The sequence below is a fragment of the Rhizobium sp. NZLR8 genome (assembly GCF_019685025.1).
Taxonomy (GTDB): Bacteria; Pseudomonadota; Alphaproteobacteria; order Rhizobiales; family Rhizobiaceae; genus Rhizobium.
The window spans coordinates 57,672-114,435 of the sequence record NZ_JABDVY010000001.1 but is presented as its reverse complement, the minus strand read 5'-3'; the positions used below and the strand labels follow the sequence as shown (position 1 = coordinate 114,435).

The 56,764-nt window shown below is 61.7% G+C and carries 53 protein-coding genes and 1 other RNA gene (2 of these 54 only partly in view); 38 read left to right on the top strand and 16 right to left on the bottom strand.

Translation table 11 applies throughout. From position 1 onward, the window contains the following. The 12 genes from HJB89_RS00525 to HJB89_RS00470 all read left to right on the top strand — a co-directional run. Positions 1-836, top strand: the 3' portion of a protein-coding gene (locus HJB89_RS00525) for an alpha-D-ribose 1-methylphosphonate 5-phosphate C-P-lyase PhnJ (protein WP_207582449.1). The gene continues 40 nt to the left of window position 1, outside the view; only the last 836 of its 876 coding nucleotides appear in the window; its start codon lies off the left edge, out of view; its stop codon occupies positions 834-836. Next, positions 833-1,609 (top strand): phosphonate C-P lyase system protein PhnK, encoded by a 777-nt coding sequence (phnK, locus tag HJB89_RS00520; protein WP_221148671.1) that lies wholly within the window; start codon positions 833-835, stop codon positions 1,607-1,609. Before HJB89_RS00525 ends, phnK begins: the two co-directional genes overlap by 4 nt. Before the next feature lie 80 nt (positions 1,610-1,689). Continuing rightward, positions 1,690-2,397, top strand: coding sequence for a phosphonate C-P lyase system protein PhnL (gene phnL / locus HJB89_RS00515; RefSeq protein ID WP_221148668.1), 708 nt, complete (start codon positions 1,690-1,692; stop codon positions 2,395-2,397). Then, a complete protein-coding gene (locus tag HJB89_RS00510; RefSeq protein WP_207582446.1) occupies positions 2,394-3,011 on the top strand; it encodes a DapH/DapD/GlmU-related protein in 618 nt (205 codons plus the stop codon). Before phnL ends, HJB89_RS00510 begins: the two co-directional genes overlap by 4 nt. A gap of 128 nt (positions 3,012-3,139) precedes the next feature. Then, positions 3,140-3,985: a phosphonate ABC transporter ATP-binding protein gene (phnC, locus tag HJB89_RS00505; RefSeq protein ID WP_221132964.1), complete on the top strand. Its 846-nt coding sequence runs from the start codon at positions 3,140-3,142 to the stop codon at positions 3,983-3,985. 86 nt (positions 3,986-4,071) lie between these two features. Next, positions 4,072-4,977, top strand: coding sequence for a phosphonate ABC transporter substrate-binding protein (gene phnD, locus HJB89_RS00500; RefSeq protein WP_221148662.1), 906 nt, complete (start codon positions 4,072-4,074; stop codon positions 4,975-4,977). Positions 4,978-5,042: 65 nt separating this feature from the next. Further along, on the top strand, positions 5,043-6,002 hold the full coding sequence (phnE, locus tag HJB89_RS00495) for a phosphonate ABC transporter, permease protein PhnE (protein WP_221132962.1): 960 nt from the start codon (positions 5,043-5,045) through the stop codon (positions 6,000-6,002). A 7-nt stretch (positions 6,003-6,009) separates the two neighbouring features. Continuing rightward, positions 6,010-7,353 (top strand): phosphonate ABC transporter, permease protein PhnE, encoded by a 1,344-nt coding sequence (gene phnE / locus HJB89_RS00490; protein ID WP_221132961.1) that lies wholly within the window; start codon positions 6,010-6,012, stop codon positions 7,351-7,353. 144 nt (positions 7,354-7,497) lie between these two features. Further along, positions 7,498-8,193 carry a DUF1045 domain-containing protein gene (locus HJB89_RS00485; protein ID WP_221148660.1) on the top strand — a complete coding sequence of 232 codons (696 nt, stop codon included), beginning with the start codon at positions 7,498-7,500 and terminating at the stop codon, positions 8,191-8,193. Between the two features lie 13 nt (positions 8,194-8,206). Then, positions 8,207-9,346 (top strand): alpha-D-ribose 1-methylphosphonate 5-triphosphate diphosphatase, encoded by a 1,140-nt coding sequence (locus tag HJB89_RS00480; protein WP_221116487.1) that lies wholly within the window; start codon positions 8,207-8,209, stop codon positions 9,344-9,346. After that, positions 9,343-9,939: a phosphonate metabolism protein/1,5-bisphosphokinase (PRPP-forming) PhnN gene (gene phnN / locus HJB89_RS00475; RefSeq protein WP_207582439.1), complete on the top strand. Its 597-nt coding sequence runs from the start codon at positions 9,343-9,345 to the stop codon at positions 9,937-9,939. The genes HJB89_RS00480 and phnN overlap by 4 nt, the downstream gene beginning before the upstream one ends. An 18-nt stretch (positions 9,940-9,957) precedes the next feature. Then, complete coding sequence (locus HJB89_RS00470) at positions 9,958-10,461, top strand: GrpB family protein (RefSeq protein ID WP_221116486.1); 504 nt, start codon at positions 9,958-9,960, stop codon at positions 10,459-10,461. 29 nt (positions 10,462-10,490) lie between these two features. On the opposite strand, the gene HJB89_RS00465 is transcribed toward HJB89_RS00470, so the two are convergent. Further along, positions 10,491-12,836, bottom strand: a complete 2,346-nt coding sequence (locus HJB89_RS00465) for a DNA translocase FtsK (protein ID WP_207582437.1) — start codon at positions 12,834-12,836, stop codon at positions 10,491-10,493. Between the two features lie 267 nt (positions 12,837-13,103). Further along, positions 13,104-16,103, bottom strand: coding sequence for a DNA polymerase I (gene polA / locus HJB89_RS00460; protein ID WP_221148655.1), 3,000 nt, complete (start codon positions 16,101-16,103; stop codon positions 13,104-13,106). A gap of 509 nt (positions 16,104-16,612) precedes the next feature. Here polA and HJB89_RS00455 point away from each other — a divergent pair. Beyond that, complete coding sequence (locus tag HJB89_RS00455; protein ID WP_164006058.1) at positions 16,613-17,029, top strand: MarR family winged helix-turn-helix transcriptional regulator; 417 nt, start codon at positions 16,613-16,615, stop codon at positions 17,027-17,029. Between the two features lie 19 nt (positions 17,030-17,048). Here the strand turns inward: HJB89_RS00455 and HJB89_RS00450 are convergent, their stop codons facing one another. Continuing rightward, positions 17,049-19,427, bottom strand: coding sequence for an EAL domain-containing protein (locus HJB89_RS00450; RefSeq protein ID WP_221148654.1), 2,379 nt, complete (start codon positions 19,425-19,427; stop codon positions 17,049-17,051). 222 nt (positions 19,428-19,649) lie between these two features. On the opposite strand from HJB89_RS00450, the gene HJB89_RS00445 reads away from it, so the two are divergent. Then, positions 19,650-21,038: a dipeptidase gene (locus HJB89_RS00445; RefSeq protein ID WP_221148653.1), complete on the top strand. Its 1,389-nt coding sequence runs from the start codon at positions 19,650-19,652 to the stop codon at positions 21,036-21,038. A gap of 360 nt (positions 21,039-21,398) precedes the next feature. Continuing rightward, positions 21,399-22,037, top strand: a complete 639-nt coding sequence (locus HJB89_RS00440) for an SH3 domain-containing protein (RefSeq protein ID WP_221148652.1) — start codon at positions 21,399-21,401, stop codon at positions 22,035-22,037. A gap of 176 nt (positions 22,038-22,213) precedes the next feature. Here HJB89_RS00440 and HJB89_RS00435 read toward each other — a convergent pair whose 3' ends face one another. After that, positions 22,214-22,504 (bottom strand): hypothetical protein, encoded by a 291-nt coding sequence (locus tag HJB89_RS00435; RefSeq protein WP_221148651.1) that lies wholly within the window; start codon positions 22,502-22,504, stop codon positions 22,214-22,216. On the opposite strand from HJB89_RS00435, the gene HJB89_RS00430 reads away from it, so the two are divergent. From HJB89_RS00430 to HJB89_RS00410, 5 genes are all read left to right on the top strand, one after another. Next, the gene (locus tag HJB89_RS00430; protein ID WP_164006054.1) at positions 22,496-22,717 is read left to right on the top strand and encodes a hypothetical protein; all 222 of its coding nucleotides are present in this window, start codon (positions 22,496-22,498) and stop codon (positions 22,715-22,717) included. The genes HJB89_RS00435 and HJB89_RS00430 overlap by 9 nt on opposite strands. 333 nt (positions 22,718-23,050) lie before the next feature. Continuing rightward, positions 23,051-25,390, top strand: coding sequence for a transglycosylase domain-containing protein (locus tag HJB89_RS00425; protein ID WP_221116482.1), 2,340 nt, complete (start codon positions 23,051-23,053; stop codon positions 25,388-25,390). A gap of 381 nt (positions 25,391-25,771) precedes the next feature. Continuing rightward, a complete protein-coding gene (dnaK, locus tag HJB89_RS00420; RefSeq protein ID WP_007634141.1) occupies positions 25,772-27,688 on the top strand; it encodes a molecular chaperone DnaK in 1,917 nt (638 codons plus the stop codon). An 86-nt stretch (positions 27,689-27,774) separates the two neighbouring features. Beyond that, positions 27,775-28,902 carry a molecular chaperone DnaJ gene (dnaJ, locus tag HJB89_RS00415; protein ID WP_207582431.1) on the top strand — a complete coding sequence of 376 codons (1,128 nt, stop codon included), beginning with the start codon at positions 27,775-27,777 and terminating at the stop codon, positions 28,900-28,902. 384 nt (positions 28,903-29,286) lie between these two features. Beyond that, positions 29,287-29,487, top strand: coding sequence for a hypothetical protein (locus HJB89_RS00410; protein ID WP_007634143.1), 201 nt, complete (start codon positions 29,287-29,289; stop codon positions 29,485-29,487). Positions 29,488-29,632: 145 nt separating this feature from the next. Here the strand turns inward: HJB89_RS00410 and HJB89_RS00405 are convergent, their stop codons facing one another. Continuing rightward, complete coding sequence (locus tag HJB89_RS00405) at positions 29,633-29,998, bottom strand: helix-turn-helix domain-containing protein (protein ID WP_207582430.1); 366 nt, start codon at positions 29,996-29,998, stop codon at positions 29,633-29,635. A 376-nt stretch (positions 29,999-30,374) separates the two neighbouring features. Here HJB89_RS00405 and recF point away from each other — a divergent pair, with 376 nt between their 5' ends. From recF to HJB89_RS00390, 3 genes are read left to right on the top strand one after another with little or no spacing between them, the layout of a single operon-like run. Next, on the top strand, positions 30,375-31,499 hold the full coding sequence (gene recF, locus HJB89_RS00400) for a DNA replication/repair protein RecF (protein WP_207582429.1): 1,125 nt from the start codon (positions 30,375-30,377) through the stop codon (positions 31,497-31,499). Then, positions 31,496-32,320, top strand: coding sequence for a molybdopterin-synthase adenylyltransferase MoeB (locus HJB89_RS00395; RefSeq protein WP_207582428.1), 825 nt, complete (start codon positions 31,496-31,498; stop codon positions 32,318-32,320). Before recF ends, HJB89_RS00395 begins: the two co-directional genes overlap by 4 nt. Continuing rightward, positions 32,317-32,805 (top strand): GNAT family N-acetyltransferase, encoded by a 489-nt coding sequence (locus tag HJB89_RS00390; protein WP_207582427.1) that lies wholly within the window; start codon positions 32,317-32,319, stop codon positions 32,803-32,805. Before HJB89_RS00395 ends, HJB89_RS00390 begins: the two co-directional genes overlap by 4 nt. Positions 32,806-32,827: 22 nt before the next feature. Here HJB89_RS00390 and HJB89_RS00385 read toward each other — a convergent pair whose 3' ends face one another. Further along, positions 32,828-33,829, bottom strand: a complete 1,002-nt coding sequence (locus HJB89_RS00385; protein WP_221116479.1) for a D-glycerate dehydrogenase — start codon at positions 33,827-33,829, stop codon at positions 32,828-32,830. Between the two features lie 184 nt (positions 33,830-34,013). Here HJB89_RS00385 and HJB89_RS00380 point away from each other — a divergent pair, with 184 nt between their 5' ends. Beyond that, positions 34,014-34,553, top strand: a complete 540-nt coding sequence (locus HJB89_RS00380) for an SH3 domain-containing protein (RefSeq protein ID WP_207582425.1) — start codon at positions 34,014-34,016, stop codon at positions 34,551-34,553. Here HJB89_RS00380 and HJB89_RS00375 read toward each other — a convergent pair. Next, positions 34,546-35,538 carry an adenosine kinase gene (locus tag HJB89_RS00375; RefSeq protein WP_221148650.1) on the bottom strand — a complete coding sequence of 331 codons (993 nt, stop codon included), beginning with the start codon at positions 35,536-35,538 and terminating at the stop codon, positions 34,546-34,548. The two genes, HJB89_RS00380 and HJB89_RS00375, sit on opposite strands and share 8 nt — an antisense overlap. Before the next feature lie 510 nt (positions 35,539-36,048). Between HJB89_RS00375 and HJB89_RS00370 the strand changes: the two genes are divergently transcribed. After that, positions 36,049-36,996, top strand: a complete 948-nt coding sequence (locus HJB89_RS00370) for an AEC family transporter (RefSeq protein WP_207582423.1) — start codon at positions 36,049-36,051, stop codon at positions 36,994-36,996. 72 nt (positions 36,997-37,068) lie between these two features. Here the strand turns inward: HJB89_RS00370 and HJB89_RS00365 are convergent, their stop codons facing one another. Further along, a complete protein-coding gene (locus HJB89_RS00365; RefSeq protein WP_221116478.1) occupies positions 37,069-37,626 on the bottom strand; it encodes a cytochrome c family protein in 558 nt (185 codons plus the stop codon). Positions 37,627-37,779: 153 nt separating this feature from the next. On the opposite strand from HJB89_RS00365, the gene HJB89_RS00360 reads away from it, so the two are divergent. After that, positions 37,780-38,535 (top strand): 3-deoxy-manno-octulosonate cytidylyltransferase, encoded by a 756-nt coding sequence (locus HJB89_RS00360; protein WP_207582421.1) that lies wholly within the window; start codon positions 37,780-37,782, stop codon positions 38,533-38,535. Between the two features lie 10 nt (positions 38,536-38,545). After that, entirely contained in the window at positions 38,546-39,400 is an 855-nt protein-coding gene (locus HJB89_RS00355; protein WP_207582420.1) for a prephenate dehydratase, read from the top strand. A 65-nt stretch (positions 39,401-39,465) separates the two neighbouring features. Here HJB89_RS00355 and HJB89_RS00350 read toward each other — a convergent pair whose 3' ends face one another. The 5 genes from HJB89_RS00350 to HJB89_RS00330 all read right to left on the bottom strand — a co-directional run bounded on the left by HJB89_RS00350 (position 39,466) and on the right by HJB89_RS00330 (position 42,362). Further along, positions 39,466-39,834, bottom strand: coding sequence for a VOC family protein (locus HJB89_RS00350; protein ID WP_221148649.1), 369 nt, complete (start codon positions 39,832-39,834; stop codon positions 39,466-39,468). A gap of 131 nt (positions 39,835-39,965) precedes the next feature. Further along, positions 39,966-40,226, bottom strand: coding sequence for a hypothetical protein (locus tag HJB89_RS00345; RefSeq protein ID WP_207582418.1), 261 nt, complete (start codon positions 40,224-40,226; stop codon positions 39,966-39,968). 72 nt (positions 40,227-40,298) lie between these two features. Then, complete coding sequence (locus tag HJB89_RS00340) at positions 40,299-40,991, bottom strand: YafY family protein (protein ID WP_049731259.1); 693 nt, start codon at positions 40,989-40,991, stop codon at positions 40,299-40,301. A 4-nt stretch (positions 40,992-40,995) separates the two neighbouring features. Further along, complete coding sequence (gene nudC / locus HJB89_RS00335; protein WP_207582417.1) at positions 40,996-41,955, bottom strand: NAD(+) diphosphatase; 960 nt, start codon at positions 41,953-41,955, stop codon at positions 40,996-40,998. Continuing rightward, positions 41,952-42,362 (bottom strand): HIT domain-containing protein, encoded by a 411-nt coding sequence (locus HJB89_RS00330; RefSeq protein WP_207582416.1) that lies wholly within the window; start codon positions 42,360-42,362, stop codon positions 41,952-41,954. The genes nudC and HJB89_RS00330 overlap by 4 nt, the downstream gene beginning before the upstream one ends. An 88-nt stretch (positions 42,363-42,450) precedes the next feature. Here HJB89_RS00330 and ffs point away from each other — a divergent pair. The 4 genes from ffs to HJB89_RS00310 all read left to right on the top strand — a co-directional run bounded on the left by ffs (position 42,451) and on the right by HJB89_RS00310 (position 45,642). Further along, positions 42,451-42,547, top strand: an RNA gene (ffs, locus tag HJB89_RS00325) — signal recognition particle sRNA small type. Positions 42,548-42,592: 45 nt separating this feature from the next. Next, positions 42,593-44,470, top strand: a complete 1,878-nt coding sequence (locus HJB89_RS00320; RefSeq protein ID WP_221148648.1) for a DNA polymerase III subunit gamma/tau — start codon at positions 42,593-42,595, stop codon at positions 44,468-44,470. 22 nt (positions 44,471-44,492) lie between these two features. Next, positions 44,493-44,816, top strand: a complete 324-nt coding sequence (locus tag HJB89_RS00315) for a YbaB/EbfC family nucleoid-associated protein (protein WP_003571208.1) — start codon at positions 44,493-44,495, stop codon at positions 44,814-44,816. Between the two features lie 265 nt (positions 44,817-45,081). Next, on the top strand, positions 45,082-45,642 hold the full coding sequence (locus tag HJB89_RS00310) for a hypothetical protein (protein WP_221116475.1): 561 nt from the start codon (positions 45,082-45,084) through the stop codon (positions 45,640-45,642). 55 nt (positions 45,643-45,697) lie between these two features. Here HJB89_RS00310 and HJB89_RS00305 read toward each other — a convergent pair whose 3' ends face one another. After that, positions 45,698-46,315, bottom strand: coding sequence for an MOSC domain-containing protein (locus HJB89_RS00305; protein WP_221148647.1), 618 nt, complete (start codon positions 46,313-46,315; stop codon positions 45,698-45,700). A gap of 57 nt (positions 46,316-46,372) precedes the next feature. Between HJB89_RS00305 and recR the strand changes: the two genes are divergently transcribed. Together recR and HJB89_RS00295 are read left to right on the top strand one after the other, a co-directional pair. Next, positions 46,373-46,978, top strand: a complete 606-nt coding sequence (gene recR, locus HJB89_RS00300) for a recombination mediator RecR (protein ID WP_003589338.1) — start codon at positions 46,373-46,375, stop codon at positions 46,976-46,978. Between the two features lie 11 nt (positions 46,979-46,989). Continuing rightward, positions 46,990-48,228: a lytic murein transglycosylase gene (locus HJB89_RS00295; protein ID WP_221132954.1), complete on the top strand. Its 1,239-nt coding sequence runs from the start codon at positions 46,990-46,992 to the stop codon at positions 48,226-48,228. Positions 48,229-48,234: 6 nt separating this feature from the next. Here HJB89_RS00295 and HJB89_RS00290 read toward each other — a convergent pair whose 3' ends face one another. Further along, the gene (locus HJB89_RS00290; protein ID WP_221132953.1) at positions 48,235-48,690 is read right to left on the bottom strand and encodes a GNAT family N-acetyltransferase; all 456 of its coding nucleotides are present in this window, start codon (positions 48,688-48,690) and stop codon (positions 48,235-48,237) included. An 8-nt stretch (positions 48,691-48,698) separates the two neighbouring features. Beyond that, positions 48,699-50,330, bottom strand: a complete 1,632-nt coding sequence (locus HJB89_RS00285) for an MFS transporter (RefSeq protein WP_221148646.1) — start codon at positions 50,328-50,330, stop codon at positions 48,699-48,701. A 244-nt stretch (positions 50,331-50,574) separates the two neighbouring features. Between HJB89_RS00285 and rimP the strand changes: the two genes are divergently transcribed. From rimP to rbfA, 5 genes are all read left to right on the top strand, one after another. Continuing rightward, a complete protein-coding gene (gene rimP / locus HJB89_RS00280) occupies positions 50,575-51,180 on the top strand; it encodes a ribosome maturation factor RimP (RefSeq protein WP_012559489.1) in 606 nt (201 codons plus the stop codon). Between the two features lie 59 nt (positions 51,181-51,239). Beyond that, on the top strand, positions 51,240-52,841 hold the full coding sequence (gene nusA / locus HJB89_RS00275; RefSeq protein WP_207582410.1) for a transcription termination factor NusA: 1,602 nt from the start codon (positions 51,240-51,242) through the stop codon (positions 52,839-52,841). Continuing rightward, positions 52,838-53,536, top strand: a complete 699-nt coding sequence (locus tag HJB89_RS00270; RefSeq protein ID WP_207582409.1) for an RNA-binding protein — start codon at positions 52,838-52,840, stop codon at positions 53,534-53,536. The genes nusA and HJB89_RS00270 overlap by 4 nt, the downstream gene beginning before the upstream one ends. A 101-nt stretch (positions 53,537-53,637) precedes the next feature. After that, positions 53,638-56,394, top strand: coding sequence for a translation initiation factor IF-2 (infB, locus tag HJB89_RS00265; protein WP_207582408.1), 2,757 nt, complete (start codon positions 53,638-53,640; stop codon positions 56,392-56,394). Positions 56,395-56,553: 159 nt separating this feature from the next. Beyond that, positions 56,554-56,764: the 5' portion of a 30S ribosome-binding factor RbfA gene (gene rbfA / locus HJB89_RS00260; RefSeq protein ID WP_164006026.1), read on the top strand. It continues 194 nt past the right edge of the window; 211 of the gene's 405 nt are visible here — the first part of the coding sequence; it begins with the start codon at positions 56,554-56,556; the stop codon falls past the right edge of the window.

The following is a 56,764-nucleotide window of genomic DNA, read 5'->3' as shown; positions in this document are numbered from 1 at the left end:
AACAGACCAAACGGATGATCCGCCGCGCCATCCTGAAAGCGATCGCCATTCCCGGCTATCAGGTGCCTTTCGCTTCGCGCGAAATGCCGATGCCTTACGGCTGGGGCACCGGTGGCGTGCAGGTGACGGCCTCGATCATCGGACCGGATGACGTGCTGAAGGTCATCGACCAGGGTGCCGACGACACGACCAACGCCGTTTCCATTCGCGCTTTTTTCCAGAAGGTCGCCAATGTCGCGGTGACGACGCGCACAGGCGAGGCGACGATCATCCAGACGCGCCACCGCATTCCGGAAGAGAAGCTCGGGCCCGGCCAGGTGCTCGTTTACCAGGTGCCTATCCCCGAGCCGCTGCGTTTCCTCGAACCGCGCGAGACCGAGACGCGCAAGATGCATGCTCTCGAGGAATACGGCCTGATGCATGTGAAGCTCTACGAGGATATCGCCCATAACGGCCGCATCTCCAAGACCTATGCCTATCCGGTGAAGGTACACGGCCGTTACGTCATGGACCCGTCGCCGACGCCGAAATTCGACAATCCGAAGATGCATATGTCGGACGCGCTGCAGCTTTTCGGCGCGGGACGCGAGAAGCGCATCTATGCGGTTCCGCCCTATACCGACGTCGTCAGCCTGGATTTCGATGACTATCCCTTCGACATCCAGCGCTTCGACAAGCCCTGCGCCCTTTGCGGTGCCGAGGATGTCTATCTGGACGAGGTGGTTCTCGACGACAAGGGCGGGCGCATGTTCGTCTGCTCCGACACCGATCACTGCGAAGACCGCCGCGCCCATGGGCATGCCGGCGAGATGTTGGCCCGGGAGGCTGCAGAATGAGCGATATCCCGCTTCTCAAAGTCCATGACGTTTCGAAATTTTACGGCAACCGGATCGGCTGCCGCGACGTCTCCTTCGATCTCTGGCCGGGCGAAGTGCTCGCCATCGTCGGCGAGTCCGGCTCCGGCAAGACGACACTGCTGAACTGCCTCTCCACCCGGCTGCTGCCGAGCACTGGCAGCGTCGAATACCACATGCGCGACGGCAGCTACCGCGACCTCTACCGCATGAACGAGGCCGAGCGGCGTTTCCTGATGCGCACCGACTGGGGCTTCGTGCACCAGAATCCGGCCGACGGCCTGCGCATGACCGTCTCCGCCGGCGCCAATGTCGGCGAACGGCTGATGGCGATCGGCGACCGGCACTATGGCACGATCCGCGCTTCGGCGATCGATTGGCTGGAGCGCGTCGAGATCGACGCCGACCGCATCGACGACCAGCCGCGCGCCTTTTCCGGCGGCATGCGCCAGCGCCTGCAGATCGCCCGCAACCTCGTCACCGGCCCGCGCCTCGTCTTCATGGACGAACCCACGGGCGGCCTCGACGTCTCGGTGCAGGCACGCCTGCTCGATCTGGTGCGCGGCCTCGTTAACGATCTCGGCCTGTCGGCGATCATCGTCACCCACGATCTCGCCGTCGCCCGCCTGCTCTCACACCGGATGATGGTGATGAAGGACGGCTACGTCATCGAACACGGGCTCACCGACCGGGTGCTCGACGACCCGCGCGAACTCTACACGCAACTGCTCGTCTCCTCGATCCTGCAGGTCTGAGCAATTCAAGACTTTACAGCGTCCTTGCGCGTCTTTTCAGGGCCCGGCGCTGTAAATCCGAAACCAGGAAAGAAGACATCATGCCAACGCCCCTCGTCGTTTCCGAAGTCTCGAAAAGCTTCACCATGCACCTGCGCGACGGCATCAGGCTGCCCGTCGTTTCCAATGTCGCCTTCTCGGTCGCCTCAGGCGAATGCGTCGTGCTCGGCGGCCCATCGGGCGTCGGCAAGAGCTCGCTGCTCAAGATGATCTACGGCAATTATGCCGTCGACACTGGCCAGATCCTCATACGCCACGACGGGCGCATCGTCGACCTCGCCGCCGCCGATCCGCGCACCGTGCTCAACGTGCGGCGCCACACGCTCGGCTATGTCAGCCAGTTCCTGCGCACAGTACCGCGCGTCGCGGCGGTCGATGTGGTTGCCGAACCGCTTGTGGCGCGCGGCGACGACGCCGCCACGGCACGGGAAAAGGCGGGCGCCCTGCTTGCCAGGCTCAACCTGCCGGAAGCGCTCTGGCAACTTCCACCCGCCACCTTCTCCGGCGGCGAGCAGCAGCGCGTCAACATCGCCCGCGGCTTCATCACCGAGCACACGATCCTGCTTCTCGACGAACCCACAGCCTCGCTCGATGCCAAAAACCGTGCCGTCGTCGTCGGCATGATCGAGGAGAAGAAGAAGGCGGGTGTCGCGCTTCTCGGCATTTTCCACGACGAGGAAGTGCGCGAGGCGGTCGCCGACCGCATCCTCGACGTCCAGCTGTTCTCGCCTGGAAAGATCGCCGCATGAGCCGCAAGCTTGGCATCGAGCCCTATGTGCATGAGACGGCATCCGTCAGCGATTCCACCTTCGGGCGCTATACGGAGGTCTCCGAGCGCTGCCGCATCAGCGAGGCCACGTTCGGCGACTATTCCTACATCATGCAGGATGGCTCAGTCTGGTGCGCAACGATCGGCAAGTTCGTCAATATTGCCGCCGCCGTGCGCATCAACGCCACCAATCATCCGACCTGGCGGGCGACGCTGCATCATTTCACCTATCGTGCCGCCGACTACTGGCCGGACGGCGACATGGAAACCGATTTCTTCGCCTGGCGGCGGGCAAACCGCGTGACGATCGGCAACGATGTCTGGATCGGCCATGGGGCGACCATCCTGCCCGGCGTCACCGTCGGCAACGGCGCGGTGATCGGCGCCGGTGCGGTGGTATCGAAGGATGTCGCTCCCTACGCGATCGTCGGCGGCGTACCGGCCAAACCAATCCGCGAACGCTTTCCAAGAGAGATCGGCGAACGGATGGACAGGCTTTCCTGGTGGGATTGGGAGCACGACCGGCTGCGCCAGGCGCTGCAGGATTTCCGCAACCTGAGCGCGGAAGATTTCCTGTTCCGCTACGGTGGTTAAACCGCCGATATAGATGCGCAACAAGCGCGGGGATATGTGACAGGACTTACACAAATATGACATGGGAGGTTCATCAAGCGGGACTAATGCGATGCTGACCAAGGCCTGGAGTGCAAAGGGAAAGCATGATGTTCGAGCTGAAGAATGTCACACGTCGTTTCGGAAAAAAGCTCGCCGTCGATTCCGTCACGCTCGACATTCCTCAGGGCCAGATGGTCGGCATCATCGGCCGATCCGGCGCCGGCAAGTCGACGCTCTTGCGCATGATCAACCGGCTGCAGGAACCGAGCTCCGGCTCCATTCATTTCGCCGGCGTCGAGGTCTCCGGGCTTCGCGGCCGGGCGTTGCGCAACTGGCAACGCGATTGCGCGATGATCTTCCAGCAGTTCAACCTGGTGCCGCGCCTCGACGTTCTGACCAATGTCATGCTCGGCCGCCTCAACCACCGCTCGACGCTTCTGAGCCTGCTCAACATCTTCACCCGCGAGGAACGTGTGCATGCCATCGCTGCGCTCGAACGCCTCGGTATCGAGCAGACGGCGTTGCAGGCATCCGGCACGCTTTCCGGCGGCCAGCAGCAGCGCGTGGCGATTGCGCGAGCGCTGATGCAAAACCCGAAGATGGTTCTTGCCGACGAGCCGATCGCCTCGCTCGATCCGCTGAATGCCAAGATCGTCATGGATGCGCTGCGCGATATCAACGAGCGCGAGGGCATCACCGTCATCACCAACCTTCACACGCTCGACACCGCCCGCAACTATTGTGAGCGCATCGTCGGCATGGCCGGCGGCCGCGTCGTCTTCGACGGCAAGGCTTCGGAACTGACCGCCGAGGCAGTGAAGGCAATCTACGGGACGGACAAGGATGGCGCCGGCATCGACGAAACGATGACCTCGACGTCCATCAATATCGCTCCCGAGCGGGCAGACAATCAATCCGCCGGCGCCCAACCGCTGGCGCTGGCCGGTCTCTGAGCGAGCCGGCCGCGATCGAGCGCCCGCGTCAAGGGCACACTTCTTCGTAACGGAAGACCGGGGGCACCGGTCAATAGGAGAGACACATGTTGAAGAAAACACTCTTTGCGGCAACGGCGCTCTTCGCGCTCGCCGGCGCCGCCAACGCGGCAGATCTCAAGGAATTCCGCATCGGCATTCTCGGCGGCGAAAACGAAACCGACCGCCTGCGCAACTATGCCTGCCTTGCCGACCACCTGAAGCAGGAATTCGGCTTCGAGAAGGTGTCGCTGTTCCCCGCCGCCGACTATGACGGCGTTATCCAGGGCCTGCTCGGCGGCACGCTCGACTTCGCCGAACTCGGCGCTTCCGGCTATGCAGCCATTTACATCAAGGACGAGAAAGCTGTTACGCCGATCCTGACGACGCAGCAGAAGGACGGCTCGACGGGTTACTACTCGGTCGGTCTCGCCCTGAAGTCCTCCGGCATTAAGAATATCAAGGACGCCAAGGGCAAGAAGCTCGGCTACGCCGATCCGGATTCCACCTCCGGCTATCTCGTGCCGCTGACGCAGATCCCCAAGGACACGGGCATGCCGAACGACAAGTTCTTCGCCTCGACGCAGTTCAACGGCGGCCACGAGAACAACCTGCTTGCCGCTTATGACGGCAAGGTCGACGTTGCCGTCGACGACTCGTCGGGCATCGGCGAATTCAAAGACGGCTACACCTCCGGCACCTTCCGCAAGGAAGTCGACAAGGGCGCCGTCGATCCGAACAAGCTGGTTGAAGTATGGCGTTCGCCGCTGATCCCGAACGGCCCCCTCGTCGTTCGCAACGCCCTCGGCCAGGACTGGCAGACGAAGCTTGCAGCCTTCTTCACGGCTCTGCCGGAGAAGGATCACAAGTGCTTCGCGGCTGTCGAAGGCGGCGACTACAAGGGTTACGCCCCGGTCAAGCACGACTTCTACAACGCCGTCGTCGAAGTTCGCAAAGCTGCCATCGGCGGCTGATCGGTTTCTGGAATGCGGGGCGGCCGGAAACGGCCGCCCTTTATCTTTGATCGGGCGAGGCGTCCATGACTATTGCCGATACACAGCCGCACATGCAGAGCACGCAGGAGATCGGCACCGCCTGGGAGCGGATGGTCGCCAAGCGCCGCTTCTACACTATCCTCGGCCTGGTTATCTTGATTGCTGCCTTCGTCAGTTCCGTCCGCTTCGCCGACGAGAGCAATGCCGGCCATTTCTTCGACCGCCTGCCGCATCTCTTCGACTTTTTGAGCTGGCTCATCCCCAGGGACTGGAACGATGTCTGGCGTGCGCTGTTCGACATTGCGAGCGTCAACGACAAGGGCGGCGAGGAATTCAATTTCGACAAGGGCCGCGTCTACATCTGGGGCGCTTTCTACATCCCCGAATACTTCGAGCTGATGATCGTCACCATCAACGTGGCGCTGATCTCGACAATCATCGCCTTCGTCTTTGCCGTTCCCTTGAGCTTCTTTGCCGCCCGCAACCTGACGAGTTCATGGCCGCTGCGCATCGTCGCCAAGCGCCTGATGGAATTTTTGCGCGCCTTCCCTGAGATCGTTATCGCCGGCCTGTTTTCCGCGATCCTGTCGATCGGGCCGGTGGCTGCCATCATCGCCATCACCCTGCACACGATCGGCGCGCTCGGTAAACTCTTCTACGAAGTGGCCGAGAATATCGACATGAAGCCCGATGAGGGCATGAAAGCCGTCGGCGCCAACTGGTGGGAGCGCGTCCGCTTCGCCGCTCTGCCGCAAGTGCTGCCGAATTTCACCTCCTATGCGCTCTTACGCCTAGAGATCAACGTGCGCGCCTCGACCATCATCGGCGCCGTCGGCGGCGGCGGCATCGGCGAGGAGTTGAAGCTTTCGATCTCGCGCGGCTTCGGCGCGAAGACGATGGCGCTCGTTCTGCTGCTGTTCGTGACGATCGTCGCCGTCGACCAATTCTCCGCATGGCTGCGCCGCCGCCTCGTCGGCGAGCACGCCTTCCTTCTGCAACATTGAGGCCGCCATGACGGTGATCGACGCAAACCGCATGCATGAGATAGAAACACGCTATCCGGAATATTTGCACCGGTCGTTCCGCCAGCGTTTCGGCGGGCTGATGATCCTGATCGCGACGCTGCTCTATAGCCTCTATGCCGTCTGGTTCTTCGACCTGCCCAAGCTTTTCGCCGAAGCCCATTGGGAGCGCGTCGGCATCTATCTCAGCCAATGGGTGAGCTACGACGTTCAGCCGGAATTCCGCATCGGGGATGACGGTTCGATCGACATCCACTATCCACGCTTCTCGCCGCTCGGCGACAATCCGCATGCGGACTGGCTGGTCAACAATCCCGATGGCAGCATCACGGTTTCGATCAGCGGCACCAGCCGCACCGTCACCGTCTCGAAGAGCGAGACGACCGTCACCGCGCATGGCATCAGCGTTCCCGTCGAGGTTTCGAGCGGTGCGCCGAAAGTTGTCGGGCCGGTGCCCGGCTGGATGACCGTCTATGACGACAATGTGCTCGCCGATCTCGGCTTTGCCGGCGACGTCAGCATTTCCGTCGACCGGGTGAAGATCCGCAAGCGTTTCATCGGCTGGGCGAATTTCATCTTCGACACGCAATCGTCCTTCTTCGACAAGCCGGTCGGCGAGGTCGTCAGTCTCATCGTTTCCGGCCCGCGCATCAAGCCCGACCAGTCCAACCTGGCGCTCGCCTTCGACGACATTTGGAACAACAGCGAATGGCAGCACGGCGATGTCTGGACCAAGCTTTTCCAGACGATCGTCATGGCATTCCTCGGAACGCTGCTCGGCTCGCTCACAGCCTTCCCGCTGGCCTTCCTGGCGGCGCGCAACATCACGCCGAACCGGCTGCTCAATCAGATCCTGAAGCGCTTTTTCGATTTCCTGCGCTCGGTCGACATGCTGATCTGGGCGCTGTTCCTGACGCGCGCCTTCGGGCCTGGCCCGCTTGCCGGCAGCGGCGCGATCTTCCTCACCGAGACCGGCACGCTCGGCAAGCTCTATTCCGAAGGGCTGGAGAATATCGACAACAAGCCACGGGAAGGCATCAAATCGACCGGCGCTCAGACCGTGCTCGTCCATCGTTACGGCATTATGCCGCAGATCGTTCCCGTCATCGTCAGCCAGACGCTCTACCAATGGGAATCGAACGTGCGCGGCGCGACCATCATCGGCGCCGTCGGCGCGGGCGGCATCGGCCTCAAATTGTGGGAGGCCATGCGCACCAACGCCAACTGGGAAAACGTCGCCTACATGGTCATCCTGATCCTGATCGTCGTGTTCATTTTCGACGCCGCCTCGAACGCGCTGCGCCACCGGCTGATGGGCACGAAAACCCACTGATATATCCGCTCCAAAGGCCGTGGCGGCGCTGCCGCCATCATCATTCTGTCACGGAAATCTTTTAGCCGGGAGCCTGCTTGCGGTTCGCCGCCAAATCACTGCACATTGCGCTCCCCCGTTTCGATGATCCTCAGGATAAAAGCCTTGCGCTATGCTCTCTATTTCTCGCCGCCGAAGGACGATCCCCTGACCGGCGAGGCGTCGCTCTGGCTCGGCCGCGATGCGTTCACCGGCGAGACCTATTCTGCGTCAGAACATGAGAGACTGGGTGCGGCGGAGCAGTTCGAGCTGACCGCGGATCCTCGCCGCTACGGCTTTCACGCGACGATCAAGGCACCGTTTTCGCTCGCCGCCTCGGTCACCGAGAAGGATCTCATGGCCGTTGCCGAGGATTTTGCCGCGCGCACTGAAGCTTTCGAGATTCCTGAACTCGTGCTGGGCCAGCTCGGTCGTTTTTTTGCCCTCGTTCCCGGTTCTCTTCATCAACCTCTTCAGGATTTCGCCGCGAAGGTGGTAAGGTCCTTCGAACCGTTCCGCGCAACGCTTTCCGAGGCCGATATGGAGCGGCGCAACCCGGAGAAGCTCAGCGACAGCCAGCGCACCCATCTGCAGCGCTGGGGTTATCCTTATGTGATGGAGGATTTCGGCTTCCACATGACACTCACCGGCCAGGTGCCCGAGACACGCGCCGCAGTGATGAAAGCGATCCTGACCGAGCGTTTTGCCGATTTCACCGGTCGGCCGCTTACGATTTCGGGCCTTGCCGTCTTCACCGAAGAAACGCGCGGCGCCCCGTTTAAAGTTCATTCCTGGCTGCCGCTTGCCGGCGCCAAAAGCTGAAAGACCAGACGAGATGAGCAAAGAGACCGTGTTTTCCAACGCCCGCATCGTTCTTGAGGATGACATCCTCTCCGGATCGATTCTCATTCGCGACGGCAAGATCGCCGACATTTCCGAAGGCAACTCGGTAGCCGGCGAAGATTTCGAGGGCGACTACGTCATTCCCGGCCTCGTCGAGCTGCATACCGATCATCTTGAAGGCCATTATCAGCCGCGTCCCGGCATTCGCTGGAACAAGACCGCCGCAATCCAGGCGCATGATGCCCAGATCGTCACTTCAGGCATCACCACGGTGTTCGACTGCCTGCGCATGGGCGCGGACGAGGACGGCGGCTTCGAACATGGCGAGATGCGCGAGATGGCCGACGCCATCCAGTCGGCGGAGAAGGAAGGCCGGCTGCGCGCCGAGCACCTGATCCACCTGCGCTGCGAGGTCTCGGCCGACAATGTGCTCGAACATTTCGCCGATTTCGAAAACGATCGGCATGTGCGGCTGGTCTCGCTGATGGATCATGCGCCCGGCCAGCGTCAATTCCAGACGATGGATCAATATATCTTCTACTATCAGAAGAAGCGCGGCCTGAGCGACGAGGTCTTCGCGCGTTTCGTCGCTAAGCGCCAGGCGGAATCGGCGCGCAACTCGACGCCGCATCGCAACGCCATCGCCAAGGTCTGCGCCGAACGCGGCATCACCGTGGCAAGCCACGACGACGCGACGCTCTCCCATGTCGGCGAGGCGATCGACAACGGCGTGCGGCTTGCCGAATTCCCGACCAGCTTCGACGCAGCCCGCGCCTCGCACGGTCACGGCATGAGCGTGCTGATGGGCGCGCCGAACATCGTGCGCGGCAAATCCCATTCCGGCAATATCGCTGCCCGCGACCTTGCCGAGATGGGCGTGCTCGACGTGCTTTCCTCCGATTACGTGCCGCTCAGCCTGCTGCATGCACCCTTCATCCTCGCCGATGAAGTCGAGAGCATTGCCCTGCCGAAGGCGATCGCCATGGTGACGTCGACGCCCGCCCGCACCGTCAGCCTCGACGATCGCGGCCGGATCGCCACCGGACTGCGCGCCGATCTCGTCCGCGTCCACCGTTCGCATGGCGTGCCGGTGACACGCTCCGTCTGGCGCCAGGGACGCCGTGTCGCATGAGCCCTTACGAACCCCATCCAGGAGCCGGAGCCGAGCGCGGCATCATGGTCGTCGTCGTCGGGCCGAGCGGCGCCGGCAAGGACACGCTGATGAACCTCGCCGCGCGGCATTTCGCCGGCCGCGCCGACGTACATTTCACCCGCCGCGTCATCACCCGCCACCGCGACGCCGGCGGCGAAGACCATCTTTCCGTCTCCCTCGAAGGGTTTGCCGCGATGGAGCAGTCGGGCTCCTTCGCCGTCTGGTGGGAGGCGCATGGCTTGAAATATGGTATTCCGGCCGAGGTCTCGGTGGCATTGTCGCGCGGGCATGTCGTTGTCGCCAACGGCTCGCGCTCGGCGCTTCACCGTTTCCAGGCGGCTTTCCCGCGGCTCAAGGTGATCAACGTCACCGCTCGCCCGGAAGTGCTCGCGAGCCGGCTGGAGGCGCGCGGGCGCGAGACGCATGAGGATATCATGGCGCGGCTTGCCCGCGGGCCGCTGACGGTGCGCGGCGACTACGACGTGGCGGAGCTCGACAATAGCGGCTCGCTCGAAGAGGCCAAGCAGAAGATGGTCACGATCCTCGACGGGCTGCTCGCCGAGATTCACTGACCGAGATCGGAAGGAAGCATGCGCGCCATCAAAGTGGTCGACTACGATCCCTCCTGGCCGCTGCTGTTTGCCCAAATCAGTAGTGAAGTCTCTATTTTGCTCAGTGATTCCGTGCTGTCCATCGATCATATCGGCAGTACGTCTGTGCCTGGTCTGGCGGCCAAGCCGAAGATCGACCTCGATATCGTCGTGATCTCAGACGCCGTTCTGCCGACGGCGATCGAAGCGGTGCGCTCTGCCGATTTCGTCTTCCACGGCGACGCTGGAGAGAACCGGTGGGCCTTCACCCGAGATCATGACGGCTACGGGTTCAGGCTATGTGTCTGCGGACCCGATCATCGCGGACACCAGGAGCGCATCCTGTTTCGCGACTATCTCGTGGATCACCCTGAGAGAGCTGCAGCCTATGCCGACCTGAAACGTCGGCTGGCTGCGGAGGCAGACGGAAATTGGGACTTTTATACCGGCGGAAAGACCGAGTTCGTCAGCGAGACGGTGCGGTTGGCAGTCTCAAGAATGTGAACGGAGTGCGTGGCGCACTCCGCGCCTGATTAGTCGCCGTCACCCCGCCCGGAAACGATCTCGCGCTTGCCGACATGGTTGGCCGGGCCGACCAGACCTTCCTTCTCCATGCGCTCCACCAATGAGGCGGCTCTGTTATAGCCGATGCCGAGGCGGCGCTGGATGTAGGAGGTCGAGCACTTCTTGTCGCGCAGGACGACCTTCACCGCCTGTTCGTATAGCTCGTTGCCATCCTCGGAGGCCATGGCGCTCTTGTCGAAGACGGCGCCGGCTTCTTCCTCTTCCGTTTCTTCCTCTTCGTCGGCGGTGACGGTGTCGAGATATTCGGGGCGGCCCTGGGTTTTCAGATGGGCAACGACCTTTTCAACCTCGACGTCAGAGACGAAGGGACCGTGGACGCGGGAAATCCGGCCGCCGCCCTGCATATGCAGCATGTCGCCCTGGCCGAGGAGCTGCTCGGCGCCCTGTTCACCGAGGATGGTGCGGCTGTCGATTTTCGAGGTCACCTGGAAGGAGATGCGGGTCGGGAAGTTCGCCTTGATCGTACCGGTGATGACGTCGACCGATGGGCGCTGCGTCGCCATGATCAGATGGATGCCGGCGGCGCGGGCCATCTGGGCGAGGCGCTGGATCGCACCTTCGATCTCCTTGCCGGCGACCATCATCAGGTCGGCCATTTCATCGACGATGACGACGATATAGGGCATCGGCGTCAGGTCGAGCGCCTGGCTTTCCTCGATCGGGACGCCGGTGCCCTTGTCGAAGCCGACCTGGACCATGACATGGATCGTCTCGCCCTTGTCGCGGGCCTGCGCCACGCGCTCGTTATATCCGTCGATATTGCGGACGCCGAGGCGCGACATCTTGCGATAACGCTCCTCCATTTCGCGCACGGCCCATTTCATCGCCATCACCGCCTTCTTCGGATCGGTGACGACAGGCGTCAGAAGATGCGGGATGCCGTCATAGACGGAAAGTTCGAGCATCTTCGGGTCGACCATGATCAGCCGGCACTGTTCCGGCGTCAGGCGGTAGAGCAGCGACAGGATCATCGTGTTGATGGCGACCGACTTGCCGGAGCCGGTAGTGCCGGCGACGAGCAAATGCGGCATCTTGGCGAGTTCGGCAATAACCGGCTCGCCGCCGATGGTCTTGCCGAGACCGAGCGCCAGCTTGTAGCCGCTCTTCTCGAAATCCTGGCTTTCGATCATCTCGCGGAAATAGACGGTTTCACGAGTGACGTTCGGCAATTCGATGCCGATGACGTTGCGGCCGGGGACGACGGCGACACGGGCCGAGAGCGCCGACATCGAGCGGGCGATATCGTCGGCAAGACCGATGACGCGCGACGATTTCACGCCCGGCGCCGGCTCGAATTCATAAAGCGTGACGACTGGGCCGGGGCGGACATGGATGATTTCACCCTTGATGCCGAAGTCCTCGAGTACACTTTCCAGAAGCCCGGCATTCTGCTCCAGCGTCTCCTGCGACATGATCTCGCCGAGGCGTTCCGGCGGTTCCTGCAGGAGGGCACGCGGCGGAAACTCATAGCCGGATGCGTCGATCTTTTCGGGTCTTGTCACACGACGCGGCGAGGGCAGGACCGCGGCGACGGGCGGCGTAGAACGGGGTGTCGGCGCAGCCTCAGGCGCCAACGCGACTTGAGGAGCTGGCGCAATCTGAGGGGCTGGCGCAGCCTGGGGGGAAGGTACGACCGGTGCCTCGACAGGAATGCGCCGGAGCCGTTCCAGGGATATTGCGGCCGGAGGGCGGACGGCGAGCTTTGCGGAGACCGCGGCGGGCGGCTGAACCGGGCGGGAGGCGACGGGCGCGGGGGCCGGCCGGCCGGGGCGCCATTCCATGATGCGGAACAGCGACGTGATCGATTCGGGCGCAGTCTCGACCTTCGGGAACGAGATCAAGGCAGGCGCGCGAACCGGCTCACCTTCTTCGAAGGCCATGACTTCCCAGAAGGCGAAATCCGAAATGGAAGAAAGCTCGGCACTGGCGCGGAAGGCAGGCGCGGCGGGCCCTTCGGGCAAGGGTGACGGTTGCAGTTCGATCACGTGCGGTGCTGCGGAAAGTTCGTAGGGCTCCGGCAGATAGGCATCGAACGGCACGTCGACGGCGACCGGCTCGATGCGTATCGCCTGCTGTCCAATCTGCGAATCATCCCGAACAAGCTCATTCGGCGCCCGCCGCTTGCTGATCAGCGTTTCCGGCGTGCGGGTGAAACGGACATTCGGCGCGAGAGAAAAATTGCTCTGCCAGATCGGTGCCGCCGGCTTTTCTCCGGGATTTATCTCCGGAAGCTCGGTTTCAATCTCGCTGGAAAAGTCCCCGGCGTCCGTCAAATTGGTTCTGGGAAAACGCATGCGTCCGCTACTCACTCATGCCTAACAAATTACGACCCTACCGGGATAGAAAAGGAAGGTTAATAAGTTCCTTCCCGCCGTATCGTTCTGATACGGCTCCCGTCGCTAAATCGCTGCGATTTCAGTGAGTTGAGTTAAGCGGAAAAATCTTTGCCAATTTTGTGAGGACCCGAAGTGCGGCGCATCGACTCTGATGATGCGGAGCCTATCAGGCCCTCGTTTTCTGCATGTCGTTTACCCAAGATGCACACATTTGGGCGACATGGATCAATGCGCCTCGTCCCAATTGCTGGCAGCGCGCGCATCGACCCTCAGCGGCACGCGCATTTCGAGCGCCGGCATGGTGGCGTTTTCCATGACCGAGACGATGATCGGCATCGCCTTTTCGACATCCTCGTCCTCGACTTCGAAGATGAGTTCGTCATGCACCTGCAGCAGCATGCGGACGCGATCGCCAAGGCCGACTTCAGCCAGCGCCGGCTCCATCTTGATCATCGCCCGGCGAATGACGTCGGCAGCCGAGCCCTGGATCGGCGCGTTGATCGCCGCACGCTCGTTGAAGGCGCGTACCGACGGGTTGGAAGAGCGGATTTCGGGATAGTTGATTCGCCGCCCGAAGATCGTCTCGACATAACCCTTGTCGCGCGCCATGGCCTTTCGGCTTTCCATATAGTCGCGGATGCCCGGGAAACGCTCGAAATACTTCTTGATGTAGTCGCCGGCTTCCGAACGCTCTATCGATAGCTGATTGGCGAGGCCGAAGGCCGAGATGCCGTAGATGATGCCGAAATTGATCGCCTTGGCGCGGCGACGCACCTCGCCCGGCATGCCCTCGACCGGCACACCGAACATTTCCGACGCGGTCATCGCGTGAATGTCGACGCCATCCTCGAAGGCCTTGGTCAGCTGCGGGATCTCGGCCACATGGGCAAGCACGCGCAATTCGATCTGGCTGTAGTCGGCAGAAATCAGCTTGTGGCCAAGTGTCGAGATGAAGGCGGTGCGGATCTTGCGGCCTTCGGCGGTGCGCACCGGAATGTTCTGCAGGTTCGGCTCGGAGGAGGACAGGCGTCCCGTCGTCGTCGATGCCAGCGAATAGGAGGTGTGGACCCGTTTGGTTTCTGCGTGGACATAGCCCGGGAGCGCGTCGGTATAAGTGGACTTCAGCTTGGTGACCTGGCGCCAGTCGACGATTTTGCGCGGCAGCTCGAAACCGGCGGCGGCCAAATCCTCGAGCACCTGCGCGGAGGTGGACCATTGCCCGGTTTTGGTCTTGCTGCCGCCGGCAAGGCCCATCTTGCCGAACAGGATGTCGCCCAGCTGCTTCGGCGAGCCGATATTGAAGCGCTCGCCGGCCAGCACATAGATCTCGTCTTCCAGCCTGGCGGCGCCCTGGGCCAGCTCGCCGGACAGGCGCGACAGGATCTGCCGGTCGACGGTGATGCCGCGCGCTTCCATGCGCGCCAGCACCGGCAGCAGCGGCCGCTCCAGCCGTTCATAAACGCTGGTCAGTCCTGCCGCCGCCAGCCGTGGCTTCAGCACCAGCCAGAGGCGCAGCGTCACGTCGGCATCCTCGGCCGCATAATGGGTGGCGCGATCGATATCGACGAGATCGAAGGTGACATTCGCTTTGCCGCTGCCGGCCACGTCCTTGTAGGGGATCGGGGTATGACCGAGGAATTTTTCCGAGAGCGGGTCCATGCCATGGGCGCCGGTGCCGGCGTCGAGCACGTAGGAGATCAACATCGTGTCGTCGAAACTCCTGGTCTCGATGCCGTAGCGCTTCAACAGCAGATAGTCGTATTTCAGGTTCTGCGCGACCTTGAGAACCGCCCCGTCCTCCAGCAATGCCTTCAGCCGCGGCAAGGCATCGCGCATGGCGACCTGGTTTTCGACAAGGCCGCCGCCGAGCAGATCGCCGACGCCGTTCTTGTGGGTGAGCGGCACATAGGCGGCGCGGATCTTGGTGCCGGTGGGATCGGCCACATTGTCGGCGATCGCCAGCGAAAAGCCGACAAGCTCGGCCTGCATCGCATCGAGCGAGGTGGTCTCGGTATCGAAAGCAACGAGGCCGGTATCGCGCGCATCGACGATCCACCGGTCGAGCGTCGCCAGATCGCGGATCGTCACATAGGCCGAATGATCGAAGGGCAGCGTCGCAAAGGCGTCGGCGCGCGCCTTGGCAAGATCGGCGGGTGAGAAGGCGCCTTCGACGGCGGTCTTTGCCTTCGCACGGGCTGGCACCGGCACCGATTCGCCGGAAACCTCGGGGATGCCGCCGGCAACGGGGGCCGGCTCGGCCGCATCGAGATCGGGGCCGTGGGCAGCCTTACCCCATTCGACGTTGACGATCGCCGGTTCGATGGCGTTCGCATCGCAATCGCAGACTTCGGCGACGCGGCGCGTCAGCGTCGTGAATTCCATGGTCTTGAGGAAGCCTATCAGCTTCGGGCCGTTCTGCGGCTCCAGCACCAGCGCGTCGAGATCGAGATCGAGCGGCACATCGGTGCGCAGCCGCACGAGGTCGCGCGAGAGCCTCGCCATATCGATATTGGCGAGGATCGTCTCGCGGCGCTTGACCTGCTTGATCTCGGTGGCGCGTTCGAGCAGCGTGTCGAGATCGCCGTATTCCTCAAGAAGCTGGGCGGCGGTTTTCGGGCCGATGCCGGGAATTCCGGGAACATTGTCGACGGAATCACCGGTCATCGCCTGCAGATCGATCATCTTTTCTGGCGGCACGCCCCATTTCTCGATGACGTCAGGAATGCCGATCTGCTTGTCCTTCATGCTGTCATACATATGGACATTGGGACTGACGAGCTGCATCAGGTCCTTGTCGGAGGAGACGATGGTGACATCGGCGCCGGATGCCTCAGCCTGGCGGGCGTAAGTGGCGATGATATCGTCGGCCTCAAAACCTTCGGTCTCGATGCAGGGCAGGTTGAAGGCGCGGGTGGCTTGGCGGATCAGGCCAAATTGCGGGATGAGCTCCTCCGGCGGGGCGGACCGGTTCGCCTTATATGCGTCGTAAAGATCCTTGCGAAACGTCTTGGCGGAATAATCGAAGATGACTGCAAGGTGTGTCGGCGTCACGCCGACATCGGTATTGCGCGCATCCCTCAACAACTTCCACAGCATGTTGCAGAAACCGGAAACGGCGCCGATCGGCAGGCCATCGGTCTTGCGGGTCAGCGGTGGCAGTGCATGAAACGCCCGGAAGATGAATCCGGAACCATCGATTAGGAAGAGGTGATCGCCTTTTTTCATGGGTGCATGGATAGCGCGGGCACGGGACGAGGTCTATATAAAGTTCGGCGCGCGAAAAGGGTTACGCACCTCTATTCAGAGGCGCAAAGGACGCTGTCGCACTTTGAATGGACGCATAATTTTTTCCTTAAACCGCATTCCGAATCGAGGAATTGTGCAGCGGAGATTCCGCTCACCAAACTGTTACCGATTTGTAACGGTCGCCCTCCCTTGAAAAACCACATTCACAGGCACAAATCCATGTCACCGGCGCTTGATCGCGCCGCGGGTCTGACTACCGGCTTGTCCCCCGCCGCGTCAGGCTTGGACAAAGGCCTTATCCCCCTCTCCGGGCCTTTGTCCCCACTTTAAGGTCGCCATGGCCAACCTCCAGGCCATGGCGACTTTTGTTTTTCCCGGGCACTCGAAATTATCATCGTCGCTTGCATATTTTGAAGCATCGCATGCGATTTGCTGCATTGTCTCCAGCATGGTTTTGAGCCTAACTTGCAATCATGGGATTTAACCGCATGGATTCGGGAGCCTACCTTGCCAGCCAGCTGGCGAAGGGTTTTGCCCGCTCGCTGCACCAGCGCGCGGTCGGGCTCGGTTTTTCTCCGGGCCAGTTCCCCATTCTGCTGGAACTCTGGGCCGAAGACGGGCTGACCCAGAAACAGCTTCTCGAGCGGGTCGATATCGAGCAGGCGACCATGGCCAACACGCTTTCGCGCATGGTCCGCGACGGGTTGATCGAACGCCGGCCGCATCCATCCGATAAGCGGGCGCAACTGCTCTTCCTGACGCCGAAGGCCAGCGCCATGGAGGCCGAGGCGATCGAGACCGCGCGTGAGGCCGACCTTGCGCTGTTTAAAGGTTTTCGGGTTTTCGAGCGCGAGCTGACACTTGAATATATCCGCCGGCTTCTGGAAAACGCCAAGGCGCTCTGACCGGGATTATTTGCTGAGATTATTCGTTGACAAGGCGTGTGCGCCGTCGCGGCGGCATGCCGGGTCCGGCCTGCCGGACGTTTTTACCGACGGCTAGCTTCAAGCTCGGCTCGATATCCGGCTTGCCGAGCAACAGGCCCTGCACCTGTGCGCAACCTTCCTCGACGACGATCTGGCGCTGCATCTCCGTTTCCACACCCTCGGTGACGACGGGCATGCCGAGGCTGTGGCCGAGACCGATGATAGCGCGCACGATCGATCGCGCCGCCGCGTCATGCTCCAGCACGCCGGTGAAGCTGCGGTCGACCTTGATCTTGTCGAAGGGAAACGAGCGCAGGTTCGAGAGCGAAGAGTAACCGGTGCCGAAATCGTCCATGACAATGTGCACCCCCAACCTCCGCAGGCGCTGCAGCATTGCCATCACCCGGTCGCGATCGCGGATCAGCGCTGCCTCGGTGATCTCAAGCTCCAGCCGATCGGGTGCGAGCCCGGTCTCGGCAAGCACCGCCTCGATCCGCTCGCACAGGTTGGGCAGCATGAACTGCACCGGTGAAACATTGACTGCAATCGTCAGCGGCTGCGGCCAGCGCGCGGCCTCCATGCAGGCCTGCCGCAATATCCATTCGCCGAGCTGAACGATCGAACCGCTTTCCTCGGCGACGGGGATGAAAATGTCGGGCTCGGTCATGCCGTGGCCCGGCCGGTGCCAGCGCATCAAGGCCTCGTAGCCGCTGACCTCGCCGCTCTGTGCATTGAGGATCGGCTGATAGTTGACATGGAGTTGATTGCGGATGATTGCATGGCGCAGGTCGCTTTCGATCTGGCGGCGGTTCCGCGCCGCTTCGTCCATCTCCGCGTCGAAGAAACAAGCCCGGCCGCGACCATCATGCTTGACGCGGTAGAGTGCGGTATCGGCATTGTTGCAGAGTTCTTCGGCCGTGCGCCCATCTCTTGGATAGAGCGCGATGCCGAGGCTGACGCCGACGGCTGTGGGGTCACGGGCCGTGTCCATCTCGGCGGCGAATTCGTCGATGATATCAGCCGCAAGCTTTTGCGCCGACGCCGGCTGCTGCCCAGCGGATTGGATGATGGCGAATTCGTCGCCGCCGAGCCGGGCGATCGTATCGCTCTCACCGGCCACCCGGCGCAGGATAGAGGCAACCTTGCGGAGAATGCGGTCGCCTTCGGCGTGGCCGAAGATGTCATTGACGGCCTTGAATCGATCGAGGTCGAGACAGAACAGCGCCACCTCGGTGTTCTTTCGCTCCGCCACCTGCAGCGCCTGCCGGATGCGGGTGTCGAACAGCGACCTGTTCGGCAGATCGGTGAGCACGTCGTGATGGGCGAGATGCTCGATCATCTCCTCGGCCTGCTTGCGCTCGGTGAGATCGCGCACCGCCAGCACCTCGCAATTGCGGCCACGATAAACGATCTTGCTGGAGGTCGCTTCTACGGCAATCTCTCGGCCGGCGCGGGTGTTTAGCAGCGTCTCGCCGGGCCGGTTCTCCCGAGGTCCCTGAACGACCGTCAGCACATCCGAGGGGACCTTACCCGAGAGATCGGCAAGCTTCCAGCCTGATAAGGCCTGGAATCGTTCGTTGGCATCGATGATCCGGCCTTCGCGCAGGATCAGCAACCCCTCCTGCGAGGCATTGGCAAGCCCGCGCAGATCCGTCAGATGGCTTTGGACGAAGACCACGGCAAGTGCGACCAGGATAAGAGCCGTTGCCGCCACCACGACGATCGCCGCAAGCACCCTGGTGTCGAGCACCGATGTGGGAACCTCCATACCGGGGTCCGGGACGAGCGTAATGCTGCCCATCGAAATGAAGTGAAGAGTGCAGATGGCGAGGACGAACACCAGCGATGAGGTGAGGAGACGCCTCATCCCCTTCAGACTGAAAAAGATATGGAAAGCGGCGCTCGACAGAAGCATTCCGGCAAGGACCGCCGTCAGTGTCATCAGAGGATCGTAGAGGATAACAGCCTGCGCCTCGATCGCCTGCATGCCGGTCAGGTGCATGGAAGCGATGCCGAGGGCCATCAGAACGCCGCCGCGGATAGAGGAAAATCTTCCGTCACGTTGCGAAGCGGCGAGGATCGCCACCCATGAGCCGACCACCGACAGGAGAAAGGAAAGCAGCGTCAGGTCGAGCGCGTAGCTGATTGGCGTGCCGCCATCATAAGCGAGCATCGCGATGAAATGCGTTGCCCATACGCCGGTGCCGAAGGCAAAGCCCGACGCGCCGATCCAGAGCTTGCGGCGTCCGGCGTCGCAGTCCTGGGCACGGGAATACAGCAGCATAGCCGCCATGACGCCAACCAGGCAGACCGCGGCCGCCGCCACGACTAGCCGCCAATCGTGATTGTCGCGAATACATGCAATGACCGAAAACATCTGCGCCCCCGAACAGCTGGTTTTGGCCGATGCTATTTAGGTTGTGCTAATTAACTGTAAATTGAATTAGGTCTTTCTTTATTATCGTGAAACGGCCCTCCATAAGACCGATCCACGTCGCTTCAGCACTCTTGCGCCTCCCGCCTGATTTTTACGTTTTCCGCCTCGCCTGCTTTCCTGGTTTGGTCTATCGTCCGGCCAAATTTCGAAAAGGAGTCGAAAATGACCGATATACAACCGGTGCTTTCGCGCGCGGATCAGAACCTTTCATCAAGCCTCGAAAAATTGTTCGAACTGCTGCGCATCCAGTCGATTTCCACCGATCCCGCCTACAAAGCCGAATGCCGCAAGGCCGCCGAATGGCTTGTCGCATATCTCCAGACGCTCGGCTTCGAAGCCTCGGTGCGCGACACACCTGGCCATCCGATGGTGGTCGCCCATCATGCCGGCGCGTCCACCGATGCGCCGCACGTTCTGTTCTATGGCCATTACGACGTTCAGCCGGTCGATCCGATCGAGCTCTGGGAAAACGACCCCTTCGAACCATCGATCAAGGATGTCGGCGACGGCCGCAAGATCCTGACCGGCCGCGGCACGTCCGACGACAAGGGCCAGTTGATGACTTTCCTCGAGGCCTGCCGCGCCTATAAGGAGATCCACGGCGCACTTCCCTGCCGCGTCACCATTCTCTTCGAGGGCGAGGAAGAATCCGGTTCGCCGTCGCTGAAGCCTTTCCTCGAGGCCAATGCCGCCGAGCTTAAGGCCGACTGTGCGCTGGTCTGCGATACCGGCATGTGGGATCGCGACACGCCGGCGATCGCCGCCGCGCTGCGCGGCCTTGTCGGCGAAGAAGTAACCGTGACGGCCGCCGACCGCGACCTGCATTCCGGTCTCTTCGGAGGCGCTGCCGCCAACCCGATCCATATTCTCGTCGAGGCTCTCGCCGGCCTGCATGACGAAACCGGCCGCATCACGCTCGACGGCTTCTACGACGGCGTCGAGGAAACCCCTGAGAACATCAAGGCGTCATGGGAGACGCTGGGCAAGACCGCGGAGAGCTTTCTCGGCGAAGTCGGCCTTTCCGTTCCCTCGGGCGAAAAGGGCCGTTCGGTGCTCGAACTCACCTGGGCGCGGCCGACCGCCGAAATCAACGGCATCTGGGGCGGATATACCGGCGAAGGCTTCAAGACGGTGATCGCCGCCAAGGCTTCGGCGAAGGTTTCGTTCCGCCTCGTCGGCACGCAGGATCCGGCCGCCATCCGCGAGGCTTTCCGCAGCTATGTCACCTCGAAGATTCCCGCCGATTGCTCGGTCGAGTTCCATCCGCATGGCGGTTCGCCGGCTATTCATCTCTCCTATGATTCGCCCGTTCTGACCAAGGCGAAGACCGCGCTTTCCGACGAGTGGCCGAAACCCGCCATCATCATCGGCATGGGCGGCTCGATCCCGATCGTCGGCGACTTTCAGAAGATGCTCGGCATGGAATCGCTGCTTGTCGGCTTCGGCCTCAGCGATGACCGCATCCATTCGCCGAACGAGAAATACGAGCTCGTCTCCTACCACAAGGGTATCCGTTCATGGGTCCGGATTCTCCAGGCGCTCGCCGCCTGAAGGAAACGCAATAACAAAAAGGCCGGTTAAAACCGGCCTTTCGTCATCCACTCGCTCAGTGCCAGTTCATCCGTGGTCAATGAGAAGCGGGTATGGCAGCCAGACTGCCTCCGAAAGGTTAACGGATCGTTAACGGCGCACGCGATCGCCAGGTTGTCGGAAGCACTGCGCCACATCGATAGAAATTCCCCGTTCAAGCTACGTTCATCGCGGACCACTATAAGCCATTGAAAGACAAAGTGAATAATAACGCTCTCGCAAGTGCGGGGCGGTCGTTCCACCTTTCCTTTCAGACGGCAGATGTCAGGCAAGTGCAGCCGGGCGCAGCCCCAAAATGCGCCTATGAGGAGTGAGAAAAGCGTGAAAAATCTGTTTGCTAAAATCGCCGCGGCTGGTCTCTTCATGCTGGCGCCTGTCATGGCGCAGGCTGCCGAGGGCTATTCGACGGCGAACGTCAACATGCGCGCCGGTCCGAGCACCCGATACCCCGCCGTCGCGGTGATACCCGCCGGTTCTTCCGTCGAGATCCGCGGGTGCCTTTCCGACGTCAACTGGTGCGATGTGGAGTTCTACGGCGGCCGCGGCTGGGTATCCGGCCAATATGTGCAGGCTCTCTACCAGCAGCGCCGTATCTATGTCGGTCCGCAATATTACCGTCCGCTCGGCATCCCGGTCATCCGCTTCAGCGTCGACAATTACTGGGATCGCTACTACCGCAACCGCGATTTCTATCGCGAGCGGGACCGCTGGAGCCGCGGCCCGGACGACTATTACCGCGACAATCGAGATCGCGACATTCGGGATCGAGACAACCGGGATCGCGATCGGAAATGGCGCGACGGGGATCGCAACCGGGACGGCGATAGAGACTGGCGCAATCGAAATGGCAATCAGGATGGGCGCGACGACAATCGACGGGGCGACCGGAGAGATGGAGATCGCAGACCCAATGGCAGGGATTTTGATTGCCGGCCCGGCGATCCCTCCTGCGACCAATGAGATCCAAAGGGGCGGCCGCAGCGCCGTCCCTTTCGAGGTTTTCCCGGGCACCGGCGGGTACGCAAGAAAAAGCCCGGCGCTCCCGAGAGGGATGCACCGGGCCTGATGTCGATCGGCGCGTGTTGAGGGGAGACGGCCGATCATGCGCGGGACGTGAGGGGTTGTCCCGCTTTTCCCTAAACAATCGCGGCGCCAATTGGTTCCGACCAGCAGACAGAAGATGTGCGGCGAACGCAGCGCGCGCATTTCGGCGTCACGCCGATAAAGATCATCCGGCGGATTTGCTCCGTCCCGTCGAGGGTGAGATTTTTGACAGTCGCCATGACTGGCATCCATGCCTGCAACAGGCCACCGACAAATTGATCTGAGAGCGGCTTGATGCTCTTGTCTTGCGGGATTCTTTGTTGCAGTTTTGAGACGTTGCGGATCGATTTCGATCCGTTCGAGGCTGGACCCTGATGACGCAAGACTACTTGGCTTTCCTAGGGCTTTTCGGCGCTCGGGCAGCCGCGATAGACGTTACCGTATGGCATAAACACAACCCACTCCTTCCTGTGCGACTTACCGACGGGGCGAACCTCAACCCTTCCGGCCAGATCTGGCGCCGCTTTCATCTCGGCGAGTGGGAATATAAGCAGGACCCGGAAACGCTCGACGATTACGAGGCCCGCCAGTTCTGAGCGCCAACGCATGTCGCCCAAAAGTGCGCAGCGGTTTTGGGATAAAGCGCATCGCATATAAAGCAGGAATGACGCGACGCGCTTTTTGGCGCGATCTGCTTTGCTTTCCATAATTAATACCCCGTTAAATCGCCGCATTTACAGTTCAGTCGGATGATCGCGGCGCCCGTTGCATGATTCCCTAAATCGGAACCGATTTGGGGATAGAATTATGCAGCCATTCAAAGTGCTACAGCGTCCTTTGCGCGTCTGAGAAGACGCGCGGCGCTGTGGAAGAGTGCCGTTGTGCGAAGTCACGCTTCGCGATCGAACATGGGGTGTGACCGGTCGGCGATGGCAGGCAGAAGCAGATCAGGCGACAGAATCGAACCGTCCTTCAACGGCCGCCCGGCACGCGACGATGACGCATTTTCGCTCGATGCCGACGATCGCATTGCCGGAAGCCGATCCCCGCGGCGCGGCGGCTCAAAACCGCCGCCGCAACGTGCCGCCCCTCGGCGGCGGCGCGAGCCGCGGGAGCGCGAAGGCGGCGGCTTTTTCGGCTTCCTGCGCCGCGTGATCTACTGGTGCGTCGTGCTGTTCATCTGGGCCGGCATCGGCGTTGCCGGGCTTGTCGTCTATTATGGCTCGCGCATGCCGAGCGCCAGCACATGGGCGATCCCGGAACGGCCGCCGAACGTCAAGATCACCGCCGTCGACGGCAGCGTCATCGCCAATCGCGGCGCCACCGGCGGCGAAGCGCTGTCGCTCGAAAACATGTCGCCCTATATTCCGGAAGCCGTCATCGCCATCGAGGATCGGCGTTTCTATTCGCATTTCGGCGTCGATCCGCTCGGCCTCGGCAGGGCGATCGTGACCAATTTTACGGCTGGCCACATGGTGCAGGGTGGCTCGACGCTGACACAGCAGCTTGCCAAGAACCTCTTCCTCTCCCCCGAAAGGACGCTGGAACGCAAGGTCCAGGAGGTGCTGCTCTCGCTCTGGCTGGAGCAGAAATACACCAAGGACCAGATCCTTGCGATGTATCTCAACCGGGTGTTCTTCGGATCGAACGCCTATGGCGTCGAAGCGGCCTCACGCCGTTATTTCAATAAATCGGCGCGTGACGTGAACCTCGGCGAGGCCGCGGTGCTGGCCGGCCTGCTCAAGGCGCCGTCGCGACTTTCGCCGGCCCGCGACCCGGAAGCCGCGAATGCGCGCGCCCAACTCGTGCTTGCGGCAATGCGCGAGCAGGGCTTCATTACCGATTCCGAAGTCAAGACCGCGATGTCGCAGACCCCGGCTTCGGCCAAGAGCTATTGGTCAGGGGCCGGACACTACGTCGCCGACATGGTGATGGACGAACTGCCGGGCCTGATCGGCGACGTCAAGGAAGACGTCATCGTCGATACGACCATCGACAAGTCGCTGGAAAAGAAGGCCGAGCAATCGCTGGTCGACGTGCTCGACAAGGAGGGCGGGAAGCTCGACGCTTCGCAGGCGGCCCTCGTGTCGATCGACGGCACCGGTGCGATCCGGGCGCTCGTCGGCGGCAGAGACTATGCGACGAGCCAGTTCAACCGCGCCGTCAAGGCCAAGCGCCAGCCGGGCTCCTCGTTCAAGCCCTTCGTCTATGCTGCCGCCCTGGAGAAGGGGCTGACGCCCTATTCGGTGTTCAATGACGCGCCGATCCGGATCGGCGACTGGACGCCCGAAAATTACGAGAAGAAATACAATGGCGAAGTGACGCTGGCTACCGCACTTGCCAAGTCGCTGAACACCGTGGCCGCCCAGCTGGTAATGTATGACGGGCCGGATCAGGTGATCAAGCTTGCCCACCGGCTCGGCATCGAAAGCGAGCTGCAACCGAACGCCTCGATCGCGCTCGGCACTTCAGAAGTGTCGCTGATGGAACTCACCGCCTCCTATGCCGCCTTCATGAATGGCGGCTACAAGGCGACGCCGCACGTCATCCGCCGGGTGACGACCGCCGAAGGCAAGGTTCTCTACGAAAATACCTATGACAGCCCGCCACGTGTGCTGTCCGAGCAGATCGTCGCCGAAATGGATGCGATGATGATGGGCGTCATCGACAACGGCACCGGCAAGAGCGCCAAGATCCCCGGCTGGCAGGCGGCAGGAAAGACCGGCACGACGCAGAATTCGCGCGACGCGCTCTTCGTCGGCTTCACCAGCAACCTCACCACGGGGGTCTGGTTCGGCAATGATGACGGCAAGCCGATGAAGAAGGTGACCGGCGGCGGCTTGCCCGCCAAGGCCTGGAAGGAATTCATGGTCGCCGCCCACAAGGGACTTTCGCCAGCGCCGCTCTTCGGCAACGGCCAATTGATCGCCGATCCGAACAATGGTCAGCCGATGGCGCAGACAGCACCCGGGGCTGGACAATCTGGAAGCGGGCAACCGATGACGGCCGAAGCGTCGCCTTCGACGATCGGTGGGATCATTTCCGGCGTCTTCGGCGGCAACGACAATGCAAATCGCTATCCGCAAGCGCCTGCCCGACAGCAGGCGGCGACCTCCGGCAACGGCCCGGTTCCGCCTGGAGACATTGCCGGAGGCGGCGGTTCTGGCTACGAGGGCATGGTTCCACCCGGCGATGTCGGGGCGCCACAGACAACCTCTACCGTCCAGCCGCGGCGCACGACGCTGCTCGATCTGATCATGGGCCAGTGAGAGTTTTGCTGCATGCACGGCGCGGGCCCGATGCTCAGAAGCGCGTTGCGTCGGAATTGGTTCAGCGACGCACTTTGGTCTTTGTTTTGATGCACGCCGTTATTCCGGAACCGCTTCACACGTGAGGACGACAGGCATCAGAAATCGGCGGCTTTCCGGACATGGGGCGACCTCCTTCCCGGTGACTGTAAAAAATGAATGCAACACATTCGTTTTGCTGGATTCCGGGCGATTTCTCGCCTTGCAGTCCAGAAAACCGCTCCTTATATACGCCGCATCACCGCAATCACGATTGCGTAATCAAGTAGACCCATCCCGTAAGGGGCTGTCAGGGAAATGCCTTCTCGGGGTTCCGACAGCTTGCTTCAAGGAGAGAATGACATGGCAAAAGTAATTGGTATCGACCTTGGAACGACGAATTCCTGCGTCGCAGTCATGGACGGCAAGGACGCGAAGGTTATCGAGAATGCGGAAGGTGCACGCACGACCCCTTCCATGGTGGCATTTTCCGAGGATAGCGAACGCCTCGTCGGGCAGCCGGCCAAGCGCCAGGCGGTCACCAACCCGACGAACACACTCTTTGCGGTCAAGCGCCTGATCGGCCGCCGCTATGAGGACCCGACCGTCGAGAAGGACAAGCACCTCGTTCCCTTTACCATCGTCAAGGGTGACAATGGCGACGCCTGGGTCGAAGCCAATGGCAAGGGCTACTCGCCCGCACAGATTTCCGCGATGATCCTTCAGAAGATGAAGGAAACTGCCGAATCCTATCTCGGCGAAAAGGTCGAGAAGGCCGTCATCACTGTTCCCGCCTATTTCAACGACGCGCAGCGACAGGCAACCAAGGATGCCGGCCGCATCGCCGGTCTTGAAGTTCTGCGTATCATCAACGAGCCGACCGCTGCCGCACTCGCCTACGGCCTCGACAAAAAAGAAGGCAAGACGATTGCCGTCTACGACCTTGGTGGCGGTACCTTCGATATCTCCATCCTCGAGATCGGCGACGGCGTCTTCGAAGTGAAGTCCACCAACGGCGATACGTTCCTCGGCGGTGAAGACTTCGACATGCGCCTCGTCGAATATCTCGTCGGCGAATTCAAGCGGGACAACGGCATCGACCTGAAGAACGACAAGCTTGCCCTGCAGCGCCTCAAGGAAGCTGCGGAGAAGGCGAAGATCGAGCTTTCGTCCTCGCAGCAGACCGAAATCAACCTGCCGTTCATCACGGCCGATGCCTCCGGCCCGAAGCATCTGACGCTGAAGCTGACCCGCGCCAAGCTCGAGAGCTTGGTCGACGATCTGGTTCAGCGCACGATCGCGCCGGCCAAGGCAGCGCTCAAGGATGCCGGCGTCACCGCCGCCGAAATCGACGAAGTGGTTCTCGTCGGCGGCATGAGCCGCATGCCGAAGGTACAGGAAGTCGTCAAGCAGCTGTTCGGCAAGGAGCCGCACAAGGGCGTCAACCCGGATGAAGTGGTGGCCCTCGGTGCCGCCATCCAGGCCGGCGTTCTGCAGGGCGACGTCAAGGACGTGCTGCTTCTCGACGTGACGCCGCTGTCGCTTGGCATCGAGACACTCGGTGGTGTCTTCACCCGCCTGATCGAACGCAACACGACGATCCCGACGAAGAAGAGCCAGACCTTCTCGACAGCCGAAGACAACCAGCAGGCCGTTACCATCCGCGTTTCGCAGGGCGAGCGTGAAATGGCTGCCGACAACAAGCTGCTCGGCCAGTTCGACCTCGTCGGCCTGCCGCCGTCGCCGCGCGGCATGCCGCAGATCGAAGTCACCTTCGACATCGACGCCAACGGCATCGTGCAGGTTTCGGCCAAGGACAAGGGCACCAGCAAGGAACAGCAGATCCGCATCCAGGCTTCCGGCGGACTTTCCGACGCCGACATCGAGAAGATGGTGAAGGATGCCGAAGCCCATGCCACCGAGGACAAGAAGCGTCGCGAGTCCGTCGAAGCCCGGAACCAGGCCGAAAGCCTGATCCATTCCACGGAAAAGTCGTTGAAGGATTATGGCGACAAGGTTTCCGAGGCCGACCGCACCGCGATCTCGGATGCAATCGCCGCGCTGAAGACGGCTTCGGAAGCATCCGAGCCGGATGCCGACGACATCAAGGCGAAGACCCAGACGCTGATGGAAGTGTCGATGAAGCTCGGCCAGGCGATTTATGAAGCGCAGCAGGCCGAAGGCGGCGCTGCCGGCGATGCCTCTGCGGAAGGCGGCGACAATGTCGTCGATGCCGACTACGAGGAAATCAAGGACGACGACCGCAAGAAGTCCGCGTAATCCGCGACGGCGTGGTTATGCTTCAACATCTGATCCGGCTGCTCACCATGGCAGCCGGAAAATCCATTTCCGGGGTTTAATTCTTAATGGCAAAAGCGGACTATTACGAAACTCTGGGTGTAGCCAAGACGGCGGACGAGAAAGAGCTGAAGAGCGCCTTCCGCAAACTGGCGATGAAATTCCATCCGGACAAGAACCCGGATGACAAGGACGCCGAACGCAAGTTCAAGGAAATCAACGAAGCCTACGAGATGCTCAAGGACCCGCAGAAGCGGGCGGCCTATGATCGTTATGGCCACGCGGCCTTCGAGCATGGCGGCATGGGCGGCGGGGGCGGCGGATTTGCCGGCGGCGGCTTCTCCGACATCTTCGAGGATATCTTCGGCGAGATGATGGGCGGAGGGCGTGCGCGCCAGCGCTCGTCGGGCGGCCGCGAACGCGGCGCCGATCTCCGCTACAACATGGAAATAACGCTGGAAGAATCGTTCGCCGGCAAGACGGCGCAGATCCGCGTTCCCACCTCGATCACCTGCGACGTCTGTTCGGGTTCGGGTGCCAAGCCCGGCACGCAGCCGAAGAATTGCGGCACCTGCCAGGGAAGCGGGCGCGTGCGCGCCGCACAGGGCTTCTTCTCGATCGAGCGGACCTGCCCGACCTGCCACGGCCGCGGCCAGATCATTCCCGATCCCTGCCCGAAATGCCACGGCCAGGGCCGGGTGACGGAAGAGCGTTCGCTCTCGGTCAATATTCCGGCCGGCATCGAAGACGGAACACGCATCCGCCTGCAGGGCGAGGGTGAAGCCGGCGCCCGCGGCGGGCCGGCAGGCGACCTCTATATCTTCCTGTCCGTCAAACCGCATGAGTTCTATCAGCGCGACGGAGCCGATCTCTATTGCGCCGTTCCGATCTCGATGACGACGGCCGCTCTCGGCGGAACTTTCGACGTGGCGACGCTCGACGGCACCAAGTCGCGCGTCAGCGTGCCCGAGGGCACGCAGGCCGGCAAACAGTTCCGCCTGAAGAGCAAGGGCATGCCGGTGCTGCGTTCGGCGCAGTCGGGCGACCTCTACATCCAGATCCAGATCGAGACGCCGCAAAAGCTCACCAAGCGCCAGCGCGAACTGCTGCAGGAATTCGAGCAGCTTTCCTCGAAGGAGAACAATCCCGAATCGACCGGCTTCTTCGCCCGGATGAAGGAATTCTTCGAGGGCTAATGCATGTCATCAGGAAGTGTGCGGCAGTTCCGGGATAACGACATGCCTAAAAACAAAAGCCTAAAGTGCGTCGGATGAATCAAATTTGACGACGGGCTTTGGCCGCAATCGACATCACCATTTCCAAGGCCGGGGACGGAAACGCCTCCGGCTTTTCGTTCAGCAGATCCCGATTTGAGACATTTGCCGTGCATCTCCGCCGCCTTGTCCCAGATCGACACGGCCGCGCGCCGGAACACGACTTGCGTTAACGCAGCCACGTGATGTCGCTTGCAAGTTTTCCAAATGAATTCAGTCTCTGCCGTCAGCGCATAACCCGAAAATCAAAATCGATTTTCGATACGCGGCGCTCTACCGGGAACAATTAAACCAAGGGTATCTGCCATGGCGCCAGCCTTTTCCTCCCAGTCCGACGACGTCGACGTTCTCGCCGGCGCCCTCTACACATGGTGCGCCGAGCGCAACATCAAGCTTCGCAGCCAGCAGGGGCTTTCCGTCGCCAGCATCGCGATCGACCTCTATCATGCCGGCCACCAGACGCAGGACGATCTGCTGATGGCGCTGCACGAATGCGACATTCACTAAAACGCGCGACGTAGAATCTCAATCAACAGACATGAGTCCGGTCTTCGTCTTGATGCACGTCGCCTCCCCAAATTGCCGCACGGCTATATGTGTCCAGATATCATCCGGATCCGGGCAGGTCATGCTTTGCGTGGCGCTCGGTGAATCAGGCGGCGGTTTCGACCGCTTGGCCAGTCATCAGGGTGACGATGGTCTTGACCGCTTCCTTGCCTGCCGGCGAGCTCAGTCTGTCGTAGCTCAGCGCCAGCGCATAGGCGTCGGGGCTGAGTTCGATGCGGCTGCCGAATTGCGATATGCCGGCTCCCTCGAAAAGAGCAGATATCTCAACATCAAGAAAAACCGCGATCTGATGCAGCTTGCTGGCGGAAACGCGGTTCGTCCCCTTTTCGTATTTCTGGATCTGCTGGAAAGTCAGTCCGAGTGCTTCGCCAAGCTCGAGCTGGGAAACACGGCGAAGGGCGCGAAACTGCCTTACGTTGCGACCAACGATAATATCAACCGGATCTGGCACTTCATCACTCTCTGATACATAAACCGTTCGTTTATCATATCGTTTTTGCAGGATAACTCAACCCTGCAGTTGCAAACTTCAACTTGCTTTTTTGTGCCTTACGTCACGTCAGCCGCCTGAGGTAATTGTGGCGAAACCCCGAATATCCGGGGTTCGAAGGGACTGAAAGATGCCGTCGCCCATACTGCCTCGGCAACGTTGGCGCCTCCTCCAAAGGTTGTATTTTTAGCGAGAGTTGAACCCGCCTAGCGTCGTGCTCGGAGCTTATCGCGCACCGATCGACAGTAGCGACAACGTTCCGCGGCGACGAAGCTGCGAGCCTTGCCATCAACGCCGCTTAGGCTTAGCTGTCACGCTTCACGATTCCGGACATTCGATGCCGCACAAGGTTGCTCTTTCCCGTCTGAAGCTGACAGATTTCCGCAACTATGCGGCGGCGTCCCTTGCCCTTGACGGTCGGCACGCCGTGCTGACGGGGGACAATGGCGCTGGCAAGACCAATCTCATGGAGGCAGTCTCGCTGCTTTCGCCTGGCCGCGGTCTGCGCCGCGCCGCCTATGGCGACATTACCCGTGTCGGTGCGGCCGGCGGTTTTTCGATCTTCGCCGCGCTCGACGGCATGGAAGGCGAAGTCGAGATCGGCACCGGCATCGAAACAAGCGAGGAAACCACCTCGCGCAGACTGCGGATCAACGGCACCCCCGCCAAGACCGCCGATGAACTGACTGACCATCTGCGCCTTCTCTGGCTAACACCGGCGATGGACGGCCTCTTTACCGGCGCCTCCTCCGACCGGCGCCGCTTTCTCGACCGGCTGGTGCTATCGCTCGATCCCGCCCATGGCCGCCGCGCCAGCGATTTCGAGCGTGCCATGCGCAGCCGCAACAAATTGCTGGATGAAGGCCGTTTCGACCCCTCCTGGCTCGCCGGTATCGAACAACAAATGGCCAGCCTCGGCATCGCCATGGCGCTCGCCCGACAGGAGATGCTCGGCCTGCTGACCCGCCTGATCGAGGAAAGGCCGGAAAGTTCACCCTTCCCCTCGGCAGCGCTGCAGCTCTCAGGCTTCATGGACGGTCAGTTTTCGCGACCCTCGGTCGACCTCGAGGACGACTATGCGGCAATGCTGGCGGAGAGCCGTTACCGCGACGCCGGCGCGGGGCGCACGCTGGAGGGGCCGCACCGGGCCGACCTCATCGTGCACCACCGCGAAAAAGCGATGGAGGCGGAACGTTGTTCCACCGGCGAGCAGAAAGCGCTGCTTATCGGCCTGGTGCTTGCGCATGCGCGCCTCGTCGGCAATCTCACCGATCATGCGCCGATCCTGCTGCTCGACGAGATCGCCGCACACCTCGACGAGGGCCGCCGCGCCGCGCTGTTCGACCTCATCGACGGGCTCGGCGGCCAGGCCTTCATGACCGGAACGGATCGCGAGATGTTTTCGGCGCTCGGCGACAGGGCTCAGTTCTTCACCGTTGCCGACGGGAAAGCTTTCGAATGACCGAGGCGGCTTTTCCCAGCGCCGGGCGCCATGATAATATCGGCGCTATGGAACCGCTCAGCCCGGACGAAATCGCCCGCTATCACCGCCACATCCTGCTCCCCGAGATCGGCGGCGCCGGCCAGCAGCGGTTGAAAGCCGCCCGTGTGCTGGTGATCGGTGCCGGCGGCCTCGGTGCGCCGGTGCTGCAATATCTCGCCGCAGCCGGGATCGGCACACTCGGTATCGTCGACGACGACCGGGTGTCGCTGTCGAACCTGCAGCGCCAGGTGATCCATGATTCCGGCACGATCGGCGAGTTGAAGACGGAAAGTGCCGCCTTGGCCATCGCCAGGCTCAATCCGCATGTCCGGCTGATCCGCTTCGAGGAACGCTTTTCCCCGGAAACTGCCCGCCGGCAATTGTCCGGCTTCGATTTGCTGATCGACGGCTCCGACAATTTCGACACGCGCTACGCCGCCGCCGATGCGGCGGAGGAAGCACGTATTCCGCTCGTCAGCGGCGCCGTCGGGCGTTTCGATGGCTCGCTGACGGTTCTCAAGCCTTATGAGAGCGCCGAGGACGGGACGCCCAACCCCAGATATCGCGACCTCTTTCCGGAAGCGCCGCCGGCGGGGCTGATTCCGGCCTGCGCCGAGGCCGGCATCATCGGCGCGCTCACCGGTGTCATCGGCACGATGATGGCGATGGAGGCGATCAAGCTCGTCACCGGCACCGGGGAGCCGCTGGTCGGGCGGCTGCTGCTCTACGACGCGCTCAAGGCCCGGTTCGACACTGTGCGCTATAAACGGCGCCGCACGACAGAAAGACAGGGCGGATGACGATTATCCCTCTTGATCATCGTTTCACGCGCTGGGACGAGCTGCTCGCACTCATCCTCGCCTCCTTCGCTTCGATGAACGGCAGGATTGATCCGCCTTCCTCGGCGCTCGCGCTGACGGCGGGGTCGCTGGCGGAAAAGGCCGATGCAGAGATCGGCCATGTCGCCATCGACGGCGACAAATTGATCGGCTGCCTGTTCCTGCGGCCGGAGGCCGATTGCCTCTATGTCGGCAAGCTCGCCGTTCTGCCTGAGGTGCAGGGCAAGGGCCTCGGCAAGCGTCTGCTGGCAATTGCCGAACTGACGGCCGCAAGGCTCGGTCTTCCTGCTTTGCGGCTGGAAACCCGCATCGAGCTTACCGACAATCACGCCGTCTTTGCCGCCTGGGGATTTTCCAGAACCGCCGAAAAGGCGCATCCCGGCTTTGCCAGAACGACATTCGTCGAGATGCGCAAAATGCTTGCTCCTCAGATCCGCATCGTCTGAATCCAGCTCGACGCGGCCTCCTTCAGCGGCCGGGCAGCACCCGGTTCGGCGGCCTGTGGCCGTCGATGAAGGCGCGGATATTGATGATGACCTTGTCGCCCATGTCGATGCGGCCTTCGATCGTCGCCGAACTCATATGCGGCAGCAGCACGACCTTGCCCTCATTGGCGAGCTTGATGAGCTTCGGATTGACGGCGGGTTCGTTTTCGAAGACGTCGAGGCCGGCGCCGGCAATCCGACCCTCCCTCAGAGACTTGATCAGTGCAGCTTCATCGACGACGTCGCCGCGTGCGGTGTTGACGAGATAGGCCGTCGGCTGCAGCAGCGCCAGCCGGCGGGCCGAGATCAGGTGGAAGGTTGCCGGCGTCGATGGACAATTGACCGAAACGATGTCGACGCGGGCAAGCATCTGGTCGAGGCTTTCCCAATAGGTCGCCTCCAATTCGTCCTCGACGGCCGGATTGACGCGTTTGCGGTTGTGATAATGGATCGACAAGCCGAAAGCCTTGGCGCGGCGGGCCACCGCCGTGCCGATGCGGCCCATGCCGACAATGCCGATGCGCTTGCCGTGAATGCGCCGGCCGAGCATCCAGGTGGGAGACCAGCCGGCCCATTCGCCCGGCTTGTCGGTCAGCACGCGCGCGCCTTCGCCGAGCCGTCTCGGAACCGCGAGGATGAGCGCCATGGTCATATCGGCGGTATCCTCGGTCAGGACGTTCGGGGTGTTCGTGACGGTGATACCCTTGCGCGCCGCCGCCTCGACGTCGATATGATCGGTGCCGTTGGAGAAGCTGGCAATCAGCTTCATCTGCGGTCCCGCCTGATCGATCAGCGCCGCGTCGATGCGATCGGTGACGGTCGGCACCAGCACCTCGGCCGTCTTGACCGCGGCGACAAGCTCGGGAACGGAACGCGGCGCGTCGTCGATGTTCAGCTCGGCGTCGAAGAGCTCCCGCATCCGGGTTTCGACGGCATCGGGCAGCTTGCGGGTGATGTAGACCTTCGGTTTTTTCTTCGCTGTCATGGCTGGCTGTGGTGCCTTGTTCAGAGGTCTTTAACCAAGAGGGGTGATAATTTTCCCATCCGGGCATTTTCTACCAGACCCGCACGCGAAGACAAACAAAACTCGCGGTGCGGCCGGGGAATGTCAGAGCCCGGACCGCGAACAGGCCGGGCCTGTCCGCGAATTCGAGCAAACGGAAACTTCCATGCGCAGCAAAGTCCTGAAGTCCTGCCTCGCCCTGGCCATCGCTCTGGCCGCATCCATGGGAACCGTCGAATTTGCCCATGCGCAGGCCGCCAAGGGTCCAAGCGGACTGCCATTGCCGCGTTTCGTCACGCTGAAATCCAAGCGCGTCAACCTGCGCATCGGCCCGGGAACGGATTATGCCGTTTCGTGGATGTACCTGAAATCCGGGTTGCCGGTGGAGATCATTCAGGAATACGACAACTGGCGCCGCATTCGCGATGCGGACGGTACCGAAGGCTGGGTCAACCAGTCACTGCTGTCAGGCCAGCGTGCGGCGATCGCCGCCCCGTGGATGAAGACGAAGGGTAAGGGCGTCTTTGTCAATCTGCGGCGCGAGGCGCAGCCCTCCGCATCGATCGTCGCCAAGCTGGAACCCGGCGTAATGGTGACGATCGGCGAATGCAACGGTGACTGGTGCCGCGCCGAAACCGACGGCGCCTCCGGCTGGGTGGCGCAGTCGGAGATCTGGGGCGCCTATCCCGGCGAAGCCTTCAAATAAGCCCAGCCTGTTTGGCAGCCTCGGAAAGCGAGGTCATCGGGCGCGGGCCGATCTGCTGGATAACGATGCCGGCGGCGAGGCAACCGAGCTTGCCGCAATCCTCCAGAGAGCGTCCCTGCGTATAACCATAGAGGAAGCCGGAGGCAAAGAGATCGCCGGCACCTGTCGTATCCACAACTTCCCTGATCTTGATCGCATCGACGTAATAACGCTCGCGGCCCTTCAGGATGACGGCGCCGTCCTCGCTCATGGTCACGGCGGCGATCTTGCAATCGGCGGCGATCCTGTTCAGCGCCTCTTCGAAATCGTCGGTTTCATAGAGCGACAGCGCTTCCTGGCGATTGGCGAAGACGATATCGACCTTGCTGGAGCGCATCAGATCGAGGAATTCGCCGCGATAGCGGCCGACGCAGAAGCTGTCGGACAGCGTCATCGACATTTCGCGGCCGTTTTCATGGGCGATGCGGGCACAATCGAGGATCGCTTCCTTGGCGCGTGGCGGATCCCACAGATAACCTTCGAAATAGGTGACCTTGGCGTCGGCCACGACGTCGGTCTCGACGTCCTCAGGCCCGAGTTCGACGCAAGCGCCGAGATAGGTATTCATCGAACGCTCGCCGTCCCCGGTGACGAAGATCATCGAACGGGCCGTCGGCGGGAAGGTGCCCTTGGGCCGGGTCTGGTAGTGGACGCCTTGGGCGCGGATGTCGTGGGTAAAGATGTCACCCAACTGATCTGCGGCGACATTGCCGAAATAGGCAGCCTTGCCGCCGAGGTTAGCCACGCCCGCGGCCGTGTTGCCGGCGCTGCCGCCGGAGGCTTCGAGCGCCGGTCCCATGCGCGAATACAGCAGTTCGGCGCGCTCGGCATCGATGAGGTTCATGGCCGCCTTGGTGATCTGGTTGTCAATGAGGAACTGGTCGTCACAACGGGCAATGATATCCACGATTGCGTTGCCGACTGTCAGAACATCGAATCTTGTCATGAAATGGGGAGTCCCGGATTTGTGATAGCCGGGGTTTGGTCTTAGCGAAATTTCTACAGTTTGGAAGGATAAATGGCGGATGGCACATCTATTTCTTCGCAAAACTGCCGCCTATTCGTCATGCCCGTGTCATCTTCAAAATCTAGAAACAGTCGCAAGAAGACCGGCATGAGCAGCTTTCGGTTGCAGCCGGGCGCCCGAGGGATGATCCCTTCGATCTTACCGGCGCGATGCTGACCACGGATGAACTGGCAGCTTCGCGATCGGATATCCGGCAGGTCCGGAGCGGAAAAGCGGGCTGTGCCCGCTTTTTTTGCTCTGCGGATGCTGCCGGATTGGCGATTGGCTTTTCAATCCAGAAGGCTTGCTGCTGTCGCGCCGCTACGCCTTCTTAGACGCGCAGCGCCGTAGAACTTTGAATTGCTGGATAATTTTCTCCTTAAACCGATTCCGATTTGAGGAATTATGCAGTAGAGGTTGATACTCCCCCCGCGCAAAGCAGCCTCCCCCATGTCAGCCATCATTCTCGACGTTCTTCCCATCTTCATCCTGATCCTCATCGGCTGGGTGATCGTCCGCAGCGGCCTGATGGCATCGAATGTCGGCGAAGCGCTCAGCGAATTTGTCTTCAAGATCGCCGTGCCGCTACTGCTGTTTCGCACCATCGCCGAGGCGGATTTTCATGGCGCCTCGCCTTTCCGGCTGTGGATCGTCTATTTCTCAGGCGTTGCCATCACCTGGGCGACCGGCCATATCGCCGCCACGCGGCTCTTCGGCCGCGACGAACGGATCGGCGTGCTGGCCGGCGTTTCCTCCGCCTTCGCCAACAATATCTTCATCGGCCTGCCGCTCGTCGAGCGGACCGTTGGCGATGAGGGGCTGGTGGCGCTGTCGATCCTGCTTGCCGTGCATTTGCCGGTGATGATGGTCGCCGGCACCGTGCTGATGGAGCATGCCGAGCGCAAGATCGCCGGCAAAAGCGATCGCAGCATGATGCTCGTGCTGCGCCAGATCGCCGTCAATCTGGTGCGCAATCCGCTGGTGATCGGGCTTGCGGCCGGCATGGCCATGCATCTTTCCGGTCTCACCATGCCCGTAACCCTGGCAACGGTCGTCAAGCAGATCGCCGGCATTGCCGGTCCGGCGGCGCTGATCTCGCTCGGCATGGCGCTGGAGAAATACGGCATTTCCGGCAATCTCGGCATCGCCAGCGTCACGTCAAGCTTGAAGCTGCTGATGCTGCCCGGCTGCGTATGGGCGGCGAGCCATCTCCTCGGCCTCAGCCCCGAATGGACGGCGGCGATCGTGCTGACCTCCTCGGTGCCCACTGGCGTCAACGCCTGGCTAATCGCCAACCGCTTCGGCGTCGGTCATAGCATCGCTGCCTCGACGATCACGGTGACGACGGCGCTCGGTGCAATCACGGTGTCGCTCTGGGCCTATTTCCTGGGTGCCTGAAAAACTCTTTGCACAACAAAAAGCCCGGCTTCGCGGGCCGGGCTTCTATGACATGCGATTATTCCGTCCGCGTCACTGCGTCGCGGTCGGCAGCGGCACCGGCGAATCGGCGAGCGTGTGCAGGTAGAGGATAACGTTGGCGCGATCCTGATCCTTCGGCAGACCGGCAAAGCCCATCGCCGTGCCGGGAACATCCTTCTTCGGCGCCATCAGGAACTTGTTGAGAAATTCGAAGGTCCACTTCTCGCTGCTGCCCTTGGAAAAATCCTTGATGGCAGCGGAATAGGCAAAGCCCTCATGCGAGGCGATCGGGCGATCCACGACACCAAAGAGGTTGGGACCGACCTTGTTCGGTCCCCCTTTGGTGCCGTCATGACAGGCCTGACACTTCTTGAAGACCGTTTCACCGGCCTTGGCATCGGCAGAAGCGAGCAATTGCGCGATCGGAACGGCAGCAGCGGCAGGCGCAGCTTCGCCACCAGCGGCGGGCGCCTCTTCGGCAACGATCGCGAAACCTTCCTTTTCCGGTGCTTCGGAATGGAAGATCCCTTCGGACGCGATGGAGACCGACATCAGAACGAAAATCGTTCCGAGCAGCGCCCCAACGGCCGTATTGACGTATGAATTCATCTGCAATGCTCCCCTTGCAGCCGGCAGACCATAACCCGACCATCTTGAAATCGCGCGGAACCTATGTCTTTTGGCTGATCGTTGCAACTGTCTAAATGGTCTTGTGCGTGAGACTTTTTGACACTTTTCAGCCCGGAATAGAAGGCCCGACCAATGAGTGATTCAAATTTAGATGACGTGCTTGTATTGATCCCGGCGCGTATGGCCTCCACCCGACTTCCGGGCAAGCCGCTCGCCGATATTTGCGGGCTGCCGATGATCGTCCAGGTGGCGATGCGCGCCAGGGAGGCAGCCATCGGCCGCGTCGTCGTCGCCGTCGACGACGCCCGGGTGTTCGATGCCGTTTCGGCCGCCGGCTTCGAAGTCGTCATGACCAGCAGTGATCATCAATCTGGTTCCGATCGGATCTTCGAGGCGCTGAAGAAAGTCGATCCTGCCGGCAGGGCAAAATTCATCGTCAACGTCCAGGGCGATCTGCCGACGATCGATCCGGAAACCGTGCGCGCGGCTTTGCGCCCTCTCGAGAACGAGGCGGTCGATATCGGCACGCTGACGACCGAAATCGACAATGAAGCTGATAAAACCGCGCCGCATATCGTCAAGGTTGTCGGTTCGCCCGTTTCCGACACCCGACTGCGCGGGCTCTATTTCACGCGTGCGACGGCACCTTACGGCAAGGGCCCGCTCTACCACCATATCGGCCTTTATGCCTATCGGCGCGCGGCGCTGGAACGGTTCGTCGCGCTCGGGCCTTCAACGCTCGAAAGGCGCGAATCGCTGGAGCAGTTGCGGGCGCTGGAGGCCGGCATGCGCATCGACGTTGAGATCGTTGACACGGTTCCGCTCGGTGTCGATACTCCCGCCGACCTCGAAATAGCGCGGCGCATCCTCTCCGCAAAGTCGAACTGACGGAACCATCATGAACATCAAGACCAACAGGATCGCCTTCCAGGGCGAATTCGGCGCCAATTCCGACATGGCCAGCCGGGACATGTTTCCGACCATGGAGCCGCTGCCCTGCCAGACCTTCGAGGATGCGTTCACGGCGGTCGACAACGGCGACGCCGATATCGGGATGATCCCGATCGAGAACACGATCGCCGGGCGCGTCGCGGATATCCATCATCTGCTGCCTGAATCGCGGCTGCACATCATCGGCGAGTATTTCATGCCGATCCGCTTCCAGCTGATGGTGCTGCCGGGGGTGACCAAGGACGAGATCCGCACCGTGCACAGCCACATTCACGCGCTCGGCCAGTGCCGCAAGATCGTTCGGGCCAATGGCTGGAAGCCTGTGATCGCCGGCGATACGGCAGGCGCGGCAAAGCTGGTGAAGGAAACCGGCGACCGCTCGATGGCCGCCCTGGCGCCGCGGCTTGCCGCCGATCTCTACGGGCTCGAGATCATCGCCGAAAATGTCGAGGATACCGAAAACAACGTCACCCGCTTCGTCGTGTTGTCGCGCGACGAGGAATGGGCGCAACGGAATTCGGCGGACGAAAAGGTCGTTACCACCTTCGTCTTCAACGTTCGCAACATTCCGGCCGCGCTCTACAAGGCGCTCGGCGGGTTCGCCACCAACAATATCAACATGACCAAGCTGGAAAGCTATCAGCTCGGCGGAAGATTCGTGGCGACACAGTTCTACGCCGATATCGAAGGCCATCCGAACGATCCAAACGTGCGGCGGGCATTGGAAGAACTGCGGTTCTTCTCCGAGAAGGTGCGCATCCTCGGCGTCTACAAGGGGCATGCGATGCGAGGCCTGCTTTAGTTTTTTGCATATCGCCCGGAACCACCTTCCGGGCGGCATGCATGAGAGGCCTCGCATATCAGCTATTATTTATCCGGCTCACAGACACGCAGGCGATGACCATCCGGATCGAGCACGACGAAGGTCGGGCCGAAGTCCAGTTCGGTTAGTTCCTGGGCGATCGGCAGGCCGCGCTTGCGCCAGTCCTCATAACGGTTGGCGACAGCATTTTCCCCCGCAACCATGAAGGCCACCTCCCCGCGGTTGCCGATGGCGGAGGGCTGCGGTTCGACCTTGCTGCGCCGCCAGAGGCCGAGGGTGAAGCCGCCATCGAGCGGAAAGGCGACGAAATTCGGTGCTTCCACGGTCGGTTCGCGGTTCAGGAGGTTCCGGTAGAAGCTTGCGCTTTCGCCGGGGTCCTTGACGTAGAGGATAATCAGATTGGGGCTGGTCATTTTGGTTCTCCCGGTGGTGTTAAATGGTGGACGAGGAATTACCTGCTGCCAATTTATGGCAGCAGGGCACAAAGGGCGTTGCCGAAGCAACGCCCTCGTCTCCTCGCGGATGCGGATAACGATGAGGTGGCCTAGAGCGGGAAACCATCCTTGTGGCGTGGGTTGCGCCCATCCATGAAGCCGAGGTCGCGCTTCAGATAGTCGGGTGTCGCTTCAACGTCGAGCTTGGAGCGGCTTCCCCCGGGGATCCAGAAAAAGCTGATGGCCAGGCGCAGCAGGCCGGAGCGTGCCGATTGGCGGACGTCGGCGAAAGTTTCGGCCGAAATGATGTCGGCAAAGCTATCAGTGGCGAAGCGGTCGCCGGCCCGCTGAATGACTGGAGGCATTGCCATGATCAGTACTCCTTCCTGTTGAAGTGGTACTGATGATAACCCCGACTGCTGACAGTTTATGGCAGCAGCGTTTCAGTTCTCGAGCGGCACGTCCTGCTCGCGCCATTCCTTGAGAAGAACCGTGCGGCGGCGCGGATAACGCACCTCATGCAGCGTCATGTCGATGATGCGGTCGGTGCGGAAATGGCGGAAGTCCTGGCGCAGTTCGCACCAGGCCATGAGGACGCGTACATGCTCGAAATAGCCGAGTGCGAAAGGCCAGACGCGGCGACGCGAGATCCGGCCCTGCTCGTCGCCATAATGCAGTTCGAGGATCCGCTCCAGGCGGATCGCCCGGCGGATGGCCGAGACATCCGCCTTGTCCTCGTCCCGGCGTTTGGGGCCGACGAAAAGGGCTGCCGAATCGATCATCTCCCGCATATCGGCCGGCAGCACGGCGGCAATCTTGGCGAGCGCATCGGCGCCGGCGCCGGCCAGGCGCGGTTCGGCGGCGCGGGCGACCCAGCGCGAGCCGAGCACCAGTGCTTCCAGCTCCTCTTCGGAAAACATCATCGGCGGCAGCATGAAACCCGGCTTCAGCACGTAGCCGATGCCGGCTTCGCCTTCGATCATCGCACCCTGGGCCTGCAGGCTGGCAATATCGCGATAGAGCGTGCGCAGGCTGACGCCGGTTTCCTCTGCAAGCACGATGCCGGTCACCGGCCGCCGGTAACGCCGGAGCGTCTGGAGCAGCGTCAGCAGCCGTTCCGAGCGGGCGACCGGCATGGCGTTACCGCTTCCACTCCACCCAGTCGCGCATCAGGCGGTGGGCGATCGCCCCTTTCGGCGGAGAGGCCTTGCCTGTCGCGCTCGGGCGTTCCAGCATCTCGATCGTTTCCTCGCGGGTGAACCAGCGGCAATCCTCCAACTCCGTCTCGTCGCGGGTGATTTCGGCGGATCTGGCCTCGGCGTAACAGCCGATCATCAGGGAATGTGGCATCGGCCAGGGCTGCGAGGCGTGGTAGCGGATGCGGCCGGTGCGGATGCCCGATTCCTCCAGCGTTTCGCGGCGCACGGCGTTCTCGATGGTCTCACCAGGTTCAACGAAGCCAGCAAGACAGGAATACATGCCGGGCGCGAAATGCGGACTGCGGCCGAGCAGACAGAGGTCGCGGCTCTCATCGATCGTCAGCATGATGACGACAGGGTCGGTGCGGGGGAAGATCATGTGTTCGCAGGCAGCGCAGACACGTTTGTAGCCGCCGATGTGGATCTCCATCGCCGAGCCGCAACGGCCGCAGAAGCGGTTGTCGCCATTCCAGCGGATGAGGCTCGCGGCCTGGGCGAATTCGCCGAGCAGCACCTCGTCGATCAGCATTTCGCGAAACAGCGTGCGGCCGTCGGCAGGCTTGTATTGGCTGGTGAGATCGTCGACGTCGATACCGACGGGAACCGCAAGGCGCGGCTCGCCTGATTTGCGGTAGCCGAGAAGCACCGTCTCGTCCCAATTCGGCCGAAGCTCCTGAAGCTCATAGCGGGCAAAGAGCGGATCGAGCACCTGGCCGTCATGCTTCAGCACCAGCTTGTCGCCGGCGAAGGCGAAGATATGCGTGCCCTCCTTGGCCAGCGCTTTTTCGACGGAGCGTTCGTCGCGATGTTCGGAATCGCGATTGAGGTCGTTGGCGGCAAAAGCCGTGAGATTGCTGGGCTCCGGATGCGGCACATCCGAATCGAAAAGCGAATGACTCATGATGAAAGGGCTTCCCGCAGCTTCGCTGTGAATTCGTCTCTCTTTTCGTCTTCGTAGGGTTCCGCGCGTCCGAAGCCCCAGACGGGACCCGGCCAGTTGGCATCGCCTTCGAAGCGGGCAATCACATGAACATGAAGCTGGCGGACGATATTGCCAAGAGCCCCGATATTGATTTTTGCGGCACCGGTGATCTGCTTCAGCGCCGTGGCAGTGAGCTCGGTCTCGAAGGCAAGCAGCACTTGGTCGAGCGGCGTCAGCTCGAAGATTTCGGTGATGCCTGCCCGGCGCGGCACGAGAATGAGCCAGGGCCAGCGGGCATCCCTCGACAATCTCAGATCACAGAGGCCCGTGATCATGATGCTGACGCTGTCGTTTTCCAGCCGAGGGTCGAGCATAAAGCCGTTCAAGGGCATTCCTCCTGTCTTTTCCAACGACTAGCAGTTTTTTATCATGTTGGCTTGCTTTTGATGACGATATTGCCGATATGTGCATTCGGGAGGTTGGTGGTGGACGAGCCACTCGCCAACCGGGTCAGGTCCGGAAGGAAGCAGCCCTAACGAGCCCGGCACGGGTCATCGTGCCAGCCTCCCACCTTCTCTCCACGAAGTGCCCGACGATCCGGGCGACAAGCAGGGCGATGAGCGACACCGAGCGACAATCAAAAGATGCCGCCTCGACGGGCACCGGATACCGGGTGCTGGCTCGCAAATACCGCCCCAAGGATTTCACGGACCTGATGGTCGGCCAGGAGCCGATGGTCCGCACCCTTACCAACGCCTTCGAGACCGGCCGCATCGCCCAGGCCTACATGCTGACCGGCGTGCGCGGCGTCGGCAAGACGACGACTGCGCGCATCCTGGCGCGAGCGCTGAATTACAAGACAGCTGATGTCGACAAGCCGACGATCGACCTTCGCACGCCCGGCGAGCACTGCCAGGCGATCATGGAAGGCCGGCATGTCGACGTGATCGAGATGGATGCCGCCTCCCATACCGGCATCGACGATATCCGCGAGATCATCGAGCAGGTGCGCTACCGGCCGGTTTCGGCGCGCTACAAGGTCTACATCATCGACGAAGTGCACATGCTGTCGACGCAGGCCTTCAATGGCCTCTTGAAGACGCTGGAAGAACCGCCGGAGCATGTGAAGTTCATCTTCGCCACGACCGAGATCCGCAAAGTGCCGATCACCGTGCTGTCACGCTGCCAGCGCTTTGACCTGCGCCGCATCAGCGCGTCGGATCTCGTCGGGCTGTTTTCGACGATCGCCGCCAAGGAAGGCATCGAGGCGGAACCGGACGCGCTGGCAATGATCGCGCGTGCCGCCGAAGGCTCGGCGCGCGACGGGCTGTCGCTGCTCGATCAGGCGATCGCCCATGGTGCCGGCGCCGTGCAGGCGGAAGCCGTGCGCGGGATGCTCGGTCTTGCCGACCGCGCCCGGATCGTCGATCTCTTCCAGCATGTCGTCCAGGGCGACGTGGCCGCAGCCCTCGGCGAATTCCAGAGCCAGTACGAGGCCGGCGCCAATCCCGTGGTGGTGCTGACCGATCTTGCCGATTTCACCCATCTGGTGACGCGGCTGAAATATGTGCCGGATGCGGCGAACGACCCCTCGCTCAGCGAAGTCGAGCGCACCAAGGCGGCGGAATTCGCCAAGGGCGTTGCGGTAACGACGCTGTCGCGCATCTGGCAGATGCTGTTGAAGGGCATTCCGGAAACGGAAGGCTCGTCGCGGACGGCAGGTGCGGCCGAAATGGTGCTGATCCGGCTGGCGCATGCCGCGCATCTGCCGGCGCCCGAAGACGCGGCGCGGCGGCTTGCCGAATTTTCCGGCGACAATGCCGGCCCGCGGCCCGCCTCCCCGCCTTCAGGCAGTGGCGGCGGCAACGGCACGCGGGTTCCCTATCAAAGCAGTGTCGCGGCACGCGCGCCGGAAATCGCACCGAGCAAACCACAGGCGTCCGCGCCGGTGGCAATGCTGCGTGCGGTGCCGAGCAGCCAGCCCGAGACGATGCCTATCGGCCGAATCGAGACGAAACCGGCGGAAGCGCTAAAGTCGCTCGTCCAGGTCAACTCGGTCAGCGATATCGTCGATCTTGCCGCCGAGAAGCGCGATCCGAAGTTGAAGGCGATGGTGCGCACCTTCGTGCGCCCGGTCCGGATCGAGCCCGGCCGCCTTGACGTCAGCCTGGCCGAGGGCGCGCCGACGACGCTGCTCAACGAGCTTGCCGTCAAGCTGAAGGAATGGACCGGCATCCACTGGATCGTCAGCCTCAGCCGCGAAGAGGGCAAGCCGACGCTGGTGGAAGCGGAGGCCAGGACCCGGGAACAGCACGTCATCGACGCTCGTCAGGATCCTGACGTGGCAGCGATCCTGGCGCATTTTCCAGGCGCGAAAATCATCGACGTGCGCGTGCGGGCGCCCGAACCGGACGAGGAAGGCGAGGCAACGCCACCGGCCGCCGCCGAATCCGAAGAAGGCGACATCCTGCCTGGCGACGACATAGAGTTCTAGAGTTTCAACAAGGAGCGAGACGATGCGCGACATCATGGGCATGATGGGCAAAGTCAAGGAAATGCAGGCCAAGATGGAGCAGATGCAGGCGGAGATCGCCGAGCTCACGGCCGAAGGCAAGGCGGGCGGCGGCCTCGTTACCGTCATCATCTCCGGCAAGGGCGAGCTGAAGAGCTTGAAGATCGACCCGTCGCTGTTCAAGGAAGACGATGTCGAGATCCTCGAGGACCTGATCGTCGCCGCCCATAAGGATGCGAAGGACAAGGCCGAAGCGCTCGCCGCCGAAAAGACCAAGGCGCTGACCGCCGGCCTGCCCATCCCGCCCGGCTTCAAGCTGCCGTTCTGATAGCAGGCAGTTCGGTCTTTAAGGCATTTCCGTTTTTTTCGAATTGCGGAGATATTCCAAAGCGCGTCGCATCGAATTTGATTCATGCGATGCGCTTTTATTGTTTTGACGCATGTCGTTATCGTGGAGCCTCTGCATACCTTTGTAGTGACATGCATTGCCTCTCTTTTTTTCGAGTAATTCCCGACACAAAACCACGCCATAGTTTTGCTGGAATTGCTCTCATATTTCAGCCAGTAGTTTCAGAGATCTCACAAGGTTTTTCATGAAGATCGCCGGCGTTTTTCGCGTTTTTATTGCTGTTACTATCTTCGCGCCGACGACCGTCAGTGCAAATCAATGCGATCCCAGTAAGCCTGTTTATGTGTTCGACCAATTTGGCGGGGGCGACGACACCAAGGTTTTCTACAGTGAGCGCGATGGCAAACACGAATGGTACCTGACACCAGTCAGGTTTGATACTTGGCGAAAATCCAAACTGGTTTGGTCTATCGATGGTGCCGTAACATGCAGCGATGCTGTCGGCATATGCACGTTAGACTTGGAATCCAACAAAAAGAAGGACTCGAATTCGGCTCTTTACCACTGCTTCAAGGAAAATGAAAAGGATATGAAAGGTGTAACCTCCCTTGCGATCCCCGTCACCGATATTATGACAGGTAACGAATCATCGCACGTTGCATTCGGCTTTCTGACTGCTATTTCAATGGGATGCAGTAATTTCTTGGACATCAAGGTTGAACGGAAGGCATTGCTAACCCCGCAGGAACGGGAAGGTCAGTTCCTCTTGCCGCCTTACTTTCGACGGGTTGCTTGCCCCACGTAGCCGGGCTCCTCATCTCGCCGCGAAACTATTACAAAGCGCGCTGAGAATACGACTCCTAACTTTGAGCAGCCAGCATTGACCGTAATTTGTAATGAATGGGCGCTGACAGATAACGCTGTCGATCTTCAACCGAAAGTTGGCGCCCGAAGGTTTCCATCATTTCCGGCATCGTCACCCGGGCGCCGGAAAAAGGCGCGTACGCGACCGGCAAGCCGGCTTCGACAATTCCGTTGGCGATTACACGGCAATAAATGCCGGGACGGCCTGCCTGGGTATATCGCTTGACGAATTTCGGGTCGTTCATCCTGGCGGCGAATGTGGCGCAGGGAATGCGGCAGGAGGTGACCTCGAGGACCAATTCACCTGTCATGAAGCGGTCGCCAACCGCGACTTGTCGGTTGTCGAGGCCCTCAATTACGAGGTTCTCCCCGAAAGTTCCGAGGTTGATGGGATGGCCGAGTTCCCTCGCCCACCAGTCGAGGCAGACGGAGCCTTCCAGATAGACAGCCTGATCGACGCCGCCATGGTGTTTGCTGTTGCAGATCGCATCACCGACCAGCCCTTCGGCATCGATCATCACCGCGCCGTTGACGGCGTGTTTGAAGATGCCGGTCTTGTAGCTCTTGCCGGCCAGCCTTTCCGGATTGCCGATGCACAGCGCCAGGATTTTCATGGGACGACCGATCCTTCCGCGATTCCGTTTTCGCTGCATATCAGCTAAGAACTGCGCATGGCAAAACGAGTCACTGGCCCCGAAATCGAAAAACTCATCCAGCTTTTGGCGAAGGTGCCGGGCCTCGGGCCGCGCTCGGCGCGCCGGGCGGCACTGCATCTGATCAAGAAGAAGGACCAGTTGCTAGGGCCCCTGTCGAATGCGATGGGCGAGGCCTATGACAAGGTGAAGATCTGCTCGCGCTGCGGCAATGTCGATACGGTCGATCCGTGCACAGTCTGCACCGACACGCAGCGCGATCAATCCATCATCATCGTCGTCGAGGATGTATCGGACCTCTGGGCGCTGGAGCGAGCAGGCGCGATGAACGCCGCCTATCATGTGCTCGGCGGTACGCTGTCGCCGCTCGACGGGATCGGGCCCGACGATCTCAATATTCGCGGGCTGATCGACCGGATCGGCGAAGGCGGCATCCGCGAGCTGATCATCGCCGTCAACGCCACCGTCGAGGGCCAGACGACGGCGCATTACATCACCGATCAGTTGCAGGGGCTTGAGGTGAAGATCACCCGCCTGGCGCACGGTGTGCCGGTCGGCGGAGAGCTCGACTATCTCGACGAGGGCACGCTTGCGGCGGCCCTTCGGGCGCGGACGGTGATATGAGAGGCTTATCTATGCCGCGGATATTCGCACTTGCTTTGACACTCGCCCTCCTCCCCTTCCCCGCCCTCGCAGCCCCATCGAAAGCCGATGTCGAGGTGCAATTCGAAAGCTGGGTGCAGAAGGACCTCTGGCCCGAGGCGAGGGCAAACGGCATTTCGGAGAAGACCTTCCAGGCCGCTTTCTCTGGCATCACGCTGAACTGGAACCTGCCCGATCTCGCGCCGCCCGGCTTCCCGCCGCCGAAGGAGCAGAAGCAGACGCAGGCGGAATTTTCTTCGCCCGGTCCCTATTTCAACGAGGACCATCTGAAGAGGCTTGCCGCAACGGGGCGCGGCTTTGCCACGCAATACGGTTCGACGCTGAAGCGGATCGAGAAGACCTATGGCGTGCCGGGCTCGATCGTGCTTGCCATCTGGGGGCGGGAGACCGGCTTCGGCGCGGCGAAGATCCCGAATTCGGCGATCGAGGTGCTGGCGACCAAGGCTTTCATGTCGACGCGTAAGGAGATGTTCCGCACCGAACTGGTGGCGGCGCTGCATATTCTCGACGGCGGCGACGTGACGCCCGCCGATTTCAAGGGTTCGTCGGCGGGCGCGCTTGGCCAGCCGCAGTTCATGCCGACCAGTTATCTGAAATACGCCGTCGATTTCGACGGCGACGGCCATCGCAACATCTGGACCTCGGTGCCGGATACGCTCGCCTCGATCGCCAATTTCCTGGTCAAGAAGGGTTGGCAGCGCTACCGCGACTGGGGCTTCGAGGTATCGATACCGGAGGCGGTCTCCTGCGCGCAGGAAGGGCCGGATCTCGCAAAGCCGCTGTCGCACTGGGCCTCGCTCGGCATCGACCGCATCTCCGGCAAGGGTTTCCCCTCGGGCGAAATGAAGGCTGAGGGCATGATGCTGGTGCCGGCCGGCCGCGACGGGCCGGAATTCGTCGTCACGCCGAATTTCTACATCATCAAGGAATATAATAATTCCGATCTCTACGCGCTTTACATCGGTAATCTCGCCGACCGGATCGCCGATAATGGCGGCGCCTTCCAAGGCCGATGGGGCGATGTCGGCAAGATGCTGCGCTCGGATGTCGCCGCCATGCAGAAGGCACTGGAACGGGAGGGCTACGATGTCGGCGGTTCCGACGGCCTGCCGGGCTACAAGACCCGGCGTTCGATCGGCCAGTGGCAGGCAAAAAACGGTATGAAGCCGACCTGCTTTCCCGAAGCGACGATGAAGGGCAAGCTGAAGTAGTCCGCTTCAGAACGTGCGCTTCAGCCCTTCATGGCTGGCGACGAAGCCGAGCTTCTCGTAAAAGCGGATCGAATCTGCCCGCGTCTTGTCCGATGTCAGCTGCACGAGGCCACAGCCGCGCGCGGCGCATTGGGCGATCGCCCATTCGATGAATTCTGCGCCGAGGCCCGAGCCGCGACGATCGCTTGCGACACGCACACTTTCGATCTGGCCGCGCCACATGCCTATCCTCGACAGGCCGGGAATAAAGCTCAGTTGCAGGCAGCTGACCACCCGATCGGCCGCATCGATTGCAACGGCCAAAAGCTGATTGGCATCCGCCTCGATCGCGGCAAAGGCCGAGAGATACCGCGCATCGACGGGGTCGGCGACGATTTCCCTGGTGCCGCCAAGATCGTCGTCGGCCAGAAGCCGGACGATGGCGGCGAGATCGGACTGGCGGGCGAGCCTGAAACTGTGCATGCCTGGCCTCAATGATGCAGATCGATCGGCGCCTTGTGGAAGACATCGTCGCCGGGCGGGATCGCCTGGCGTTCGATCATCCGGTGAACATGCAGCGGACCTTCGCCGCGGTGAAGCGCACGCAGCCTGTCGGTGTTTTCGGCATCGGCCTGCGTCCGTCGCTGGTTGTGTCTGATGTATTCCACCCAGGTCGGCGTGTGGTAGGTTTCCGTCCACAGTCCGGGGTTTTCGAGATCGCGCATCAGCGCCCAGTTGCGGGCGCCATCGCGGATGCGGATACGGCGCCGTTCGCCCATCAGCTCCATGAATTCGGCCAGGTCGTCATCTCCGATCTCATAATCGACCTGAATGACGATCGGGCCGCTGCGCGGCGTGATGTCGAGACTGAGGGCCGGCTCGGTGAAGCGGTTCAGCGGATCGAGATTGAGCGAGGCGAAGGCCGGCATGGAAAAACGCATGCCGATCACGATGCCGAGCAGCATGACGGTCGATGACATCAGCAGCGCATCGGCGACGCCGTATCGATCGGCGGCAATACCCCATAGCCAGCTGCCGCCGGCGATGCCGCCGAAGGTGACGGTCTGGTAGAGTGACAGCGCGCGGCCGACCACCCAGCGCGGCGTCGAAAGCTGGACGATGGTGTTGAAGAGCGAAAGTGCGGAAACCCAGCAAGCGCCGGAGACGAGCAGCCCGGCAGAGGTAAGGACAGCGCTTGGGCTGAAGGCGGCGATGACGGCGCTCAGCGCGAAGCCGGCGAAAGACAGGCGGATGATCATCTCGCTGGAAAGCATCTGGCGCAGTCGCGCATTCAGCACCGCCCCGCCGATCGCACCGATGCCGAAGGCGCCGAGCATGAAACCATAGGTCAGCGGGCCACCGCCGACGAGATCGAGCGCGACGATCGGCAGCAGCGCCAGGATCGAGCTGGCGCCGATGCCGAAGAGCAGTCCCCTGAGGAGAACCTTTTCGAGATTGGGCGACATCGAGACATAACGCAGGCCAGCGAAGATGGCGCTGCCGAGCGCCTCCCGCGGCAGAGTCGAGACCGACGTGCTCGGCCGCCAGCGCAGCAGGGCATAGATCAGCGCGAGGTAGCTTACGGTGTTCACTGCGAAAGCTGCAGCGGCGCCGGCTGCGGCAACGATGACGCCGCCGATCGCCGGCCCAACGCTGCGGGTAATGTTGAAACCCATGCTGTTCAGCGTGACGGCGCCCGGCAGATCGGCGCGCGGCACCATGTCGCCGACCGAGGCCTGCCAGGAGGGATTGTTGAGTGCTGTGCCGCAGCCGATCAGGAAGGTGAAGAAGAGCAGCAGCCAGGGGGTGATCCAGCCGAGAAGGGCGAAGATCGTCAGCAGAGCCGAAACCGTCAGCATCATGCATTGCGCCGTCAGCATGACCCGCCGGCGGTCGTAATTGTCGGCGAGCGCACCCGATATCAGCGAAAACAGCATGATCGGCAGCGCCGTCGAGGTCTGCACCAGCGCGACCATATCCTCCGAGGCGCTGATCGTCGTCATCATCCAGGCAGCACCAACCGCCTGGATCAGGCCGCCGAAATTCGAGGACAGGCTGGCGAACCAGATGGTGCGGTAGGTATCGTGCCGAAGGGGCGCCAATGTCGACGAAGTGTAGGCCACGATTTCTCCGCTTTTGTTGTTGCGCCGCAACGGCAATATATGCGCAAGATCGGCGCTGGCCATAGGCCCACCGACGTCACCCGACACGAATTGGCGGAATCAGCCGCAGACCTTGCAATTTCGGAAAAACCCGACTATATGGCTCTCAAATTCTTGATCGCTTGATGAAGAGTGGGCCGCAAGGACCCGCTCTTTTTTATTAGCGCGATCCCTAAAAAGCATGAAATTGCGAGGAGCGCACCGCTTGTCGGACATGACAAACGCAGGCAACGAACTTGAGCCGCGGCTGATTACCGAAACCGGGCTCGACCAGCGTCTTGCCGATATTATCGAACCTGTCCTCATCGGCATCGGCTTCCGGCTTATCCGCGTCCGCATGCTGAACCAGAACGGCGTGACGATGCAGGTGATGGCCGAACGCAACGACGGGACGATGACGGTTCAGGACTGCGAAGAAGTCTCGATGGCGATTTCTCCTGTCCTCGATGTGGAAGATCCGGTCGATAAAGAGTATCATCTCGAAGTGTCTTCGCCCGGCATCGACCGTCCGATGGTGCGGAAATCCGATTTCGTCCGCTGGCAGGGCCACCTTGTGAAATGCGAGACGTCGATCTTGATCGACAATCGCAAGCGCTTCCGCGGCAAGATCGTCGAAGCAGGCGTCGATGGTTTCACGCTCGAGCGTGACCAGGTCGCTTACGGGGAAGAGCAGAAGGTCACCATTCCCTTCACGGCGCTTAGCGATGCGAAGCTCATTCTGACCGACGACCTGATCCGCGACGCGTTGCGCGCCGATAAGCTGGCGAAAGCCGAGGCCGCCAACCAGAACGAAGCGGACGACCAGGAATAACCGATCAACAGACCGCTACAGGGACGGGAACCCTGGAGTAAAGACGGAGAAACAAGACAATGGCAGTCAGTGCGAACCGGCTCGAACTTCTGCAGATCGCAGATGCAGTGGCGCGCGAAAAGGTCATCGACCGCGAGATCGTGCTGGCCGCAATGGCCGACGCCATCCAGAAGGCGGCACGCTCCCGTTACGGCACCGAGTCCAACATCCGGGCCGATATCAATCCGAAGACCGGCGAAATCCGTCTGCAGCGCCTGCTCGAAGTTGTCGACAAGGCTGAGGATTATTCGACGCAGATCCCGCTGGAGCTTGCCCGCGACCGCAACCCGGACGCCGCACTCGGCGATTTCATCGCCGATCCGCTGCCGCCAATGGATTTCGGCCGCATCGCCGCACAGTCCGCCAAGCAGGTGATCGTGCAGAAGGTGCGTGAAGCCGAGCGCGACCGCCAGTTCGACGAATTCAAGGATCGCGTCGGCGAAATCGTCAACGGCACCGTCAAGCGCGTCGAATATGGCAATGTCATCGTCGATCTCGGCCGTGGCGAAGGCATCATCCGCCGCGACGAAATGATCCCGCGCGAAAACGTCCGCTATGGCGATCGCGTCCGTGCCTATGTTTATGATGTCCGTCGCGAGCAGCGCGGCCCGCAGATTTTCCTGTCGCGTACGCATCCGCAGTTCATGGTGAAGCTGTTCACCATGGAAGTGCCCGAGATTTACGACGGCATCATCCAGGTGAAGTCGGTCGCCCGCGATCCGGGCTCGCGCGCCAAGATCGCCGTGATCTCGAACGATAGTTCGATCGATCCGGTCGGCGCCTGCGTCGGTATGCGCGGCTCGCGCGTTCAGGCCGTCGTCGGCGAACTCCAGGGCGAGAAGATCGACATCATTCCGTGGTCGCAGGACCCGGCGACCTTCGTCGTCAATGCCCTGCAGCCGGCCGAAGTCGCCAAGGTCGTTCTCGACGAGGATGCCGAGCGTATCGAAGTCGTCGTTCCCGACGAGCAGCTGTCGCTTGCGATCGGCCGCCGCGGCCAGAACGTCCGGCTCGCCTCGCAGCTGACCGGCTGGGACATCGACATCATGACGGAGGCCGAGGAATCGGAACGCCGCCAGAAGGAATTCAACGAGCGTACCAACCTGTTCATGGATTCGCTCGACGTCGATGAAATGGTCGGCCAGGTTCTGGCCTCTGAAGGCTTTGCAGCGGTCGAAGAACTGGCTTATGTCGATCTCGACGAAATCTCCTCGATCGACGGTTTCGACGAAGAGACGGCGCAGGAAATCCAGCAGCGTGCCCGCGAATTCCTCGAGCGTCTCGAAGCCGAGATGGACGAGAAGCGCAAGGCGCTCGGCGTTCAGGACGAGCTGCGCGAAATCGACGGTATCACCGCCCAGATGATGGTGGCGCTCGGCGAAGACGGCATTAAGTCGATCGAGGACTTTGCCGGTTGTGCCGCCGACGACCTCGTCGGCTGGACGGAACGCAAGAACGGCGAAACGAAGAAGTTCGAAGGCCTGTTCTCGAAGTTCGACGTCTCGCGCGTCGAGGCCGAACAGATGATCGTCCAGGCCCGCCTTTCGGCCGGCTGGATCACGCAAGAGGACCTGGCTAAGGGGACCGAAGAAGAGGTCGCCGAAGCCGAACAGGAAGTATGATGACCGCGCATGAGCCGGACGCTCTCCCTGATGAGGACGACGATCTTGCAGGTTATGACGTGAACGGACGCATGTGCATCGTGACGCGCGAAAGCGGATCGCCGGAAGAGCTGATCCGCTTCGTTGCCGCTCCCGATGGAACTATTGTCGCCGACCTGAAGCGCGAGCTTCCGGGACGCGGATGCTGGGTAAAGATCGACCGGTCGCTGGTCGACAGGGCGGTGGCGAAGAAACTCTTCGCCCGCGCGCTGAAAATGGATGTGAAGGCGGCAGACGATCTCGGCGCGAGCGTCGATCGGCTGCTCGCGGCGCAATTGATGCAGATGATGAACATGGGGCGGAAAGCCGGCCAGTTCGTCAGCGGATCCTCGAAAGTGGATGCCGCAGTTAGAAGCGGGGCAGCGCTTGCGGTGTTCCATGCGACTGATGCAGCGGACGACGGCGTCCGAAAAATCGACCAGGCCCGCAAGGCCTGGCACCTCGGAATGGAGACCGAGGAGGAGATACCTTCCTTCCGTCTCTTCTCGGAGAGCGAAATGGAAGGCCTGATGGGTCAGAATGCTTTTATCCATGCCGCAGTGCTTGCAGGGCAGGCGGGTGAGGGTGTAGTGAAGCGCGCAAAGATGCTCGAACAGTACCGTATTGGCGGTCAGTCCCGGGCAGCAGCGGGCGGCGCTGGCCGGCAAAAACAATGAGGCGGTCACCGGCATCGGCCGGTCGCATCCTCATTGATCGACAGTATTGAACGACAGGGTCTGATCTAGTCATCGCTCCCTGTCCGAAGGAACGGGAACGAATGACCGATAGTAACGACGACAAGACAATCAGCGTGACGGGCAAAAAGACGCTTACCCTGAAACCATCGGGGATGAGCCAGGGCACCGTTCGCCAGGATATGGGTCGAGGTCGCACCAAGGCGGTTGTCGTCGAGACCCGCAAGCGGCGCCCGATGCGCCCGGAAGACGAAAAGCCGATCACACCTGCCGCTCCGGTGGCCCCTGTGCGTGCTGCCGAACCGGCGCCTGCGCCTATGCAGGCGCGCCCGCAGCAGCCGACGCCGGCACCGCGGATCCAGCAGGGCAACAACAACCAGACGAACCAACGTCCGCAGCAGTCCCACCAGGCGCCGCGCCAGAACGATCGTCCGCGTCCGGTAGTGCTGAACCATCTGTCGCCGGAGGAAATGGACGCCCGCCGCCGTGCGCTTGCCGACGCCCAGGCGCGTGACGCCCAGGATGCGATCCGCCGCGCCGAGGACGAAAAGCGCCGTGCCGCCGAAGAGGTTGTCCGTAAGGCAGCCGAAGCAGAAGAAGCTGCCCGCAGGGCCGCTGAAGACGCTATCCGACAGGCTGAGGCGCCCGCCGCCGTTGCTGAACCAGCAGCCGCGGCACCGGCTCCGGCCGAGGCAAGCGCCGACGCCCCACAGCCGCAGCAAACCGCATCGTCGGCACCAGCTGTGCGCCGGCCCGATGCGGCCGGAGCACCGGCTGCTGCCCGTCCGGCAGCGGGCGCTGCCGTTCCCGGCGCCGTTCGCGGCCGTCGCGACGAAAAGGAAGAAGAAGATCGGGGTGCCGCGCGCGGTGGTCCGGTCCGTGGCCGTGTCGTTCGCCCGGAACCGGCAAAGCCGGTCACCACGCGTCCGAAGACGGATGAAGAGCGCCGTCGCGGCAAGCTGACGATCTCCACTGCCAACGTCGACGGCGACGACAATGCCCGCGGGCGTTCGCTCTCGGCGATGCGCCGCCGGCAGGAGAAGTTCCGCCGCGGTCAGATGCAGGAAACCCGCGAGAAGATCTCCCGCGAGGTAGTTCTGCCAGAGACCATCACCATTCAGGAACTGTCGCAGCGCATGTCCGAACGCGCTGTCGACGTCATCAAGTACCTGATGAAGGAAGGCCAGATGATGAAGCCGGGCGACGTCATCGACGCCGACCTTGCCGAACTCATCGCCGGCGAATTCGGCCATACGGTCAGGCGCGTGTCGGAATCCGACGTCGAACTTGGTATCTTCAACGTGTCCGACGAGGATGGCGAACTGGTTTCGCGCCCGCCCGTCGTCACCATCATGGGCCATGTCGACCACGGCAAGACCTCACTGCTCGACGCCATCCGTCATGCCAACGTGGTTTCCGGCGAAGCCGGTGGCATCACGCAGCATATCGGCGCCTATCAGGTGGAGCAGAGCGGTCAGAAGATCACCTTCATCGATACGCCCGGCCACGCCGCCTTCACGGCAATGCGTGCCCGCGGTGCGCAGGCGACCGACATCGCGATCCTGGTCGTCGCAGCCGACGACAGCGTGATGCCGCAGACGATCGAATCGATCAACCACGCCAAAGCGGCCGGTGTTCCGATCATCGTTGCGATCAACAAGGTCGACAAGCACGAAGCCGATCCGCAGAAGGTGCGCAATCAGCTGCTGCAGCACGAAGTCTTCGTGGAATCCATGGGCGGTGAAGTGCTCGACGTCGAAGTTTCGGCAAAGACCGGCAAGAACCTCGACAAGCTGCTCGAGGCGATCCTGCTGCAGGCGGAAATTCTCGATCTCAAGGCCAATGCGAACCGGACTGCTGAAGGTACCGTCATCGAAGCCCAGCTCGATCGCGGCCGTGGTTCGGTCGCGACCGTGCTTGTCCAGAAGGGCACGCTGCGTCCGGGCCAGATCATCGTCGCCGGTGACGTCTGGGGCCGCGTGCGCGCGCTTGTCACCGACAAGGGCGACCATGTGAAGGAAGCAGGTCCGGCAACCCCGGTCGAGGTTCTCGGTCTTTCCGGTACGCCGCAGGCGGGCGACAAGTTCGCCGTCGTCGAAAGCGAAAGCCGCGCCCGCGAAATCTCGGAATATCGCCAGCGTCTTGCCCGTGACAAGGCGGCTGCCCGCCAGTCGGGACAGCGCGGTTCGCTGGAACAGATGATGATGCAGCGCCAGAGCGTCGGCATCAAGGAGTTCCCGCTGGTCATCAAGGGCGACGTGCAGGGCTCGATCGAAGCGATTGCCGGCGCGCTCGAGAAGCTCGGCACCGACGAGGTCCGCGCCCGCATCGTCCATTCGGGCGCCGGTGGCATCACCGAGTCGGATATTTCGCTCGCCGAAGCGTCGAACGCGGCCATCATCGGCTTCAACGTTCGTGCAAATACGCAGGCACGTCAGTTCGCCGAGCGCGAAGGCATCGAAATCCGCTACTACAACATCATCTACGACCTGGTGGATGACGTGAAGGCAGCGATGTCGGGCCTCTTGTCTCCGGAACGACGCGAAACCTTCATCGGCAATGCCGAAATCCTCGAGGTGTTCAACATCACCAAGGTCGGCAAGGTCGCAGGCTGCCGTGTCGTCGAAGGCAAGGTCGAGCGTGGCGCAGGCGTCCGCCTCATCCGCAACGACGTCGTCGTTCACGAAGGCAAGCTCAAGACCCTCAAGCGCTTCAAGGACGAAGTGTCCGAAGTGCCGATGGGCCAGGAGTGCGGCATGGCCTTCGAAAACTACGAGGATATGCGCGCCGGCGACGTCATCGAGTGCTTCCGCGTCGAACATATCACGCGCACGCTCTAAACCGCTGCGGCTGAGCGCAGCATCAGCCTTCCGAAAGCCATTCGCCAGCCGGCGGATGGCTTTCGGGTACCTGCGACTTGACCTTTTCTGCCAAAAGAGTCATGGACGCTCTCCTTTGACGGGTTCGATTCCCAGCCGCATCGGCAAATAGAGATAACAATGACCAGATCGACTTCTTCCGCGCCTTCGCAGCGCATGCTGCGCGTTGGCGAACAGGTTCGCGCCGCGATCACCCAGGTATTGCAGCGCGGCGAAGTGCGCGACGACGTCATCGAAGCGACCGTGATCTCGATCTCGGAAGTGCGCATGTCGCCCGACCTCAAGATGGCCACCGCCTATGTGACACCGCTCGGCGTTTCCGACCACAGCA

Bases quoted from the DNA above. Each gene is read 5' to 3' on its own strand.
- dnaK (WP_007634141.1), top strand. From the start codon at position 25,772: ATGGCAAAAGTAATTGGTATCGACCTTGGAACGACGAATTCCTGCGTC.
- HJB89_RS00465 (WP_207582437.1), bottom strand. From the start codon at position 12,836: ATGCGTTTTCCCAGAACCAATTTGACGGACGCCGGGGACTTTTCCAGC.
- HJB89_RS00470 (WP_221116486.1), top strand. From the start codon at position 9,958: ATGCGCGCCATCAAAGTGGTCGACTACGATCCCTCCTGGCCGCTGCTG.
- recF (WP_207582429.1), top strand. From the start codon at position 30,375: ATGCCGCACAAGGTTGCTCTTTCCCGTCTGAAGCTGACAGATTTCCGC.
- HJB89_RS00360 (WP_207582421.1), top strand. From the start codon at position 37,780: ATGAGTGATTCAAATTTAGATGACGTGCTTGTATTGATCCCGGCGCGT.
- phnK (WP_221148671.1), top strand. From the start codon at position 833: ATGAGCGATATCCCGCTTCTCAAAGTCCATGACGTTTCGAAATTTTAC.
- HJB89_RS00270 (WP_207582409.1), top strand. From the start codon at position 52,838: ATGATGACCGCGCATGAGCCGGACGCTCTCCCTGATGAGGACGACGAT.
- HJB89_RS00350 (WP_221148649.1), bottom strand. From the start codon at position 39,834: ATGACCAGCCCCAATCTGATTATCCTCTACGTCAAGGACCCCGGCGAA.
- HJB89_RS00310 (WP_221116475.1), top strand. From the start codon at position 45,082: ATGAAGATCGCCGGCGTTTTTCGCGTTTTTATTGCTGTTACTATCTTC.
- recR (WP_003589338.1), top strand. From the start codon at position 46,373: ATGGCAAAACGAGTCACTGGCCCCGAAATCGAAAAACTCATCCAGCTT.
- HJB89_RS00340 (WP_049731259.1), bottom strand. From the start codon at position 40,991: ATGCCGGTCGCCCGCTCGGAACGGCTGCTGACGCTGCTCCAGACGCTC.
- HJB89_RS00355 (WP_207582420.1), top strand. From the start codon at position 38,546: ATGAACATCAAGACCAACAGGATCGCCTTCCAGGGCGAATTCGGCGCC.
- HJB89_RS00410 (WP_007634143.1), top strand. From the start codon at position 29,287: ATGGCGCCAGCCTTTTCCTCCCAGTCCGACGACGTCGACGTTCTCGCC.
- HJB89_RS00445 (WP_221148653.1), top strand. From the start codon at position 19,650: ATGACCGATATACAACCGGTGCTTTCGCGCGCGGATCAGAACCTTTCA.
- HJB89_RS00290 (WP_221132953.1), bottom strand. From the start codon at position 48,690: ATGCACAGTTTCAGGCTCGCCCGCCAGTCCGATCTCGCCGCCATCGTC.
- phnD (WP_221148662.1), top strand. From the start codon at position 4,072: ATGTTGAAGAAAACACTCTTTGCGGCAACGGCGCTCTTCGCGCTCGCC.
- polA (WP_221148655.1), bottom strand. From the start codon at position 16,103: ATGAAAAAAGGCGATCACCTCTTCCTAATCGATGGTTCCGGATTCATC.
- phnE (WP_221132962.1), top strand. From the start codon at position 5,043: ATGACTATTGCCGATACACAGCCGCACATGCAGAGCACGCAGGAGATC.
- phnL (WP_221148668.1), top strand. From the start codon at position 1,690: ATGCCAACGCCCCTCGTCGTTTCCGAAGTCTCGAAAAGCTTCACCATG.
- HJB89_RS00480 (WP_221116487.1), top strand. From the start codon at position 8,207: ATGAGCAAAGAGACCGTGTTTTCCAACGCCCGCATCGTTCTTGAGGAT.
- nusA (WP_207582410.1), top strand. From the start codon at position 51,240: ATGGCAGTCAGTGCGAACCGGCTCGAACTTCTGCAGATCGCAGATGCA.
- dnaJ (WP_207582431.1), top strand. From the start codon at position 27,775: ATGGCAAAAGCGGACTATTACGAAACTCTGGGTGTAGCCAAGACGGCG.
- HJB89_RS00455 (WP_164006058.1), top strand. From the start codon at position 16,613: ATGGATTCGGGAGCCTACCTTGCCAGCCAGCTGGCGAAGGGTTTTGCC.
- HJB89_RS00315 (WP_003571208.1), top strand. From the start codon at position 44,493: ATGCGCGACATCATGGGCATGATGGGCAAAGTCAAGGAAATGCAGGCC.
- HJB89_RS00370 (WP_207582423.1), top strand. From the start codon at position 36,049: ATGTCAGCCATCATTCTCGACGTTCTTCCCATCTTCATCCTGATCCTC.
- HJB89_RS00390 (WP_207582427.1), top strand. From the start codon at position 32,317: ATGACGATTATCCCTCTTGATCATCGTTTCACGCGCTGGGACGAGCTG.
- HJB89_RS00510 (WP_207582446.1), top strand. From the start codon at position 2,394: ATGAGCCGCAAGCTTGGCATCGAGCCCTATGTGCATGAGACGGCATCC.
- HJB89_RS00425 (WP_221116482.1), top strand. From the start codon at position 23,051: ATGGCAGGCAGAAGCAGATCAGGCGACAGAATCGAACCGTCCTTCAAC.
- HJB89_RS00380 (WP_207582425.1), top strand. From the start codon at position 34,014: ATGCGCAGCAAAGTCCTGAAGTCCTGCCTCGCCCTGGCCATCGCTCTG.
- phnN (WP_207582439.1), top strand. From the start codon at position 9,343: ATGAGCCCTTACGAACCCCATCCAGGAGCCGGAGCCGAGCGCGGCATC.
- phnE (WP_221132961.1), top strand. From the start codon at position 6,010: ATGACGGTGATCGACGCAAACCGCATGCATGAGATAGAAACACGCTAT.
- HJB89_RS00320 (WP_221148648.1), top strand. From the start codon at position 42,593: ATGAGCGACACCGAGCGACAATCAAAAGATGCCGCCTCGACGGGCACC.
- HJB89_RS00295 (WP_221132954.1), top strand. From the start codon at position 46,990: ATGCCGCGGATATTCGCACTTGCTTTGACACTCGCCCTCCTCCCCTTC.
- HJB89_RS00305 (WP_221148647.1), bottom strand. From the start codon at position 46,315: ATGAAAATCCTGGCGCTGTGCATCGGCAATCCGGAAAGGCTGGCCGGC.
- infB (WP_207582408.1), top strand. From the start codon at position 53,638: ATGACCGATAGTAACGACGACAAGACAATCAGCGTGACGGGCAAAAAG.
- HJB89_RS00345 (WP_207582418.1), bottom strand. From the start codon at position 40,226: ATGGCAATGCCTCCAGTCATTCAGCGGGCCGGCGACCGCTTCGCCACT.
- HJB89_RS00385 (WP_221116479.1), bottom strand. From the start codon at position 33,829: ATGACAGCGAAGAAAAAACCGAAGGTCTACATCACCCGCAAGCTGCCC.
- HJB89_RS00395 (WP_207582428.1), top strand. From the start codon at position 31,496: ATGACCGAGGCGGCTTTTCCCAGCGCCGGGCGCCATGATAATATCGGC.
- nudC (WP_207582417.1), bottom strand. From the start codon at position 41,955: ATGAGTCATTCGCTTTTCGATTCGGATGTGCCGCATCCGGAGCCCAGC.
- HJB89_RS00375 (WP_221148650.1), bottom strand. From the start codon at position 35,538: ATGACAAGATTCGATGTTCTGACAGTCGGCAACGCAATCGTGGATATC.
- HJB89_RS00430 (WP_164006054.1), top strand. From the start codon at position 22,496: ATGACGCAAGACTACTTGGCTTTCCTAGGGCTTTTCGGCGCTCGGGCA.
- phnC (WP_221132964.1), top strand. From the start codon at position 3,140: ATGTTCGAGCTGAAGAATGTCACACGTCGTTTCGGAAAAAAGCTCGCC.
- HJB89_RS00365 (WP_221116478.1), bottom strand. From the start codon at position 37,626: ATGAATTCATACGTCAATACGGCCGTTGGGGCGCTGCTCGGAACGATT.
- HJB89_RS00450 (WP_221148654.1), bottom strand. From the start codon at position 19,427: ATGTTTTCGGTCATTGCATGTATTCGCGACAATCACGATTGGCGGCTA.